Source organism: Pirellulales bacterium (genome assembly GCA_019694435.1).
Lineage (GTDB): Bacteria > Planctomycetota > Planctomycetia > Pirellulales > JAEUIK01 > JAIBBZ01.
Map to the genome: position 1 here is coordinate 1 of JAIBBZ010000008.1, position 57671 is coordinate 57671.

The 57671-nt window shown below is 65.1% G+C and carries 35 protein-coding genes and 1 tRNA gene (1 of these 36 running past the window's edge); 23 read left to right on the plus strand and 13 right to left on the minus strand.

What is annotated here, in order from left to right:
• The 3 genes from K1X74_08650 to K1X74_08660 form a co-directional block, all read left to right on the plus strand.
• Positions 1–3057, plus strand: a 3057-nt coding sequence (locus K1X74_08650; protein MBX7166407.1) for a c-type cytochrome, incomplete at its 5' end; no start/stop codon positions are given.
• 2 nt (positions 3058–3059) lie between these two features.
• The gene (locus tag K1X74_08655) at positions 3060–4295 is read left to right on the plus strand and encodes an MFS transporter (protein ID MBX7166408.1); all 1236 of its coding nucleotides are present in this window, start codon (positions 3060–3062) and stop codon (positions 4293–4295) included.
• 101 nt (positions 4296–4396) lie between these two features.
• Positions 4397–4693: a hypothetical protein gene (locus K1X74_08660; GenBank protein MBX7166409.1), complete on the plus strand. Its 297-nt coding sequence runs from the start codon at positions 4397–4399 to the stop codon at positions 4691–4693.
• A 35-nt stretch (positions 4694–4728) separates the two neighbouring features.
• On the opposite strand, the gene K1X74_08665 is transcribed toward K1X74_08660, so the two are convergent.
• Positions 4729–5850, minus strand: coding sequence for a hypothetical protein (locus K1X74_08665; GenBank protein MBX7166410.1), 1122 nt, complete (start codon positions 5848–5850; stop codon positions 4729–4731).
• Between the two features lie 342 nt (positions 5851–6192).
• Here K1X74_08665 and K1X74_08670 point away from each other — a divergent pair, with 342 nt between their 5' ends.
• Positions 6193–7653, plus strand: a complete 1461-nt coding sequence (locus K1X74_08670) for an SGNH/GDSL hydrolase family protein (GenBank protein MBX7166411.1) — start codon at positions 6193–6195, stop codon at positions 7651–7653.
• Positions 7654–7693: 40 nt separating this feature from the next.
• Positions 7694–7765 (plus strand) — tRNA-Cys (locus K1X74_08675).
• 212 nt (positions 7766–7977) lie between these two features.
• Here K1X74_08675 and K1X74_08680 read toward each other — a convergent pair.
• Positions 7978–8988 carry a terpene cyclase/mutase family protein gene (locus K1X74_08680; protein MBX7166412.1) on the minus strand — a complete coding sequence of 337 codons (1011 nt, stop codon included), beginning with the start codon at positions 8986–8988 and terminating at the stop codon, positions 7978–7980.
• A 571-nt stretch (positions 8989–9559) separates the two neighbouring features.
• The gene (locus tag K1X74_08685; GenBank protein ID MBX7166413.1) at positions 9560–11335 is read right to left on the minus strand and encodes an alkaline phosphatase D family protein; all 1776 of its coding nucleotides are present in this window, start codon (positions 11333–11335) and stop codon (positions 9560–9562) included.
• 548 nt (positions 11336–11883) lie between these two features.
• Between K1X74_08685 and K1X74_08690 the strand changes: the two genes are divergently transcribed.
• The 8 genes from K1X74_08690 to K1X74_08725 all read left to right on the plus strand — a co-directional run bounded on the left by K1X74_08690 (position 11884) and on the right by K1X74_08725 (position 22070).
• Complete coding sequence (locus K1X74_08690) at positions 11884–12783, plus strand: PEP-CTERM sorting domain-containing protein (GenBank protein ID MBX7166414.1); 900 nt, start codon at positions 11884–11886, stop codon at positions 12781–12783.
• 505 nt (positions 12784–13288) lie between these two features.
• Positions 13289–13381: a K(+)-transporting ATPase subunit F gene (gene kdpF / locus K1X74_08695; protein MBX7166415.1), complete on the plus strand. Its 93-nt coding sequence runs from the start codon at positions 13289–13291 to the stop codon at positions 13379–13381.
• An 11-nt stretch (positions 13382–13392) separates the two neighbouring features.
• Positions 13393–15204, plus strand: coding sequence for a potassium-transporting ATPase subunit KdpA (gene kdpA / locus K1X74_08700; GenBank protein ID MBX7166416.1), 1812 nt, complete (start codon positions 13393–13395; stop codon positions 15202–15204).
• A 32-nt stretch (positions 15205–15236) separates the two neighbouring features.
• Positions 15237–17309 (plus strand): potassium-transporting ATPase subunit KdpB, encoded by a 2073-nt coding sequence (gene kdpB / locus K1X74_08705; protein ID MBX7166417.1) that lies wholly within the window; start codon positions 15237–15239, stop codon positions 17307–17309.
• A gap of 45 nt (positions 17310–17354) precedes the next feature.
• Positions 17355–17936: a potassium-transporting ATPase subunit KdpC gene (gene kdpC, locus K1X74_08710; protein ID MBX7166418.1), complete on the plus strand. Its 582-nt coding sequence runs from the start codon at positions 17355–17357 to the stop codon at positions 17934–17936.
• A gap of 31 nt (positions 17937–17967) precedes the next feature.
• Positions 17968–20685 carry a sensor histidine kinase KdpD gene (locus tag K1X74_08715; GenBank protein MBX7166419.1) on the plus strand — a complete coding sequence of 906 codons (2718 nt, stop codon included), beginning with the start codon at positions 17968–17970 and terminating at the stop codon, positions 20683–20685.
• A gap of 7 nt (positions 20686–20692) precedes the next feature.
• On the plus strand, positions 20693–21382 hold the full coding sequence (locus K1X74_08720) for a response regulator (GenBank protein ID MBX7166420.1): 690 nt from the start codon (positions 20693–20695) through the stop codon (positions 21380–21382).
• A gap of 202 nt (positions 21383–21584) precedes the next feature.
• The gene (locus tag K1X74_08725; GenBank protein ID MBX7166421.1) at positions 21585–22070 is read left to right on the plus strand and encodes a glyoxalase/bleomycin resistance/dioxygenase family protein; all 486 of its coding nucleotides are present in this window, start codon (positions 21585–21587) and stop codon (positions 22068–22070) included.
• 42 nt (positions 22071–22112) lie between these two features.
• On the opposite strand, the gene K1X74_08730 is transcribed toward K1X74_08725, so the two are convergent.
• From K1X74_08730 to K1X74_08750, 5 genes are all read right to left on the minus strand, one after another.
• On the minus strand, positions 22113–26135 hold the full coding sequence (locus K1X74_08730; protein MBX7166422.1) for a hypothetical protein: 4023 nt from the start codon (positions 26133–26135) through the stop codon (positions 22113–22115).
• Between the two features lie 151 nt (positions 26136–26286).
• Positions 26287–28851 carry a matrixin family metalloprotease gene (locus K1X74_08735; protein MBX7166423.1) on the minus strand — a complete coding sequence of 855 codons (2565 nt, stop codon included), beginning with the start codon at positions 28849–28851 and terminating at the stop codon, positions 26287–26289.
• Positions 28851–31979: a protein kinase gene (locus K1X74_08740; protein ID MBX7166424.1), complete on the minus strand. Its 3129-nt coding sequence runs from the start codon at positions 31977–31979 to the stop codon at positions 28851–28853. The genes K1X74_08735 and K1X74_08740 overlap by 1 nt, the downstream gene beginning before the upstream one ends.
• Position 31980: 1 nt before the next feature.
• Positions 31981–32595 carry a hypothetical protein gene (locus K1X74_08745; protein MBX7166425.1) on the minus strand — a complete coding sequence of 205 codons (615 nt, stop codon included), beginning with the start codon at positions 32593–32595 and terminating at the stop codon, positions 31981–31983.
• Between the two features lie 386 nt (positions 32596–32981).
• Complete coding sequence (locus K1X74_08750) at positions 32982–33833, minus strand: hypothetical protein (GenBank protein ID MBX7166426.1); 852 nt, start codon at positions 33831–33833, stop codon at positions 32982–32984.
• 500 nt (positions 33834–34333) lie between these two features.
• On the opposite strand from K1X74_08750, the gene K1X74_08755 reads away from it, so the two are divergent.
• The 4 genes from K1X74_08755 (at position 34334) to K1X74_08770 (ending at position 38289) form a co-directional block, all read left to right on the plus strand.
• Positions 34334–35590, plus strand: coding sequence for a hypothetical protein (locus tag K1X74_08755; GenBank protein ID MBX7166427.1), 1257 nt, complete (start codon positions 34334–34336; stop codon positions 35588–35590).
• A 153-nt stretch (positions 35591–35743) separates the two neighbouring features.
• Positions 35744–35896 (plus strand): hypothetical protein, encoded by a 153-nt coding sequence (locus K1X74_08760; protein MBX7166428.1) that lies wholly within the window; start codon positions 35744–35746, stop codon positions 35894–35896.
• Between the two features lie 460 nt (positions 35897–36356).
• Complete coding sequence (locus K1X74_08765; protein MBX7166429.1) at positions 36357–37565, plus strand: hypothetical protein; 1209 nt, start codon at positions 36357–36359, stop codon at positions 37563–37565.
• A gap of 4 nt (positions 37566–37569) precedes the next feature.
• The gene (locus K1X74_08770) at positions 37570–38289 is read left to right on the plus strand and encodes a hypothetical protein (protein MBX7166430.1); all 720 of its coding nucleotides are present in this window, start codon (positions 37570–37572) and stop codon (positions 38287–38289) included.
• A 73-nt stretch (positions 38290–38362) separates the two neighbouring features.
• Here K1X74_08770 and K1X74_08775 read toward each other — a convergent pair whose 3' ends face one another.
• Positions 38363–39769, minus strand: coding sequence for a sulfatase (locus K1X74_08775; GenBank protein MBX7166431.1), 1407 nt, complete (start codon positions 39767–39769; stop codon positions 38363–38365).
• A 351-nt stretch (positions 39770–40120) separates the two neighbouring features.
• Here K1X74_08775 and K1X74_08780 point away from each other — a divergent pair, with 351 nt between their 5' ends.
• The 3 genes from K1X74_08780 to K1X74_08790 all read left to right on the plus strand — a co-directional run bounded on the left by K1X74_08780 (position 40121) and on the right by K1X74_08790 (position 43105).
• Positions 40121–41032, plus strand: coding sequence for a methyltransferase domain-containing protein (locus K1X74_08780; protein MBX7166432.1), 912 nt, complete (start codon positions 40121–40123; stop codon positions 41030–41032).
• A 70-nt stretch (positions 41033–41102) separates the two neighbouring features.
• Positions 41103–41408 carry a hypothetical protein gene (locus tag K1X74_08785; protein MBX7166433.1) on the plus strand — a complete coding sequence of 102 codons (306 nt, stop codon included), beginning with the start codon at positions 41103–41105 and terminating at the stop codon, positions 41406–41408.
• On the plus strand, positions 41405–43105 hold the full coding sequence (locus K1X74_08790) for an SDR family oxidoreductase (GenBank protein MBX7166434.1): 1701 nt from the start codon (positions 41405–41407) through the stop codon (positions 43103–43105). Before K1X74_08785 ends, K1X74_08790 begins: the two co-directional genes overlap by 4 nt.
• Positions 43106–43199: 94 nt before the next feature.
• Here the strand turns inward: K1X74_08790 and K1X74_08795 are convergent, their stop codons facing one another.
• Complete coding sequence (locus K1X74_08795; GenBank protein MBX7166435.1) at positions 43200–44486, minus strand: Gfo/Idh/MocA family oxidoreductase; 1287 nt, start codon at positions 44484–44486, stop codon at positions 43200–43202.
• 636 nt (positions 44487–45122) lie between these two features.
• On the opposite strand from K1X74_08795, the gene recQ reads away from it, so the two are divergent.
• Positions 45123–46943, plus strand: a complete 1821-nt coding sequence (gene recQ / locus K1X74_08800; protein ID MBX7166436.1) for a DNA helicase RecQ — start codon at positions 45123–45125, stop codon at positions 46941–46943.
• A 13-nt stretch (positions 46944–46956) separates the two neighbouring features.
• Here the strand turns inward: recQ and K1X74_08805 are convergent, their stop codons facing one another.
• Genes K1X74_08805 through K1X74_08815 form a run of 3 tightly spaced genes read right to left on the minus strand, consistent with a single transcriptional unit; the run spans position 46957 to position 54708 of the window.
• Positions 46957–48444, minus strand: coding sequence for a DUF1501 domain-containing protein (locus tag K1X74_08805; protein ID MBX7166437.1), 1488 nt, complete (start codon positions 48442–48444; stop codon positions 46957–46959).
• Between the two features lie 59 nt (positions 48445–48503).
• Positions 48504–51899, minus strand: a complete 3396-nt coding sequence (locus K1X74_08810; GenBank protein ID MBX7166438.1) for a PSD1 and planctomycete cytochrome C domain-containing protein — start codon at positions 51897–51899, stop codon at positions 48504–48506.
• 1 nt (position 51900) lies between these two features.
• Positions 51901–54708, minus strand: a complete 2808-nt coding sequence (locus K1X74_08815) for a tetratricopeptide repeat protein (GenBank protein MBX7166439.1) — start codon at positions 54706–54708, stop codon at positions 51901–51903.
• Positions 54709–55341: 633 nt separating this feature from the next.
• On the opposite strand from K1X74_08815, the gene K1X74_08820 reads away from it, so the two are divergent.
• Together K1X74_08820 and K1X74_08825 are read left to right on the plus strand one after the other, a co-directional pair.
• Positions 55342–56946 carry a B12-binding domain-containing radical SAM protein gene (locus tag K1X74_08820; protein ID MBX7166440.1) on the plus strand — a complete coding sequence of 535 codons (1605 nt, stop codon included), beginning with the start codon at positions 55342–55344 and terminating at the stop codon, positions 56944–56946.
• Positions 56947–57143: 197 nt separating this feature from the next.
• Positions 57144–57671, plus strand: the 5' portion of a protein-coding gene (locus K1X74_08825; protein ID MBX7166441.1) for a glycosyltransferase family 2 protein. The gene runs 198 nt beyond the window's last position; 528 of the gene's 726 nt are visible here — the first part of the coding sequence; its start codon is at positions 57144–57146; the stop codon falls past the right edge of the window.

Sequence of the window (57671 nt, forward strand, 5' to 3'; positions counted from 1 at the left end):
AGCGTGTTTGTCGACGAGCTTCGCTACCCGACGAGCGTGGCGGCTTGGGGACGCGGTGTCTTGATCTGCGCCGCACCCGACATTCTGTACGCCGAAGATACCGACGGCGACGACGTGGCCGACCGGCGCGAAGTGCTCTTCACTGGTTTCAGCACCGGGAATCCGCAGCACCAGATGAACGGGCTGCAGCGCGGGCTCGACGGATGGTTTTACTGCGCCAACGGCCACAGCGAAGGCGAGGTGCGATCGACCAAGACGGGGCAAACGGTCGAAGTCAGCGGTCGCGACTTCCGCATCGATCCGGCCACGGGCAGCATCGAGACCGAAATCGGCTCGACGCAATTCATTCGCAGCCGCGACGATTGGGGAAATTGGTTCGGCAACAACAACATCGATCCCCTTTGGCATTACGTGCTCGAAGAGCGCTATTTGCGCCGCAATCCGCACGTGCCATATCCCGACGCGCGTAATCCCGTGCCCGACGAACCGGGGTCCGCGCCCGTTTACGCTCGCAGCCGTACGCTCGAGCGCTTCAACGATCTGCACACGGCCGACCATTTCACTTCGGCGTGCAGCACGATTCTGTACCGCGACGAGCTGCTCGGCGCCGCATGGGCGAGCAGCTCGTTCGTGAGCGAACCAGTGCACAATCTCGTGCATCGCGAAGTGGTGCGCGACGACGGGCTTTCGCTGGCCAGTCGCCGAGCGGCCGACGAAGCGACGAGCGAGTTTCTCGCGTCGACCGACAGTTTCTTCCGCCCCACGATGGTCAATACGGGGCCCGATGGTGCACTGTGGGTGGCCGATATGTACCGGTTGGTGATTGAGCATCCCGAGTGGATTCCCGCCGAGGCGCAGGCCCGGTACGATTTGCGCTCCGGCAGCGACCGCGGGCGGATCTATCGCCTGTACCCGGTCGGTTCGCGGCCGCGTCCGATCGTGCGGCTGTCCGAGCTGTCGCCGGTCGAACTCGTCACGGCACTCGATTCGCCCAACGGACCACAGCGCGACCTGGCCGCGCAGCTCCTGGTCGAACGCGCCGACGAGGCAATGCGGGAACCCCTGCGCAAGCTGGCCACCGGCGCGAAGCGCCCGCAGGTGAGGGTTCAGGCTTTGTATGTGCTCGACCGGCTCGGCGCTCTGGATGCGGGCGTGCTCGCCACGGCACTGGTCGACGATCATCCCGAGGTTCGGCGCAATGCCTTGCGTCTGGCCGAACCGCAATTGGCCCGCCTTTCGCCCACTGGCGGCAGCGTGGACGCCCTGGGCGCCGCGGTGCTCGGCCGATGCGATGACGCCAATCCCAAGGTCCGGCTGCAGTTGGCATGCACGCTGGGCGCCTGGCCTCACGCCGAGGCCGGGCGGGCGCTGGCGCGGCTGGCCATGCGCGACCAGGACCACCCTTGGCTGCTGGCGGCGGTCGCATCGTCGGCGCCGTTGGTGATCGACTCGCTCGTCGAGGCGTTAGCGTACGAGGCGGAAAAATCGCCTCCTCCGCCGCAACTCGTCACCGATCTGCTCGCCACGGCCACGGCCTTGGACCGCACCGACGTGTTGGGACGCCTGCTTGCCGTGATCGTGCGTCGTAGCGACGCGGGATACGAGACCTGGCAGTTGGAAGCGCTGGCCGGGCTGCTCGAGGCACTCGACCGCCGCAAACTTGCCGTCGATCAATTCGTGGCCTCACATGCGCAGTCGCTGCCCGGCCTCGCGCGAGACCTGCCCCAAGCACTCGACGATGCCCGCGCGACGGCGGCTGCCGAGAGCGCACCGCTCGAGCAGCGCCTGGCGGCCATCCGGCTACTGTCTCATGCGCTCGAGGGGCCGTCGAATGCGGTCGGTGTCTTGACGTCGTTGCTCGGCGCTCAGCAGCCTGCCCAATTGCAAGCCGCAGCGGTCGAGGCCCTGACCGAGTCGCGCGGTGGCGAAGTGCCGCGAGCATTGTTCGCTGCCTGGCGCTCGTACTCGCCGCCGGTGCGTTCGGCCATACTCGACGCGATGCTGCGCCGGGCCCAATGGGTCGACGCTTGCCTCGACGCCCTCGAACAAGGCACGCTGGCGGTGACTGAGCTCGACGCATTCCGGCGGCAGCGACTGTTGGAAAACACCCGGGCGGCCGTGCGCGAACGGGCCGGCAAATTGCTGGCCGCGCAGTCGCAGCCTCGGCGCGCCATCGTCGAGCAATACCGCCCTGCCTTGGAGTTGGTGGGCAACGCCGATGCGGGCCGCGAAGTCTTCCGCAACCGCTGTGCCGTGTGCCACAAGTTCGAGGGCTACGGTCAACTGGTCGGGCCCGACCTGAGCGCCTTGGTCGATAAATCGTCCGAAGCGCTGCTCACGGCGATTCTCGACCCCAACCGCGCAGTCGAATCGCGGTTCGTCAATTACACCGCCGTGACCGCCGACGGCCTGACATTGACCGGTCTGCTGGCGGCCGAGACCGACGGCTCGATTACGCTCCTGGCCCAGGAAGGCAAAGAGCACGTCGTGCTGCGGACACAGCTCGAGGCGTTGGAGAGCGCCGGCAAATCGTTGATGCCCGAAGGCTTGGAAAAGGACATCGCCCCGCAAGCGATGGCTGACTTGCTCGCCTACCTGCGCGCCGTGGTGCCTGCGCCCAAGCAGTTCGAGGGCAACGCGCCGGCCTTGGTCGAGGTCGACGCTTTGCGAGGCGAGCTGTTCTGCCTGGCGAATAATGCCGAGATTTACGGCCAGACGCTCGTGTTCGAGCCCAGCGGCAACTTGGGATATTGGAGCAGCAGCGACGACCGGGCCATTTGGACCCTGAACGTCCAGCGCGCCGCGCGCTACGCGGTGATGCTCGAATGGGCCTGCGACAACGGCGTCGCCGGAAATGAGTTTCTGATCGAAGTCGAGGGCCAGCGGCTCGCGGGCAAGGTCGAAGGCACGGGCTCCTGGAGCGACTACACGCGCCAGACGGTGGGCGAGTTGCGGCTGACGCCCGGCCAGCATCGCCTGGGCATGCGCGCCAGCGGCACGATCCAAGGGGCTCTGTTCGACCTCAAGTCGATCACGCTACGTCCCGTAGGAAAGTGACGATGACCGACGCCGCCGCAGAAGGTGCTCAACAGGACGAGGCGAGCGCCGCCGGCGAATCGACCGCAGGCGGCGCTCGATCGCTGCCCCGGGCGGTCAAGCTGCTGGGCTGGGCGAGCTTTGCCAACGACGTGGCGACCGAAGCGGTGTTTCCCTTGCTGCCGCTGTTCGTGACCGAGGTTCTCGGCGGCGGCAAGAAACAACTCGGCCTGATCGAAGGCGTCGCCGATAGTACGGCCAGCCTGCTCAAGCTGGCCAGCGGCGCATGGTCCGATCGGCTGCAACAACGCAAGGGGCTGATCGTCGTGGGCTATGTGCTGGCCGCGGCCGTGCGCCCGCTGCTTGGTCTGGCCCAGGCGCCTTGGCACGTGCTGGCTGTTCGCGGTGTCGACCGGGTCGGCAAGGGCCTGCGCACGGCGCCGCGCGACGCGCTGATCGCCGACGTCACGCCCCCCGAACAACGCGGCGCGGCGTTTGGCTATCACCGGGCCATGGATCATCTTGGCGCGGCGCTCGGGCCGCTCTTGGCGACCGCCTTTCTCTGGTTCCGGCCGCAAGACTTGCGCACGCTGTTCTTGCTCACGGCGCTGCCGGGGCTGGCCGTGGTGGCGATCGTGGTTTTCGGCCTGCGAGAACCGGCGCGACACGTGATCGCGACGCCGCCCGAGGCCGCGACGCGCGGGCCGCTGACGCGCAATTTTCTCGCGTACCTCGCCATCTTGTGCCTGTTCACGCTGGGCAACTCGAGCGATGCGTTTCTCCTGGTCCGGGCCAGCGAACTCGGCGTGACCGCAGGCTGGCTGCCGGGGCTCTGGCTCACCTTCAGCCTGCTCAAGGGCGTCGGCAATTTGGGCATGGGGCCCGCGGTCCAGCGGATCGGTCCCCGGCGCTTGATTCGCGTCGGCTGGGTTTGCTATGCCCTGGTTTACGGGGGCTTTGCGCTGGCCACACAGTGGTGGCATGCCTGGCTGCTGTTTGCCGCGTATGCGATCTTCTACGCACTGACCGAGCCTGCGGAAAAGACGCTGGTCGCCAACCTGGTGGCGGCGCAGCAGCGCGGGCAGGCCTTTGGCTGGTTCAATTTCTCGTTGGGGGTCGCGGCGCTCCCGGCTAGCCTGTTGTTCGGCTGGCTCTACGACGAGTATGGCGCCGCTGGCGCCTTTGGCTTTGGTGCGGGCGTGGCGATCTTCGCGGCCGTGCTGCTAGGCCTCGTACACGAATCGCGGGGGGATGCATGACCGATAACGAGTTTCTCGCCGGGTTCGTGAACTGCACGATCCCACGGGCAGAATGGTCGCACGAGGCCCATGTCCGTATGGCTTGGCTTTACCTGCGGCAAATGCCGTACGACGAAGCCGTTGCCTTGGTGCGCGCCGGTATCCAGCGCTACAACCACACCGTCGGTTCCGGCCAGGGCTATCACGAGACGGTGACCGTCGCCTTCGTGCGCCTGATCGATGCGCGCGTGAATCGCGATGCCAATGCAGGCGAGAAGTTCCCCGACTTCCTCGCGCGCTGCCCTGAGCTGGTCGATCGCGAGCGGCCGATCCTGCACGAATATTACCGGCCCGAAACGCTGGATTCGGACGCGGCCCGGGACAGCTTTGTCGAGCCGGACCGTTCTCCCCTACCCTGATATCGTCGATCGAGGCCACGGCGGCCGCGCTGCGGCTAGTTCAGATCGACGTCCGAGAGACGCTTCTGGAACACCGTCTCCGAGATCCGATTGCTGGCCCCGAAGCCGTTATGACCAACGCGGCAGGCCAGCTTCGGTTTGACCCACACGGCGTCGATCGTCGTGGGGACCAACGGCTGGGCACATTCCAACGCGTGCAATTCGGCGAAGATCGCTTCGCGGACCTTCGGAGCGATGTACTGGTTGCTGACGGTGCCGACCACCTGCAGCTTTTCCTTGACCACGGCGGCCAGCACCAGCGAGCTGAATCCGCTGCTGCCTTGCGGCTTGTAGCCGACGACCAGGCAGTCGAGCTTGTGGCGACGTTTCGGCAGATTCTCAGGCGCATAAGGATCGACCGGTTCCTCCAGATCGCCTGAGTTGTCCTGGTTTTCGTCGTCGGCGTTCTTGCCCGTCATCTTCTCCATGGCCTCTTCCATGTTCATGTCCTCGTCGTTCGCGTTGTCGGTAAGGTCGACGACGGCATGAATGAGATTCGGCGCGGCCTCTTCCTCGGGGCCCAGTTCCCAGATCAGGTGATACGGAATTCCTCCGACGACGGCCGGGCCCATGATGGCCAGGCAGAGCGACCAGACGCCGATGCACACGCGCCGCGATGTGACCGGCAGTTCTACGAAGGTCTGTTTCCACACCTTGAAGGGCCTGAGCGCAATGTCGAGGAGCTTGAGATCCGAGTCTTCGGCGATCGCCGTCAGGAAAGCGACGAGGTGCACGACGCCGAAGGCGAGCGAGCCGATCACCCACTGACCGATTGCCCAATAGGCCCGCGACCAGCTACCCAGGGGAAACAGGAAGCGAGCCCCGATGCTCACAGCCGTGACGACGACCAGGCCGGCCAGCAGCGTCCAGACCCAGAGCGGAACGCGGCGCGGGTCCCAGGGGTTGGTCGACGCCTGGACCGGCGCTTCTTGCGGATCGACTTCGATGCAAAAGTTGAACTTCGGAAACCAGCCGCACTTCAAGCACCACTCGGCCTGCTCTCCCAACCCCGGCGCGGAGCAATGTGGGCACAGGTTCTCCTCGACGAGCATGCCCGCTTCTTCGCCGCCCAACGGCTGGTCGTCCACAAGCAATTCGTCAGGTAAAGAGGTTGCCATCGATGCTGCCCGCTCGTCGTGGTGATGGTTCTTACAGATGGGGCGATGCCGCGCCGCGCAGGGTTGCGCGCGAACATCTGCCCCAGGCACCGCTTCTTGGGGAATCTAGGTCCTGCCGCCTGGCCCTGGGGCGGCTGGGAGGGCGACGGCGATTTCGACGTGCCATGATCCGGACGGGCTGTAGCGGTGCTAGCGGTCATGTCGCCTCGGGTTTTTGGGGGCCGCGAGCCGCAGCCGGCCAAGCCATATAGGCGCTCGTTTTCCCGGCCGCTACCATCTCGCCGCTTTGCGCGGGCATGCCAGCTCGGCGAGCGTCTTGAACCAACGACCCAGGGACCGGCAATGACACGACCACAACGGCTGATGTTGGGTGTGGCGCTGCTGGTCAGCGCGGCGACCGTCGTCGACGTGGCAACCACCTGGCTGGCGCGCCGCGACTTGGAAGATTTCGACCTTGTCGTCGCCGTCGTTGCGGCGGCACTTTCGGGAATCTGCATTCTCCGTCGGGCCGCGGCGATTCGCATCGCGACGACCACGGTCGCGTTTACGACGGCGCTGGTGTTGGTGGAGCTCGCGTTCACTGCGCTGGCCGCCTGGTTCGTGCCCGGAAGCGCTGCCGGGCCGTGGTATGTGTGGCCGCCCAATTACACGTGCGTCGTCACGCCGGGCGATGCGCTTGGAGTAGCGCCGCAAGGCCGGTTTTCTACCAATGCTCTCGGCCTGCGCGGACCCACGCTGCCGCAACAGGGCGACTATCGCATTCTCTGTGTCGGCGGCAGCACGACCGAGTGCCTGTATCTCGACGATGCGCGTACCTGGCCCGCCGTGTTGAGTCGCGAGCTAGGCGGTGCGCGCCGACACGTTTGGGTCGGTAACGCCGGGCGCAGCGGGCTCACGACGGTCGACCATCTGACGTTGCTCGAAAACTGGTCGCCCGCGGCGACCATGGACTGCTGGGTCGTGCTCTGCGGCGTCAACGATCTGGGGCTGCAATTGAACGGTACCTATGACGCCGAGGTCGCCCGGTCTTGGGAACGCACGTTTGCTTATCGGCGGCCCGGCTGGTCCGCGCCTTGGGCACGACCGTTGTATCGCAATCTCTATACCTGGACCTTGGCCGCGCGCGGGGGCGATCGGCTGAAACGACTCGTGCGCGGAACCTCGCGCGAAGCGCAGCAGGATGTGAAGGCCGCCTGGCTCGCCCATCTCCGCCGCGAGCGGCAGGCGGGCACTCGAAGCGACGAACTGCCCGACCTGCAACCGTTCCTCGTGGCGTATGAAAGAAACCTGCGCCGCCTGATCGACCTGGCGCGCCAGCGGCACGTACGGCTGGTGTTTCTGACGCAGCCGGTGCTTTGGCAAGAGCCTATGTCGAGTGAGCTCGAGGCGTTGTGCTGGGGAGGACGATGCCCTGACGGTCGGTATCGGAGCACGGCCGTCTTGTCGCGCGCCATGGCGGCCTATAATGACAGGCTGCGGCAGGTCTGTCGCGCTGAGTCCGTAGAATGCGTCGATTTGGCGGAGCAAGTGGCGCCTTCGACGGCAACGTTTTACGACGATTGCCATTTCAACGATCACGGCGCCGATACCGTCGGACGTCTGGTCGCCGTCCAGGTGGGGCAAGCCCTGCCGCAGGTGTCCGGCGCGCCGGACGCGCTCCCCGATCCTGTGTACAGCGGCCCCGATACGGCGGAATTTTTCGATCCCTCCTTGGTAGCCCCCCGCTTGACCGAAGTCGTTGTATCCCTTAGAAATGCGCGGAAATCTGCCAGCCGACCGCACCCTGGTGGAGCGGGCAAGTAGCAAGTCAGCAGTCGGCCTAATCAGCCGACTGACAACCGATGGCGCCGTAGCCAAGAGGCTAAGGCAGCGGATTGCAAATCCGCCATCGTGGGTTCGACTCCCACCGGCGCCTCTTTCTTCTAAAGCATGGTCTGCAAATTGGTTGCGACCGGCTTGGTGTGCAGTACGACTCGGCGCGCCGTGGCGAGCGCCAGTCGAAGGAAACGGTCACGCTCACGCGTCTAGCCGGTCTGCCGCCTGTGTGTCAGGCTCGCCGGTTCAATCGCTTGCAAGCCGGCCTCTGCGGCGAGGCGATGCACCGGAACCTGCCACACCGGCTTTGCGTCAAGGAGCTTGCTCGACCGGCGCAGGGAAACTCGCGCTGCGGATCAAGCCGAGCACGGCCCAAGCGCTGCCCGCGCCAGTGATCGGCACCAGATTCTCGCTCCCGTTTCCTCCTGGTTCTGTAGGCCGAGAAGCCATCGCCCAGGAGCCGTCCGCGCGCTGCGTCCTGGCCAGAAACGCCTCACCGCGCTCGACGGCCACCTTGCCTGTCGGATCACTGGCAATCGTCAAGGCATAGAGCGCTTGGCCGGTTGCCCAAGCGTCGCTGTCCAACCCGGGCGCCTGGGCCCAACCGCCGTCTGCGCGCTGAGAGTCAAGGATGCGACGAACCATGGGCTCCTGCTCCGCCTGGGGACGATCGAGTCTTGCCCAGAGCACCAGTCGGAGGGCGGTGGACTGCAATTCGTCGTCAGGAGCTGCGGTGTTCAGCCAGTTGACCGCGTGATCGCGCGCCTGCGTGGCCCGCGCGTCACCGCTCGCGGCAGCCGGCAACACGGCCAAAGTCGCGAGTGCGGTGAGGCTGACGTCGGACTCGCCGAAGAGGGGTGGCCTTGTCTTCGGCCAGGCCAACCAGGAGCCCTCGGCGGTTTGCTCATCCTCGAGGGTCGCCAAGATTTTTTTCAGGCCCTCTTGCGCTGCCGGGGAAGGTGTGGGATCGGCGCTAAGAGCGAGCGCGAAATAGATGGCCTTGGGGCTCGCGGCACGAGGCGCCGCCGCCGGGCGATCCATGTGAAACTTGCCGTCCCCCGCCTGCGCGAGCCAAGTCGTCAATTCCAGGAGGAGGGGCTCGTCGATCTTTCGATTGGCCTGCCTCGCTTCCTGCATGGCACATACGACCAGGCTGGCATGATGACACGAAGTGCAGTCGTACTCCTGTTTCCAAGCGACCGCGTCACGAGCCAGGAATTCAAGGCCGCGCTGAATCGTGTCGGCGTCATCGACCTCGCTCGATTGAGCGTCATGGGCCAGCGCCAGCAGGAGCATGCAATGCAAGACCGCGAGAAGTCGCATGGTGGATACTCCCAGGTTGTCCAAGGCGGTTATTCTAATCGCTGAGCTGTGGGCGCCCCAAGATTTTCCAGGGAAGGCCGCTAACAGCGAACCTTGTCGTGCTTGCTTGACGCATCGCGGGAGCGTAGACCATCCTCCCGTTGATTGGCCTCCGGCCCGTGCGATCGGCCGCTTGGGATCCTGCGCCGCCCACGCGGCTGATTGTTGCGCACGGCATGTTGACCAGGTACCGAATCACGACCGGGCCCCGAGTTCTCGACGGTCTTGAACGGGGCCTCTACCCTCGCCGGAGCCTCATCGTCGCCGAGGCGTGCCGGGCATCGCCGTGAAGCGCGGACGCCCACTGGTCGTGCTCGTGATCCCGAACAACGCGGCCAGCACCAGGTGCAAGCGCCGTACGAAAATGCCCTCGATTGGAACAACCGCAGTGTCACCAACACACCTGGAAGCGGTCCCCGTAGTCGTCAGAGAAATCGCCAGTTGCGGATCCGCTGTTGCGGTCGCGAGGCTGGTTGGTGACCGCTTTGGTTTCCAGTCCAAGACGTCACCACACCGAGCGAGCTGGCGTTCGTCAGCTGTCCCGGTGGCGGCTGGGTTGGGATGATCGGCGGAATCGGTTGCCCAAGAGTGGCAACAGCACCATCGCCGATGCAGCCAGCACGAGACTCGACGGCTCGGGCACGCCAACCGCGTGGACACGGAATTGTCCAAAGACTTCCGGGGAGGTGATGACGCCCTGCGTGTCGATGCCATACGTCGTCACCAGCAGGTCCTGTGTGGTCGCATCGATCTCGAACTCGGTCCAGCCCCAGGAATGACCGATGTTCCAAGTGCCGGACAATAACTCCGCGCTGATCAACGGCGAGTCGGTCAGGCCAAACGGTGAAACGTCGTGGTAGTTGAAGATGCTCAGCGAGGGCAGCAACTCGTCGAGCAGGGAGTTGAAAAAGGCGTCCTTGTCGCGGACCGGCAGCGTGAGGTACTCGTCATATTGCTCCTGCGAGACCAGGCCCAAGGCGAGCGCCTCCTGCATCGCCTGGAACCCACCCGGCGTCGGGCCATACAGGGCCCCGGTGCTGATTTCCCACGCGGCCAGCGGCCGGTCAGGTCCCGTCGCGGTGCGTCGATAAGTCAGGTCGTTGACGACCGTGTTGTGGATGTCGGCCGAAATGAAAACGACGTTTTCGATGTCATGGTCGTCGATGAACTTCAGAATCTCGGTGCGCTCGGCCTCGTAGCCTTCAAACCGGTCCGAGGGATCAAACGGGCCCAGGTACTGAATCGGCTCGGGCACGAGGATGAACTTCCAAGTGACGTCAGCGTTTTGGGCGGCCAGCAGATCGGTCTTGAGCGTGTCGATCTGCGCGCGACCGAGCATCGTCCGGGCCGGGTTGAAGCTGTCGTTGATGTAGCCCTGCAGATTGAACAGATCGGGCTCGCCCAAAGGCGAGTCGCGAAACGAGCGCGCATCGAGCATGAACGTCACCGCATCTTGGCCGAATTGCCGCGTGCGATACAGATTGCGCTCGCCGGCGGTGCGTGGGTCGCCCGTCGCGCCGTAAAAGGTGTCCGCAATCGGGTTGTATTCCTGAAAGGCCCTCAGACCGTTGTCGAACAAGGCGGTGTCGTTGATATAGCTGCCGGTTTGCTGAAACCGGGTGTCGGTCGACGGATTCGCGCCGCCCGAAAAATCGTTGCGCACCTCGTGGTCGTCGATCGTGGCATACCACGAAGTCGACTCCCGGAGGTTCATCATCGCGGGATTGTCATAGACCTCGGCTTGCTTGTTGCGAAACTGGGCCAGCGACGAAGCCGCCCCGCCGGCCGGCGACGTCAAGTCGGCATATGCCGTATCGCCCAAGGCCACGAAGAAGTCCAAATCGCGGCTCGGAGCATTGGTCAGCGCGAGATAGTCGACATTGCCACCGAACCAGTCGCCCGAGACGCCAAACCGCAGGCCCGTTTGGGTGCCGGGGGCGGCCAAGGTGCGGAACTGCCCGCTGGACGTCACGCCGGCGGCGTTGCGGGCGCGATAGTAATACTGCGTGTCGGCCGTCAGCCCGGTGACGGATGACTTGATGGGGATCGCCGCGTTGGCGACGTTCACCTGGTTGCTGACCACGACATTCGTGAATCCTGGATCGGTCGCCACGTCGAAGCGGACCTGCCCGGTGACCGTGCTGCGCGTCCAAAGGATCGACGAATCGACCGTGGTATCGCCGGCAGCGACTCCTTGGGGGAGAGATTGCGCTCCCGCAGGAGCAGCCGCCAGCAGCGGCAACAGCCCTCCGAGCGTGGCAAGGGCGAGCCGAAGGCTGGGCAGCCGGCGAACGAGCGTGAAGATCATAAGGGCAGTAGCTGCGTCCAATTCGCGTGGGGCGGGTGGTCAGGCGGGAAGAATTCGGACCAGTGTAGCTGCCCACGCCGGGGGCGTCGCGAAACGGGCGGCGTCAGCGCCATGAATGAACGGTTTTTAACGAAGGCCTAGTGGCGAATGGTGGGCAGACCTGCGGGCCAGCGCACGCTTGGCGTGAACAAGTCGGCCACGGCCCAGTGCTGAGCACCGAGGAGCCTTGGAGGAAGGCATCGCACTTTGGCACCGGCTGTCGCGATTCCCAAGCATCGTGCTGTGCAATGCTGCGACAAATCGTAACGAAGATAGCGGACTTTCCCTGATAACTGCGGTCCACCTCGCCGGGTACCGTACATGGGCACTGGGGGGGCGTGCACTCAAGTTGGAGGTGTCGCATGCGGTACCGTAGTTGTGGGTTCTTCGTTCTCGCCATCGTTGCGTGCCTGGCATCGCGCGCGACGGCATCGCAGATGTTCGGCAGTCTGAGCAACTTCGACGTGATCAATGACACGGGCGAGGTTTGCTGAGGGTTCGAGATCGAATTGGAAGGAGTCAATTCGGCCGACATTGCCTTTACGTTCGGTAACCCGTACATCCGTTACGGCGATCCGACGCTTGTGCCGACGGGCACCGGTACCATCGTTCGCTACGCCAGCGCCTTCGATGGAACCAATTGGCAGACGGGCACGCCGATTCCGTCGGGCCCCTTCCCTACGGGAGGCCACGCGTGCTTCTATCCTGCGTATGGCGGCGATCCGAATTATGAAACGCTCGGCGGCGAACATTTCGGCATCGCGATCAATGGCAACCCGACGAACACCATCTATCGATGGCTGTTGGGCGACAACTCGGGCAACCTGATTCCGGCCGGCTCGACGGTGAAGATTCCCGCGCCGATGTGGAACGTCGCACCGCCGGCCAATCCCGCGGCGCCTGCTGCGGTTCAGGCGGTGCTGCCGGCATTGCCGATCGAGAATCCTGGCGATCTGTTCGGCGAGGCGATCTGGGTGAAGGTGTTCGTGACCGAGGCCCCCGAGCCGGCCGAACTCGATCACCTGGTGCCGGGCGATCCACGCGTGCCCGATGGCGAGGACGCCGGTGAAACGGAAGTCGAATGGCAGCTCTTGCAGGCGGGCAAAGACGGCCTGGACGAAGTCGACAGCGGCGAGAACGATCTGGCCGAAGACTCGAACTCGATCACGCGGCGGTACGAGTTCTATGCCTACTTGGGCCCCTATGACGAGGAAGGCGAGGCCACGCAAGAAGACCCCGGCGCCGATCTGGAATTCGTCGGCGACTTCTTGGGTGCACAGAACGCGGCTTTGAACCTCGAAGCCTTCATCGTGCCCGAACCCGCGACGATGACGCTCTTGGCGACGGGGTTGGGTTGCCTGGTCGCTTGTCGCGTCCGTACCCGGCGGCATACGAAAAAGGTTCGCTAGTCGTTCTTCGAACGACGGATTGCCGGCCAATCATGCGGCCAGGATGCAGCGGCATCCTGGCCGTTTTTCTTTGTTGCCCCCTGCGGCGATGTGCCGTCTCGCGGCGGGCTCCCTGCTCGCTCACCGTATCGCCGGGCCAAGGTGAATTGGCGCCTCGTTGCTCCTGGAGCGATCCGCACGCGGCTGCCGTCAGCGGCTCGGCCGCGTGGTCGGCGGTCAAGGTGCGAGATTTTCCGGGCCACGGCCATCAGATCGGCAGCCGCGCGTTTACCGGCCTGCGGGGCTTGATGAAATCTTGATGCGCCCCCGGCGAGTCTTGACGCCACTTTGATCACCCGATCGATAGACTTGGTCGAAGTAGCTCAGTGGGAAGCAGCGCGTTCGCGGAGCAACCGTCATGTGGGATCTGATCTGTCTGGCGATCGGGACGGGCTGTTTTGCACTCACCTGGGGACTAGTCGTCCTGTGTGAACGCGTCTAGCGGCGTCGGAAGGAACATCTGCGCATGAGCGTCACCTATCTGATCGGCGCGGTCGTGGCCGTGTTGCTGCTGGCCTACTTGACCGTCGCCCTATTGAAGCCGGAGTGGTTTTCATGAACGGTGCCTGGTTGACCTGGAACGCGGACATCCAAGTCGCCTTGTTCGTGGCGATCCTGGTAGCGCTGGTCAAACCCGTCGGTTGGTATATGGCGCAGGTCTACGAGGGCGCGGGCTGCGGCCTGGATCGCGTCCTCGGCCCGCTCGAGCGATGGTTCTATCGAGTCGCCGGGGTCGATCCGAAGCATGACATGCGCTGGCAGACGTATACGATCGCCCTGTTGGCGTTCAATCTGCTGGGTTTCGTGGCCGTCTATGCGTTGCAACGGCTGCAGGGCAGCCTGCCGCTGAATCCCCAAGGGTTGCCGGGCGTCCCGCCCGACTCGTCGTTCAATACGGCCGTGAGCTTCGCGACGAACACCAACTGGCAGGGCTACGGTGGCGAGGTCACGATGAGTTACCTGACCCAGATGCTCGGCTTGACCGTGCAGAACTTTGTCTCGGCGGCGAGCGGCATGGCCGTGCTCGTGGGCTTGATCCGTGGCCTTCGTCGCCGGCCCGCGGAGCCGGGGCCGGCGGTCGCGGTGAACACCCGAGAATCGCAGGCCGCACCTGGCGAGACCGCGGGCATCGGCAATTTCTGGGTCGATGTGACGCGTGCGACGCTGTACATCCTGCTGCCGCTGTCGATCGTGCTGGCGCTGGTACTGGTTTCGCAAGGCGTGGTGCAGACGTTTTCGCCCTACCGCGAAGTCGCGCTCTTGCAGCCGCAGACCGACGCCGAGGGCCAGGCGGTCATCACGCAGCAACTGGCCCTGGGGCCAGCCGCGTCGCAGGTGGCCATCAAACAGCTCGGCACCAACGGCGGCGGCTTCTTCAATGTCAACTCGGCGCATCCCTTCGAGAACCCGACCCCCTGGTCGAACTTGCTCGAGATGCTGGCGATCCTGCTGTTGCCGGCGGCTTGCTGTTATCAGTTCGGACGGATGATCGGCGACACCCGCCAGGGTTGGGCCCTGCTGGCGGCCATGCTGGTGCTGTTCGTACCGCTGGCTTTCGCGTGTGTGGCGGCAGAACAATCCGGCAACCCAGCATTAGGGCGACTCGAAATCGACCAACTTGCCGGCCCCGGGCACACGGGCGGCAACATGGAGGGCAAAGAGTCGCGCTTCGGCATCGCCAATTCGGCCTTGTGGGCCGCGGCCACGACGGCCGCCTCGAACGGCAGTGTTAACAGCATGCACGATTCGTTCACTCCGCTGGGAGGGCTGGTGCCGATCTGCCTGATGCAATTGGGCGAAGTCGTGTTTGGCGGCGTGGGCAGCGGCCTCTACGGCATGCTCGCCTTTGCGCTCGTGGCCGTATTTATCGCGGGGTTGATGGTCGGTCGCACGCCCGAGTATCTGGGCAAGAAGATCGAGGCCTACGAAATGAAGATGGCCTCGCTGGTGATCCTGTTCCCCCCCGTGGTGGTCTTGGTTGGGACCGCAGTCGCCCTGTCTTGCGGTCCGGGGCAAGCGACGATCTTCAATCGCGAGCCGGTCCCGCACGGACTGAGCGAGGTCCTCTACGCGTTCTCGTCGGCGGGGAACAACAACGGCAGCGCCTTCGCCGGACTCGGCGCGAACACGGTCTTTTACAACCTGTCGTTGGGCCTGGCGATGCTCATCGCACGCTATTGGCTGATGGTCCCGATCTTGGCCGTGGCCGGCTCGTTGGCCGCAAAGAAGTATTCGCCGCCCACGCGCGGCACCTTGCCCACGCATGGTCCGCTGTTCGTCGCGCTGCTGGCGAGCGTCGTCGTGCTCGTGGGCGCATTGACGTTCATCCCGGCCCTGGCGCTGGGACCGATCGTCGAGCAATTGCTCATGGCGCAAGGATAACCAGGTAGTCTTTCGGAAGACGGTGGCAATCGATGTCGTCGCAGGTACAGGCACGTTCGTTGTTCGATGGCCCGCTGGTGCGTCGGGCGCTGGTCGATGCCTTGCGCAAGCTCAATCCGAGACACCAGGTTCGCAACCCCGTAATGTTCACCGTCTGGGTCGGCAGCGTGGCGACCACCGCGTTGTTCGTGCAGGCAGTGGTGGGCCAGGGCGAGGCCGGGGCTCCGTTCATTTTCGGCATCTCGGCCTGGCTCTGGTTCACGGTGCTGTTCGCCAACTTTGCCGAGGCGATGGCCGAGGGACGCGGCAAGGCCCAGGCCGACAGCCTGCGGCAATCGCGCCGCGACGTGATCGCCAAGCAGTTGGCCGAGCCACGCCACGGCGCCAAGCATCACCCCGTGTCGGCCACGAAACTGCGCCGCGACGACGTGGTGCTGGTCGAGGCCGGTGACACGATTCCGGCCGATGGCGAGATCATCGAGGGCGTCGCCTCGGTCAACGAAAGCGCCATCACCGGAGAAAGCGCCCCGGTGATTCGCGAGTCGGGCGGCGACCGCAGCAGCGTCACGGGCGGCACGATCGTGTTGTCCGATTGGCTCGTGGTACGCGTGACGGCGAACCCGGGCGAGACATTTCTCGACCGGATGATCGCCCTGGTCGAAGGCGCCAGGCGGCAGAAAACTCCCAACGAGATTGCACTGAGCATCTTATTAGCCGTGATGACGATCGTCTTTCTCCTGGCGTGTGCGACGCTGTTGCCGCTGTCGGTGTACAGCGTCCGGTCGACCGGCCAAGGGGCGCCGATCACAATCACGGTGCTGGTGGCGCTACTGGTGTGCTTGATTCCGACGACCATCGGCGGGCTGCTTTCGGCCATCGGCATTGCCGGCATGGACCGGATGATTCGCGCGAACGTGATCGCGACGTCGGGCCGCGCCGTCGAGGCCGCCGGCGACGTCGACGTGTTGCTGCTCGACAAGACGGGCACGATCACGCTGGGCAATCGCCAGGCGGTCGAGTTGCGGCCGGCCCTGGGGATCGAGATCGAGACGCTGGCCAACGCCGCGCAACTGGCCTCGCTGGCCGATGAGACGCCCGAGGGCCGCAGCATCGTCGTGCTGGCCAAGCAGCGCTATGGGCTGCGCGGCCGGAACGTTCAGGAGCTGCACGCAAAATTCATCCCGTTCAGCGCCCAGACGCGGCTCAGCGGCGTCGACTTCGACGGCCGGCGCATTCGCAAGGGTGCGGCCGACGCGATCCGCCATTTTCTCGGCGAGCAGCACGCCGGCCTGCCGTCCGAGGTCGAGCGCGACGTGAACGAAATCTCCCGGCTCGGCGGCACGCCGCTGGTCGTCTGCGAAGGGCAGCGCGCCTTGGGAACCGTGTTTCTCAAGGACATCGTCAAGGGCGGGATTCGGGAACGTTTCGGCGAGTTGCGAAAGATGGGCATCAAGACAGTGATGATCACCGGCGACAACCCGTTGACGGCCGCGGCGATCGCCGCCGAAGCGGGCGTCGACGACTTTCTCGCGCAGGCCACGCCCGAGGCGAAGCTCACGCTCATTCGTCAGCAGCAGGCCGGCGGACGGCTGGTCGCCATGACGGGCGACGGCACGAACGACTCGCCTGCTTTGGCCCAAGCCGACGTCGCCGTGGCCATGAACTCCGGCACGCAAGCCGCGAAAGAGGCCGGCAACATGGTCGATCTCGATTCGAATCCGACCAAGCTGATCGAGATCGTGCAGATCGGCAAGCAACTGTTGATGACCCGCGGGGCACTGACGACCTTCAGCCTTTCGAACGACGTCGCGAAATACTTCGCCATCATCCCGGCGGCATTTGCGACCACCTACCCGGTACTCGATCGTTTGAACCTGATGCGTCTGGCGACGCCCCAAAGCGCAATCCTCTCGGCGGTCATTTTCAACGCGCTGATCATCGTCGCGTTGATCCCCCTGGCCTTGCGGGGCGTCAAGTACCGGGCGGTAGGCGCGGCAACCCTGCTGCGCGACAACCTGCTCATTTATGGCGTTGGCGGGCTGGTCGTGCCCTTCATCGGGATCAAGGCCGTCGATCTGATCCTGGCAGCGCTCAACCTGGCGTGATTGCCCCGGCAGCCATTTGTGAACCAACCAGCGGGAATTCCTTCCATGTGGCGTCAATGTCGTCCGGCCCTGGTGATCTTTGCTTTGCTTTCGCTGCTGACCGGGGTGATCTATCCGGCCGCGGTCACATTGGTTGCTCAACTGGCCATGCCCCATCAGGCCAACGGCAGCGTGCTCGTCGACGAGCAAGGCCGTGCGGTGGGCTCGGAACTGATTGGGCAGGCGTTCGACGCCCCGCAATACTTCTGGGGGCGGCTCTCCGCGACGGGGCCCGTCCCGTACAACGCGGGAGCGTCGAGCGGGTCGAATTGGGGCCCGCTGAACCCGGCGCTGGCCGAAGCTGCCCGATCACGCGTCGAAGCGCTACGTGCCGCGGGTCATGTTCCCAGCGTTAGAATACCCGTGGACTTGGTCACTGCGTCCGGTTCGGGTCTCGATCCACACATCAGCCCGGCGGCCGCGGATTACCAGGTGGCCCGCGTGGCGCATGCGCGCGGCCTGCCCGAGGCCGAAGTGCGCGCCGTCGTACGGCAGCATACGGCAATGCGGACGTTGGGCATCCTGGGCGAGCCCCGTGTGAATGTCTTGTTGGTGAATTTGCACTTGGATCGATTGCAGCGCAAGTAAAGCTGCCGCAGGTTGGAAAGAGCTTGCCACGATGGCCGACCAACGACCTGATCCCGATGCGCTGTTGGCCTCCGTCCAGGCCCAGGAAGCCCGCGCCGAGCGCGGCAAACTGAAGATCTTCTTCGGGTTTGCGCCGGGCGTGGGAAAAACCTATGCCATGCTCGAGGCCGGCCGCAAGGTCGCCAAAGAAGGCGTCGACGTGCTCGTCGGCTACGTCGAGCCGCATGCCCGGCCCGATACCCAGGCCCTGGTGCTCGGGCTTGACATGTTGTCGCGCCGCGAGGTGGTGTATCGCGACCGGACGCTGCTCGAATTCGACCTCGAGGCGGCGCTGGCGCGGTGCCCGCAGTTGGTCCTGGTCGACGAGCTGGCCCACACCAACGCTCCGGGGATGACCCATGCCAAGCGCTGGCAAGACATCGAGGACCTGCTCAAGGCGGGAATCGACGTCTTCACAACGGTCAACGTGCAGCATCTCGAAACCGTCAACGACCTGGTGGCGCAGATCACGGGGATTCCGGTTCGCGAGACGGTGCCCGACTCGGTATTCGAGCAGGCGAACGAAGTCGAACTGGTCGATTTGGCTCCCGACGACCTGATCGAGCGCCTGCGCGAGGGCAAGGTCTACTTTCCCGAGCAGGCGCGCCACGCGATCGACAATTTCTTTCGCAAAGGCAACCTGATCGCGCTGCGCGAGTTGTCGCTGCGTCGGATGGCCGAACGCGTCGACGCGCAGATGGCGGATTACCGGGCCGAAAACCTGGTCACCCGCATCTGGCCGGCCTCGGAGCGGCTGCTGGTTTGCGTGAGCGCCAGCCCGCATTCGATGCGGTTGGTGCGCGCCACGCGTCGCATGGCCACGAGTTTGCGCGCGCCGTGGATCGCAGTGCACGTCGAGACAGCTGGCGACACCCGGATGTCGGCGGCCGATCGCGACCGGCTGGCTCAAACCCTGCAACTGGCCGAACAGCTCGGGGCCGAGACGGTGACGCTGCCGGCGGCCCATTTTGCCGACGAGGTCTTACACCTCGCCCGGACAAAGAACGTCTCGAAGATCGTGGTTGGCAAGCCGCAGCAGCCCCGCTGGCAAGAATGGCTGCGCGGGTCGTTCGTTTACGAGTTGACCCGCAAGTGCGGCGACGTCGATATCTACGTCATCACGGGCGAGCAATCCGAGCCGGTCGGCCGGCGCCCGGCGATTGCCGAGCCGGCGATCAACTACGCTGGCTATGGCTCGGCAGCCGGCATCGTGGCCGTCTGTTCGGTCGTTTGTTGGCTGGCGTTTCCTGTTTCCGGCACGGCCAACCTGATCATGATTTATCTGCTCGGCGTCGTGGCCAGCGCCCTGTGGCTCGGACGCGGTCCCTCGGCCTTGGCGGCCGTGTTGAGCGTGGCGACGTTCGATTATTTCTTCGTGCCGCCGTACCTGACTTTCGCCGTCAGCGACACGCAATACTTGCTGACTTTCGCCGTCATGCTGATGACGGGTCTGATCGTGGGGACGCTGACGGCCCGCGTACGATTTCAAGCCGAATCGGCCCGCGCCCGGGAACACCGCACGGCGGCCTTGTATGCGATGAGTCGCGAGTTGGTCGATGCGGCGACCTTGTTGCAACTGCTACCGCCGGCGAGGCGTCACATCGGGCAGGCGTTTGCCGGGGACGTTCATCTGTTGTTTCCCGACCCGGCAACGCGGCGCCTGCGGCCGCTGGGTGAACATGCCGATCAGCGTGCACTCGACGAACACGAACTGGGTGTTGCGCAATGGGCCTTCGACCACCAGCAACCCGCCGGGCGAGGCACCGACACGCTCCCCTCGGCGCGGGGGCTCTATCTGCCGTTGAACGTAAGCCAGAAAAGCATGGGCGTGATGGCCCTGGTCAGCAGCGCGGAGCAACGCTATTTTTCGCCCGACCAGTTGCGTCAACTCGTGACATTCGCCGGACAAATCGCGCTGGCCGCCGAGCGCATCGAAGCTGCGGCCGAGGCCCGCAAGCTGCAGGTGCAGATGGAGGCCGAGCGGCTGCGGAACTCGCTGCTGAGCGCCGTATCGCACGATTTGCGCACGCCTTTGGCCGCCATTACGGGCGCGAGCAGCACTCTCCTGGAGAATGACGCGCTGCTCGAGCCTGGGGTCCGGCGCGAGCTGGCCGAATCGATTTTTATCGAGGGTGATCGCCTGAATCGGCTCGTGGCCAATCTGCTGGACATGACGCGGCTCGAGGCCGGGGCGATTGCCCTGCAGAAGGAATGGCAGCCGCTCGAGGAGGTGATCGGCGTGGCCCTCAACCGGCTCGCGCGCCCCCTGCACGGACGCGAGGTACGCGTGCAACTGCCGGCCGATTTGCCGCTGGTTCCCATCGATGGACTGCTCGTGCAGCAAGTGCTGACGAACTTGCTGGAAAACGCGGCCAAGTATTCCCCGCCGGGAACACCCATCGAGATTACGGCCAGGCTGCAAGACAACGAAGTCGAAGTAGCGGTCGCCGATCGTGGGCCCGGGATCAACGCCGCTGACCGCACCCAGATTTTCGAAAAGTTCTATCGCTCGGCCAATGCCGCTGGGCGGATGGGCGTAGGGCTCGGTCTAGCCATCTGCCGCAGCATCGTCGAGCTGCACGGCGGGCGCATCGCCGTGGACGATCGTCCCGGCGGCGGGGCCGTGTTTCGTTTCCGGCTGCCGCTCGCCGGTTCACCTCCCCCGGCCGTGCCCGAGGAAGTTCCCGTCGAACATTCCCGGACTGAATGACGTCATGATGCCCGTCGCTGCGCGCGTGCTGGTGGTCGAAGACGAGCCGGAAATCCGGCGCTTCTTGCGCGCGGCACTCGGTAGCCAGGGTTTTGTCTTGATCGAGGCCGAAACTGGCCAGGCCGCCATCCGCGAGGCCGCCAGCCAGCAGCCCGACGTGGTGATCCTCGATCTTGGCCTGCCCGATGTCGAAGGCCTCGAGGTGTTGCGGCAAATCCGGGGCTGGTCGCAGGTACCGGTCCTGATCCTCTCGGCCCGTGGCCAGGAGAACGACAAGGTCGTTGCGCTGGACGCCGGCGCGGACGACTATCTGACCAAGCCCTTCGGGGTTGGCGAGTTGTTGGCGCGCTTGCGCGTCGCGTTGCGGCACAGCGCCGGGCGCCCCGACGGCGAAGCCGTCTTCACGGTCGGCTCGCTGACCGTCGATCAAGCGGCGCGGCGCGTCCTGGTCGATAACCGCCAGGTGCGCCTGACGCCGAATGAGTACCGGTTGCTGACGACCCTGGTCAAGCATGCCGGAAAAGTCGTGACCCATCGGCACCTGCTCCGCGAGGTGTGGGGCCCGGCCAGTACCGGCGAAACGCACTACTTGCGGGTCTACATGGCCCAATTGCGGCAAAAGCTCGAAGCCAACCCGGCGCACCCGCGCTATCTACTGACCGAGCCCGGCGTCGGTTATCGCCTGGCGGTCGAGTGACTTCGGGCTCGCGCGTCCGGCGCTTCGCGGTGTGGCCTTGCTGCGAAGGCGCTGCTTTGGCATTTGAGCGCCGACACGCGCAGATAGCGCCGGGAGCTGCGCGCGGAACGGACGCAGCGCTCGGAGGCGATATACTCACGTGCACGGATGCGCACGCGCCGCGGCACGAGCGCTCCAGTCTCTCCAACCCCAGGGTGAATCAATGAGCAGGAAAGCTTGGACGACCGTCGCGGTGGCCGGAGCATGGGCGTTGGCGGTTGCCACCGGAGGATTCGGCAATCACGCACCGGCGCCGGCAATGCGATTGCGGCTCGAGCTGTTCGTCGCCGACCTCGATGCATCCGCGGCGTTCTATGCCGACGTCCTGGGCTTTGAGCAGCTCGAGGCGCAAGCCAACTATCAACCGATTCGGGCCGGCTCCGTCGAGATCGGCCTGGGCTTGCGGAGCGGCCTGTCCAAGACGCATTACTTCAATCCCGAGCTTCAAACGAGCCGTGTGGGCCTCGGCACCGAGATCGTGCTCGAAGTCGAGGATGTTCGCGCGACGTTTGAGCGGGTGCAGAAGTCGGGCAAGGCTCGCATCTTGGCGCCGCTGTTCAATCGCCCCTGGGGCGCCACCGACTTCCGAATCGCCGACCCGGACGGATACTACTTGCGGATCACCTCGGCCACGCCCAAAGAATCCTAGGGCCGGTGGTCGCTGGACGGTGTCCGGGCCTCGGAGGGGCCGTCAGGGAAGCGCGTCGGTGGTCTCTTCGCCGGCCGAGGCATCGGTCGCAATGTCTTGCCCAAAGGTATAGAAGAGCCAATCGAGTTCCGTGCTTCCCGTCAGGCGGTCGATCGCATTGTCGCTCACGACGGTATCGTCGGGTAGCAAGCTGTCGGTTTTCAAACTCGCCACGCGCGCTGCGTACGCATCGCCGCCTGCCCAATACGCTGCCACGCCGGTCAACAGTCCATAGACGTCAGGCGGATAGGAGATGCGGTCGGCAATCAGCAGATCTTCGCCCTGGCCGCCGTCGAGTGTGTCGGGCCCCAGATGACCGACGAGCAGGTCGAAACCCTCGTCGCCGAACAAGCGATCTCCTGCGTCGGTCGCTTGAGTTCCGCCGACGAGCAGGTCGTTGCCCTTGCCACCGTGCAACGAGTCGCCGCGCGAGCCGCCGTAGAGCGCATCGTCGCCGTCGCCGCCGTCGAGACTGACCGGGCGATTGCTGACCAACTCGGCGTCGAGCACGTCGAGGCCGTCGTAGCCGAACGCATGTATCCGCCCGGTGATGCCTGTGAAGCGTTGTGATGCGGGGCGCAAGGCCGAGTTTTCGAACTGGGTCACGACGCTGACGGTCGTCCCGGTGCCGAAGAAATACACGCCGTCGAAGCCCGGTGTGCCGCCATAAAACAGATCGGTCTGGGCGGGATTATTGGCGTTGGAACGGAGGGCAAACGTACTGACGGCGACCGCGTGCGAGGCCGGCAGGCTTGTGTTGCTTCCCTCGGTGGCGGTGACTGTCATCGCGTAGCTGCCGTTAAACGTAAATGCATGTTGCAGGGCGATCCCGCTGGCTGGGCCGACGACCGACTGGTCGACCGTGCCGTTGCCATCCCAGTCGATCTGGTAGGTGATGTCGTGACTCGGATCGACCACGGCGCTGGTTGCCGACAACTGGAAATCGAGCGTTTCGCCGCGATAGGCCGAGCTGGGCCCGGTGACGATGGCCGCCAGATCGTCGTCGTCGCCGAAATCGACGGCGTCATGGATCTGGCCGTAGTCAAGGTCCTCGAAGGCGTAGGCGTCGCCCGGGATCGGAGTGCCGATGACCACCGGGATCGAGGCCAGTACCACATTGGTGCCTTCCCGTACGAATTGCAGATCGAAGCGATGGGGCCGCCCATCGCCGACGAACTCGATGTCGAAGTTGGCCGTCTGGCCAGCGCCGAGGCCTGGGATCGTGCCGGTGTGATTGATAATCCGGACGCGTGGGTCGGAGGCGCGCACGGCCATGTTCACGGCCACGTTCGTGGCCGCGTTCTGGATCGCTGAAATGACGCCGTTCGCCACGGTCCCGCCGAAGCCGGAGCTGATCTGAAAATAGAAAGGATCGCCCGGATCGATGGGATCGACGGTGCCATTGGCAATCGAGCTGGTCGATTGGTTCGTAGCGCCCGTCAGCCGCGAAATGGCCTCGAGATCACGACGGGGGTCGGCCGTGTTGTTGGCGTTCGTGCCCAAGCCGATCACTAATGCGCCGAGCGCGTTGAGCCCGGTGATGGTTTCCTGGATGCCGGCGCCGGAGTTGAACGGTGTCGACGGCCTGGCCGATTGCGTCAACTCGCTCAGCGGTAGAGTGAGGCCGTTCAGGCCGGATATCGAAGTCTCGCCTTTGGGTTGGTAGGCAAACCCCGTGTCGGTCGCGGCCAGGATGACGGGCAGTGCGCCCTGGCGAAAACCGGCCCCGCCGATGGTGCCCGCTGCTGGCAAGGCTTGCCCCGTCGAGTCGACCGTGTAGGAAGCAAACGACGGTACGTCGCCGCTGCCCCCGGGATTGATCTGCGTCGACACCAGGCCCGCGGCACCGCTATCGCCGATCGAGCCATTGTTGTCGCCGTCGAAGCCCAGACCCGTCACCGTCTGGTACAGGGCTTCGATCAACGTCTCCGGAGTGTCGCCGCCATAGCCCGGCGCGACGCGGTCGAGCGCCGACTGAATGGTCGCGGTAAAACCCGTGGCATTGGCCGCGACGATCGGATGATTGAGCACGAAGGGGCGGCCCGTGCTGAACTCGCTGGCGAAATTGCCGTATTCCTCGAAACGGCCGACACCGAAGCCCAAGTCGACGCCCGGCAGCGATGCCTGCAGCGCCGCGATGATCTCAGGAAACGCCGCGCGCACGATCGGACTGTTGGCGGTGAAGCTGCCCGTGTCGTCGAACAGCAGGAAGACGTCGACCATGTTGGTCAGGGCGCCCGACGCCGGCAGCGTCACGCTGACGTTCTGCCGATGGCTTTCGCCGTCGGCCAGCGCGATCTCGATGCTCGACGGCGAAACGTTACCCAGCGCATGATTGCTGGTGCCGGACGGCCAGAGCACGCCGCCGGCGGTGGTCGGATAGCTTGGCACCTGTCCCGGCGGCACCAGCACGCGAACGACATACGCCCCGGGCGCCAAGCCCGTGAACGCATACGAGCCATCGGTGCTGGTAACCGTCTGTAGTTCGCCCGCGTCGTAGGCATGATCGCGATCGTCGTCGATGTAGACGGTCACACCGGCCAGCCCGAGCTCGCCTGCGTCCCGGACGTGATTGCGGTTGTCGTCGTGGTATAGCAGCCCACGGATTTCGTTGGGGCGATATAGATTTGCCATGTCGACGCCCGCTCGCTGTTCGCCCGGTGCGAGCACGATCGAGTGCGAGCTTTGTTCGACGGGCGTCACGAGTTGATCGCCGGGCAGGATTTCGCGGACGCGATAGGTACCTTTGGGCAGACGCGTGAAACTGTAGGTGCCCGACTCGTCGACCGCGGGAGTGAAGAACTGATCAGACGCCGTGACGGTTTGTGGCTCGCCGGGATCGAGCGAGCCGTTGTTATTCACGTCGAGGTAGACGGTGATTCCGGCGAGACCGCGCTCGCCGGCGTCGCGCGCTGCGGAGTGATTGTAGTCGGCATAGACGGTGCCGCTGATGGCTGCGTCGGAGCGTTCGTGGTTGCCGAAGTTCAGCCCTGCGATCGGCTGCCCATTGCGCAGACGTTGGTTGGTCACCCCGCCGGCAGGCGAGGTGGGCGTGTAGCCGGCCTGTACGGTCTCTCGAATGTTGAAGGTGCCGCGCGTAGCGCCGGTGATGGCGTACTGCCCCGTGGCGTCGCTCGTAGCCGCGGGTTCACCGACCGTCAGGCTGCCATCGTTGTTTTCGTCGACGTAGACCGTCCAGCCTTCCAGGCCCGGTTCTCCGGCGTCTTGGACGCCGTCGGAATCGACGTCGCTGAACACGGTGCCGTTGATTGAAACCACCGCCGGCACCAGATTGGCGAAGTCGGCCGTTGAAGTCAGGTCGGTCAATACGTTGACCGAGCGCGAGTCGCTGAATCCGTCGGCCGTTTCCCAACCCGCCGGCAGCACCTCGACGACGCGGTAGTTGCCGACCGGCAGCGAGAGGAATTCGTAATGCCCCGTAACGTCGGTGGTGGTCGACTGCTCGCCTGCTTGCAGCAGATTATCGCTGTTGTCGTCGATGAACACGGTCCAGCCGGCGAGCCCCGGGTCGCCCGCGCCGCGCAAGCCGTCGCCGTCGACGTCGTTCCAGACGGTGCCCGCGATATTGCCACGGGCATCGTGCCAGTTGAGAAACAGTACGTTGTCGGTCCGATTGTCGCGCACGCGGGCAGTGACCGAACTGGGCGTCGTAGGAATCCAATTCGTGAGCACCACGTCGCGGACCGTGTAATTGCCTGCGGCCAGTCCACTGAACGTTGCCTCACCGCGCCCGTCGGTGACCAGCGACAATTCACCGGCGTCGAGCGTGGCGTTGTTGTTGCCGTCGATGTACACGGTCCAGCCCGGCAGGCGGTCTTCGCCCGGATCGTCGATTCCGTTACGGTTGGCGTCCTCTTGCACCTTGACGAAGATGTCGCCGGCCATCAGCCGCCGCGTTTCGAGCGCCTCGAGCCGGATCGCGGGGCGTCGCGATGCCTTGCGGCGCCGAGATGCGGGTGTCAGGCGAGCGAACAAGCTGCGATACGCCGGCGTGGTGCGGCTCATGGCAATCTGCCTCAATGCAGGAATGGGATGCGCGACGGAGCGGCTCAGCCCTCGCGAGATAAGGTCGCCAAGCGACGCGCGACGGGAGAGTTGCAAGGTGGAGCCGCTTGCCAAGCGTCAGACCGCCAAGAAGCGCGGCGAATGGCGGAGATTAATTGTTGCGCCGTTGCTTGCGCTGCATCTGAGCTCGCCATTTCGAGGGGGCGAGCGATCGCGTCGCATGCTGCAGAAAGTCATCCAGAGAAGCTGGGCGCCAGCACCGTCGCGCGAGGTAGGTAATTACCCCGACTCCACCGGCCACGGCCCACGGCCAGTAGTCGCGCGTCGAGTCGCCGACGGCGGCGACTTGGCGTTCGCTGCGCGGTCGCTCAGCATGGGGCTCGTCTTCAAGAACAGCCGTCTCGGCTGGCTGTGCAGCGGTCGAGGGCGCACTCGCGGCCTGCTCCGGCGCTGGGCCGGCGGCGCTGCTGGGCGTCTCGAGTTCCTCGAGCACTTGTTCGACGGCCATTTCCACAGCCACCGCGACGACGGGCGTCTGCGGAACAGCCGTCTCGGCGCCATTTGCCGAAGGAGGTTCGCTCGCCGCATCGTTGCCATTTGCGACAGGCTTGCGAACGAGCTGCCCTGCGGTTTCTGACGTTGCCCCGGATTCTCCGAGCGATCTGGAGTCGAGTTTCACGCCCGCTGTCACGGGCGCCGAGACTTCAAAATCGGCGAGTGCTGCGGAGAACTCGAGCGGGGCTGCTGCGGTTCGTGCCGGCAGAGCGGTAGTCGCCTGGAAGTCGCCCTTGAGCAGCGCCGCCAGCGCCAAGGCGCGCACGCTCGGCACGTCAGAAGCCGCGTCAAAGGGCAGCCAGTAGAAGCTCAGCTCGGCCAACGTCGCCGACTCGCTGGGCCCGGCGGGAGCGGTGATCGTATCGCGCAACTGCGGACCCAGGGGCGAAGATTGGGTCCCGCCGCTGAGCACGATCCAGACCGGTCCTTGGCCGTCCGGATTGGCCCGGGTAAACCGCACGGTATAGACGCCCGGATCGAGCAGGACATCGAAGCTGCGCACGGCGCCGTCGGGCACGCTTTGCTCGAACACGGCGCGCCCCTGGTCGTTGATGATCGTCATCCGCACGCCGACCTCGCCGGGCAGGCTCCAGTCGGAGGCACCGAGCACCAGGTGAAATAGCTGGCTCTGGTTGACGACGAGCGTGCGCAGCGTTTCCTGGTCTCCGCGTTCCAACGTGTGATTGACAAACGTCTCGAAGTGCGTGGCATCCTGGGCGAAGTCCACCTCGACTTCCACCTCGATACTACCGTGCTGTCCCGGCGCGCTCACCTCGACCACATAGTCGGCGTTCGAGCGCGCATGTTCGACGCGCAGCTCCCAGCGGTGCGGTTCTTGCGACACCCAGGTGTAGGGAACCGGCCGCCCTGCGTCGTCGAAGATCGCGATCGTCAAGGGGGCCTCGTGATGTTCGGCGGTTACGACCACGGTGAAAACGTTATTCAAGTCCGGCCCGAAGTCGGCCGAACGCACCTGGTAGCTCACCGCCGGATGGAATCGATCAATCGTGTCGTGCTCTTCGTAATACGTGTGCTCGACATACCAGGGCGTCGTGGCGAGCAAGACCGGCGTCGGCGACGAGGACGCGGGTATCGGTTCGCCGGCATCGGGCGGAGCGCCCGGGCGCGCTGCTACGACGGCCAGGTGGTAAGCGCCGATGCCGTACACGTCGTCGCGCGCGCCGGCCACTAGTACGTAGAATTCTTCGCCCGCGGCGACCGAGTCCAGGCGAAGTCGCACGTCGTTGTCCAGCGGGCCGCGGGCGGCCTGTGTCTCGACAACCTGGCCGTGGGAATCGAAAACCGTGACCCGCGGTACCAGCGAGCTGACGCCAGCGGCCTGAATCTCGATCTCGATTGGCTGGTGGTCGACCGGAGCCACCAGACGGTAAACGTCGAGATCGTCAGGCCGTGTGATGTCGCCGGCGAGGGCCGCTTCGAAGCTCGACGCCTCTGCCGCAAATTCCAAGTCGGTGGCCGTGGCCAGGCTGTCGTTGGCGCGGGCCCGGTCTTGCGCATCGGCTTTTCGCGCATCGAGGATCGCACGCAACGCCGCCACATCTGCCAAGGTCAGAGTCTGGCTCGAGTGCGACTGGAAATGCTCGTACATCGGCGAGTTGGGATCGTCACTGTGGCCGACGCCCAGCACATGGCCGGCCTCGTGCAGCATGATCTCGAACAACTCGTCCGCAGCATCCTGGCCCGAGGTGCCCAGGACGAAGTTGGTATTGAGAAAAACGTCGCCAACCCAGGTGTTAGCCACAAAGGGGTCGTACGGATTGGCAACAGCAATCACGTCGGCCGCCATCGGCACGGCACCGATGCGGATGTCGCCAAAGCGGGGATCGCCCTGTTTGAACCCCAGCGTGCCGAAAGGTTGCCCGCCGTCCGACGTCACGGCCAGATTGGTGTTGGCCTCGATCACCCAGGTCTGAAACGCCCGGACGATCGTCTCCTGCCAAACGGCGCGCGGCAGGTATTGATCGAGCACGTTGAACAACTGGCTCGTACGATCGCCGGCCAGCGTGCCGTCGGGAGCAAAGCTGATCGTCAACTCGGTCGGCTCGGGCCACTGCACGCTGAAGGCCGCCAAGACACGACGGCTTTCGAGCTGCTCAAGCGCAGCGCGGGGCGCAGATCGCACGTGTTCGCGCTGAGCCATTAGAGATGAAGTCCCCACAACTCGGCCACGCGCCCCTGGTCGGTGGTTTCCGAGGTGGTGGCGCCGGCCGCGCCACGCAATTGCCGGTATGCCTCGACCAGCCGCTGGAACTCGGAATCGTCGCGCAGGCTGTCGAGATCCCGGTCGCGGTCGATCAACGCTCCACCATAGCCCTGCTCGAGCGCGGCGGCCAGCAGGGCCATGGCCCGGGCACGGTCACCGGGCTCAATCCTGCCGGTCAATGCGAAGATTCCGGCGACCTGGTAGCGGGTCGGCGCCCTGGTGTCGAGTTGCAACGCCCGCTGGGCGTCGTCGAGCGCCTCTTCGCGTCGCCCTGCTCGCGCGACCAGCACGCCTCTCGCCGCGTGCAGTGCGGCGTCTTCGGGATAGACTTCGATCGCGCGATCGAGCATGGCGATCGCCTCTTGGGGTCGTGCGAGTTTCTCGGCCAGAACGTAGGCGGCATTTTCCAGGCCGGGCCGGCTTTCCGGGTCGCGTTGCAGAGCGCGCTCGAACGCCATCAAGGCGGTACTCGGTTCGGATTCGCACAGGGCGACTCCCCGGGCCAGCCAATCGTCAGCCGTGGTACACGGCAGAGCCAGCGCCGCCTCGCGGTCGTGCGCGGCCGCGGCACGATCGCCGCAGCGCATTTCGACGTCGGCCCTTAGCAAGCGCAAACGCACCTGGTCCTGACCCTGGGCAAGGGCTGCATCCAGATCGGTCAGCGCTTCGGCGTTCCTGCCTGCGCCTAACCGCGCCAGCGCGCGATTGACCAGGGCCTCGCGATGTTGGGGTTCGCGCTCCAGTACCAGATCGAATTCGCTCGCGGCCAGGCCATACTCGCCGCGATCGAGATAGACCACGCCGCGGCGGAAGTACCAGGGCGTCGCCCGCGGGGCCAGCGCCATGCACGCCGTGTAGCCCGAGATGGCCTGCGCCGCGGCGCCGCAGCGCTCGTAGCAATTCGCCAGCCCATACCAGGCCCATAGATTTTTTGCGTCGGCGCGGGTTGCCTGTTGCCACAACGGCAGGGCCTCGCGGTAGCGGCGCTGAGCCGTGTAGAGCATGGCCAGCAAACATGCATCGCGCGGTTGGTCACCGGCTACGGCGGCGTGAGGAGCAGTGGTTTCGCGATCGCCGTCGTGCATCGATTGGCCAAGCCGCACCAAGAGCTGCCGGCGTTGCATGAATAAGGCCGCCGGAGGCTGCTCCGCGCCCAGCAACCGTTCGGCCTGACGGTTCCAGGCCAATCCGCGCTCGAGCTCTTCGCGTGCGGAGCCGCGCGTGGCGTTCGAGGCCAACAACAGCAACAGGTCGGAAGCGTCGTGACGCACATGCAGCCGTTGTTCGGAGTCCAGGCGGTCGAAATGCTCGTGCCGGTCCAGATCTTGCGAGGCTTGCAGATCGTAGCGCGCCAGGCCGCGTTGGCAGGCCTCTCGGACCTCCTCGGCCGCACCGGACCGCGCGGCCGCATCGATGCACGCGAGCTGTGCCGTTTGCACGTCTTGTTCGAACCGGCGATAGACCTCCTGCGATTCGAGCACCGCCAGGCGTTCGTTGCGCCAGGCGAGCATGCCGGCCAAGCTAGCGATGACCAGCACGGCGGCCAGCGCGATGGTCGTGCCCGAGGTTAGCCGCGGATGGCGCCGAATCCATTTGCCGACCCGTTCGCGACTCGGCGGGTCGGGTGCGAACTCGAGCGGCAGATCAGCGAGGTGTCGTTCGATATCGCGCTGCAGTTCGGCCGCAGATGCATACCGCTGAGCGGGCGCCAGGGCCAGGCAGCGGCGTACGATTGCGGCCACCGCAGGCGAACCCGACGCGAATGCGGCGGGCAACGTGGGCGCGGCGCTTCGTTCGTCGAGCGCGCGGCGCAGGCCCTGCTCTGTGAAATCATTGCGCTGGGGGAAGAGCAGCTCGCCGGTCAGCAACTCGTAGAGCAGCACGCCGAGCGAGTAGGTATCGCTCCGGGGGTCGCTGGCGGGCGACGATTCGATGAAAGCCCGCAATTGTTCCGGAGCCATGTAGGGCAGCGTGCCGCCGATGGTTTGTTGCGTGGCGTGGCCGCGAGGCTTGGTGTCGGTGGAGAGATTGAAGTCCAACAGCATCGGCCGGCCGTCGTCGGCCAGCAGCACGTTGGCCGGTTTGAGATCGCGATGCACGATCCCCCGGCGGTGGGCGTGATCGAGCCCGCTGGCCAATTGGGCTACGAGCGTCAACACCGCGTCGGTGTAGCTCAGGCTGGCGAGGCGCGCAAGCTCGTCGGAGGCGTGTGCCGCGTCGGGATCGGCCCTCTCGGAAATACGGACTTGCGGCAGCGCCGGCGTGATTTCGCAAAACACCCGCGGCGCTCCGAGCGTCTCATCCGCGTCGCGCTTGATCGTTTGCACGAGCGCCCTGCCGCCGGCCGGGAGGTTGGATTGGGCGCCGCGCCGCATGCGCACGACGTCGGCCAGCGTCGTCTGTCCGAAATAAGGCATGCACACGACGGACCACGCGCCCAGCGCATGCACCGAATAGATCGGCACGATGTGGGCGTGTTGCAGCTGTGCCAGCTTGTCGGCCTCGGCGAACGAATCGGCAGCGATCTTGAGCACCACCAGACGATTGGCCAGGTCGTCCTGGCGGGCCAGGTAGACGCGACTCAGCGAACCGCGGCCCAGTTCGCCCAGCAATTCAAAGCCCAACAGCGCGAGCGCCTCGGCGCGCGGCTCGTCGTTTGCGCGCTGAGCCAGATGGCAACCGTTCGCACTCTGGCCCGCCGGAAGGGGCCAACCGTCGACGCGAATTCCCCAACGATCCGCGTACTCGGCCGCCGCGACCTCTTCGCCGGCCAACCGCCTGGCCCGGTACTCCTCGAAGGCCACGCACGTCCAAGCGTCGTGCTCCTGTGCAAGTGCTGGAAACAGTTCGCGATAATCGGTCAGGGTGCGCCGCAGGGGTGATGGCCAGCGCAGTTCGAGATCGACGCGCACCAGTTCCAACAGCACGGCCCGGAACTCGGGATGCGAAGCCTCGGGCAGGAAGGCCGCGATATCCGGCGGGTGTCCGGGACAGAAGGCAAGCTCAAACGCCTCGACCAACTCGTCTAAGCTGGGCCGCGCCAGGTTCGAGGTGCCGTGTGCCATTTCAATCGTGCGCTTGGAGTGCCGACGACAGGCGATGTAACAACTCTTGCAGGATTCGTTCGACGGATCGCTTGGAACGGGTCACCTGCGCCGCGATATCGGCCACCTCGTGGCCTTCGATGCGCAGATTGAGAATTTGGCGATGCGTCGCGGGTAGTTGTGCGAGGGTTTCATCGATGACCATCCGCAATATCGCCAGCGACGTCTCGTCGCCCGAAGGCAACTCGTCCGAGGCCATCACCAACGATCCGCCGCCCAGCGAAACGCCGACGTCGCGCTTCGCCGCGCGGTGGTACGCTGCCACGGTGCGAATCTTGTTGAGCCCGATGACGAGCAAGAGCTTCCACAGCTCTTCGCCTTCGGGCACTTCGTATTCGCCGCGCGCGGCGCGTCGAAAAAAGGTACGAAACACCGATTGGACGATGTCGTCGGCATCGACCCGGGCGGCAAGATCGGTGGCGACGTTCGCCTTGGCCAAGGCCTGCAGCCGGCGGGCGTAGCGCAGGTAGATCTGCGTTGCGGCGTCGGCATTTCCGGCCTGCAGCCGGCGCAACAGCGACCGGTCGGACGCGTGCTCCTCCCCACCGGAGGCCGTGTCGCTTTCGGGCGTCGCCATGCCAGTTGGGCCAAAGGAGAAGTCGGTTCGTCGGCCGCCGACCGCCATGCGAGCCGCGCTACCCCCCTTGCGCGCCCGGATGTCGAACAACCAGACGAGAAACGTCGCGCCCCACGAGTCCGAACCACAACCACCGGAAAAGGCTGCGCAGGGCGGTTGAATCCGCGGTTCGGACCTGAACTTTTATAGTCCGGCTGTAAACGCTCCGTCAACGAAAACCCTGTTCGTGGCGGCATTTCAGGTGGTGGGAGTTTCCCTGACAAGAACGCCGGAGCAGCCCGTGAAAAAAAGACAGCAGCGGATGAACCCTGGGAACTGGTCCACCCGCCGCTGCGGGAAGCGCTGCTGGCGATTGAAGCGGTTTGCGTCGGCGTGGCAGGACGCGGTCAGGCCAGTGCCAGGTCGACGAGGTAAGGAGCAGGCGCAGAGTTCGGCGATCGCAGGCGGACGAAGTACGTCTGCCCTGCCGCAACGTCGATCGAGAGGGAGTTGACTCCGTGGTTGGGCTCGGTCTCGAGCAATTTGACGCCCGATGCCGTGGTGACTTCGACCTTGGCAATCTGGCCACCGTCGGCGCGCACGTCGATTTGCAGCCTGCCCGATGACTGGGGCGTCAGCCGGAAATAGTCTTTGTCGCGGTCGCTGGTGGAGTTGCCCTGGATCGTCAGTTTGCCGTCGGACCCCAGGGCAGCGAGATTCGCTTGCGATTCGCGGTCATTAGGTTCCGTCTCGGTCAGCAAAGTACCAGGGGGCGGATCGACTGTGCCGCCGCCGCTTCCCGGTGGCGGGGCGATCGGGTCGGCGTCGAGTTTCAAGTCGACCACGTAGACGCCGGTCGTCTTGTTCTGGCCGCGAACGCGAATCGTGTAGGTCTCGCCGGCGCTGACCGCAAAGCTGCCTGCGTTAACGCCGTTGTTCGGCTCGGTCTCGAAGATGTCGAGGCCTTGCGCGTTTTGGACTTCGACTTTGGCTGCCAGGCCCAGGTCGCCAAGCGCGTCGAGCTGCACCTGTCCCGCCGCGGCGGCCGTAATCCTGAAGTAGTCCTGGTCGCGTCGATTGGCGATGACGCCCAGCAAGGACACCGCACCGTCGGCAGGGTCGAATTGAGCGGCGTCGGCCGTAGCCCCCGAATTGTTGGGTTCCGACTCGAACGTGGTCGCGCTGAGCATTTGCCGGGGTTCGAGCATCTCGGCCCGCCCCGGGGCCGAACGAAACGAGCGTGATAAAAAACGGCGCATGACCTCTCAGTCCCTTCGCAGAAGAGCCCCCGCATGACGCCGCGCGCCCAGCAGCGCACGGGACCCCCACGTCCCGTGGGCCAGCCCAAAGCAGGACTGGCAGGAGCGCTGCAGGCAGGCGTCAACTTGGCCCGCCGTTCTCATTCAGGGAAGCGATAAACAGCGACGCCATCCGCCACGAGAATCGCGTTTGGGAGTTGCCGGCTGGAAACGCCCCGACTTCGCACACCGGCGCCGTCCAATGCTCGCGGTGGCATTTACTGCGAACAGAGATCGTCACGCCAGCACCTGGCCGGCGCAACGGCGGATTGGCCGCAAAGTTTTCGTAGGCCTTAAGATTCCGTTAAGCCTCGCGACTGGCACTGCCGACATTGACGAATGTAGGGGATAGGGCCGGCCGTGGGAGGGGTCTTTTCTGACCCCCTGAGGTCCTCGCCCAATCCCCGTGGTTCTCGTCTTGTTTCGCCATGTGCATCGCCAAAGGGGGGCGAATCATGGGCATGCGTCTTGCGCTGTCGATTGCTGTTGCTTGCACCGCCGTAATCGCCGGGGCGGCGCAGGCCGCCGAAGGAACAAATCGCACCGCGGTGCGCCGTGAGGCCGGACCAATACGACGAACCGACGTCCCTGCGGCAACGCCAGGGCAGATCGGTTTCGACACCGTCCACCGCACGGGGCATACGCTGCAAGAAGACGTCGCCCCGGGCAACTCCTCGGAAGAATTGATGCAGCCCGAGTCGTCGATCGATGGCGAGGGCGGCGCGACTTTCGCGACCGACGACCCCGGAGGCACGTCTTGTGGCGGTGCGTGCGGTTGCAATCTGGGAGGTTGCTGCAGCGGAGATTGCTGCTCGATGGAGGGCTGCTGCGAGCTGGTCGGTGATTGCTGCGGATGTTTCCAGCCCTTCGGGCTCGCGGCCGGCGTCGAGGCGACCTATCTGAAGCCCGATATCAAGGACGACGATTCGATCGATCCGATCGGAGAATACGATTTCGAGGCTGCGCCGCGCGTGTGGGCGCAGTACCAGTTTCAGTCCGGCTGGGGCGTGCGCGGGCGATACTGGAGCTTGGATGGCGAGCAGCAGCGCAGCATTGCTACGGCGGACGACGAGGACCAGGCGGTCGCGCAGACGTACAGCAACAGCCTGGAGATGTGGACGGTTGACCTGGAGTTGACGCGAGCCTTCCATGTCGAGCAAGTCAACGGCTGGCTCTACTTGGGTGCCCGGCACGGACGCTTGCGCCGCGACGCAAATATCCTGTTTTCGATCTTCGACTTCGGCGGCGGCGGCGGTGACGACGCCTCGGCGATTTTGGAACAATTCGATCGCTCCTACGAAGGGACAGGCCTGACTTTTGGCGTCGACCTACTGCGGCCCATCGCCCAATCGCGATTCGCGGCGGTGTGCAATCTGCGCGGCGCCGTGCTGTGGGGAGACAACCAGGCCAACGTCAACGCGACCGTGATCGAAGCGGTACCGGTCGGCGCGGGCGACCTCGACCTCAACGACTTTGGCATGCTGCAGTTCGCGGGCAGCAACAACGACGCCATGTGGATCGGCGAATTGCAAGCCGGCGGTGAGTGGAACACGCCGCTGAGCCAGGCCTATGGCGGCGGCAATGCCTTTGTTCGCGTCGTGTTCGAGGCCCAATGGTGGAACCTGCCAGGCGTCTACTTGGGATCGGAAGCGCCGGAGATTGACGACGCCCTGCACCAGTTGCTCGGCGTCGCGGCGTCGGCCGGCTTCCGGCGGTAGGCAAGAACGCGCCAATCGAGTGGCCCGGGTCTTGCGACTGGACGGGCGTTCTCCGGCGGTGTCCAATGCTGGCGAACGGGCAGTGGTGAGTGCTGCCTCGTGACGAGTGGCGCGTGGCGGGGCCAGGTGCCACCGAGCAAAGGGGGGGCCGCCATGCAGCGCAAGAAGCTCGTCCTGCAAGTCGCCGCCGCCGTGCTGGTGATTGTCGCGGCGATCGCGGTGCGTTGGTTTTACTATGGCGATTTGGGCGAGGCCCTGTTGCGGCCGCCAGGCAGGGGCGGTGCGGATTTCCAGATTCCGCGCTAACATCGCTAACATCGCGCGCCGCAGCGCGAGCGCCTCAGTTCTTCTGGGGGGCACGTTCTGTTTCAGCCCCCCACGCCGCGCGCTGTTCATTGTTTGATCCACGCGAAGCGCAGTGCTAGGTTAACCGTCTCGCCCGACAACACCTTCTCTCCCCTTGGGAAATGCTACTGCGAACCGGTTCTCCGCGTCTTTCTTGATCGCGTTGCTCCAGTAGCCAGCTTGCTTTTCGCCTCGCTTCGCCGCATGCCAGCGGCGACGGATGCCAGGCAAATCTCAGGGGGTATCTATGTTTCGCCAGTTGCTTGTGGTGTTTAGCTTGTGTGCCGCCGTCGTAGCCCAGCCGGCACAGGCAATCGATACCTTTACCACGGCCCAGCACCCGCTCGTTTCGAATCTCGGCTTCGACCTGTTTCTTGGCGAACCTGGCGACGACAATTTGCTGGCGAGCGTGAGTCCAGGTTTGATCACCGGATCGAGCGACATCGAACTGTCGCTCGACAACACGGGCACGGGGTCGCTGGGGTTTGTCCACTCGGCGTATTCCTTGGTGCATCTTTCGGGCACAGCCGATCTCGGGGTGCTCGGCACCGTCGACTATGACTTTACGGACATCGGCTTCGACTTTTACACTTTGGAGTCGAAGAACGTCACCAACGGTGTGTTCGAATTTCCCTACGACGACGCTGTGAGGCTGGCCTTCAATCAGGGGCAAGTGACGATTGCGAATCCGCAAGGCCCGATTGCGGCTCTGGTCGGCAACTTCTTGCCATTCGAGTTGGACTTTACCGCGGATCCGTTCGTCGCAAATCCGTCGTACACCCTCAGCGAACCGTTCCACGGCACGGCCGATATTGGACCCGGCGGCAATACGAGCGACGCGGAGGCGAATGTTTTCGTGGACGCAATCTCCACGCCCATCATTGACGTGAGCGCCCTGCAGATCTGGGCCCGATTCCACGGCGAGTTTCACATCGCGCATCCGCCGCTCCCACCACGGCCCCAGCCGGGTAGCGACGTCGTATGCAGCTTGAACACGGGCATCGATGAAACGACCGGCGAGCGGCTGCCACTCGGCGCCGCGGATGAGACGTTTTTGTTTGGCAGCGAGTCCGCGGAGAATCCTGGCCTTGCGCCTCAAGTCGTCGATCTGACGCATTCCTGGTTGCCGGATGATGCGTCCGAGGCATCCCGCTGGATTGGTATCGCTTCGCCAGGGCCGATTCCGGGTTCCGTATTCGGCGATCCGGGCACTTATTTCTATGACGTTGATTGTGATCTGACGGGGTACGATCCGCTCTCGGCGTCACTGCGCGATTTGAGATTTGCCGCCGATGATCGACTCGTGCGCATCTGGCTGAACGGCGTGGTGTTATGGGAAAACCCGAGTCTGAATAGTCAGTTCTCGAATTGGCAAGGCCTTGCCGAGTTCTTGGGTTTCGGAGATTTTCTCCCAGGCATCAATCACTTACGGTTTGAGATTACCAACGGCAATCCTGCCTTCGACGAGCCAAGTCCCATGGGGCTCAGGCTCGAAGGCTATGTCGCAGCGACCGCCGTGCCCGAGCCCGCGAGCTGGGTGCTGGCGCTGGTGGCCGTTGCCGGCATCGTGCCGTGTCTGCGCCGAAGGGCAATTCGAACCCGCGGTGTTGCCCCGCCAGGAGTCGATTAGGCACATGGCAATGCGCATCGGAGCGATGACACTCTTGATTGTCGCCTGGCTGCTGGGTACTGCGCCGTGTGCTGCGGGAACGATCGTGTTCGTGACCGACTTTTCGTCGCTCTCACCGGAAATCTCCGGGGTGGCGACTCTTGTAGATGTTCAGGACCTCGCGGGGCTCGGCACCGGGACCGACGTCTTTGGCGACGATTTTCTGATCAATGGGTCCGGCGGCAACCCTGCTCAAAAGACAACGCTCGAGCTGACGAACCTGCCGCCGCACACCCAGGTGAGCGTCGGTTTCCTGTTGGCGATTCTCGAGACCTGGGATGGCCTCGGCTACGAGCTGGGTGCCGATTACTTTCATGTCGACATCGATGGCGTGTCGTACTTCAACTATTACTTCGGGCTCGTTTCCGGTCAGCTCACCAATTATCCGAACTTCTTCACGACGTTGTTGGGGCTCGACTATTACTGGGGTGGCACCACCGGCTGGCGTGACTTTGCCTTCGACATGCATCTGGAACCCGCGTTTCAGCAAATCCCCCACACGTCGAGCACGCTGCGAATCGACTGGTATGGCAGCGGCGAGACTTACGAAGGCAGTGCGAACCCTGAACTTTGGGGCATCGACAATCTGTCCGTCGAGCTGACGCTTGTGCCTGAGCCGTCGGCCCAGGCGTTGGCCCTTGTGGCCGCCGTTGCGATCGCGTGGATCATTCGCCGCAAGCACTGAGAAACATTGACGGCGAAACCGTGACCGCGGCGTTCCTTGCGGGCGGGCGACCGGCAGACGAGTCGTGATCAGCTCACGGCACGAACGCGTCGAGCCGCTGGCGAAGCCGCTGCAATTCGGGCTGTGCCTCGGGAGCGGTCGCGCGGTTACTCAGTTCAAATGGATCGGTCTGCAGATCGTAGAGTTCGTCCATGCCGGGGAGCTCGGTGTAGTGGATGTACTTCCAGCGCTGCGAGCGCACGGCGCGGTAGCCCATGTGATCCATCCGCGGAAAGACCTTGTCCGTGTAGTACTCGATCAAGAAGTCGTCGCGGCCGGATGTGGGTTTGCCCGCCAGCGCCGACACGAGCGAGACGCCATCGACCGGGCCGGCGGGCGTCACGCCGGCAAACTCCAACAGCGTCGGCGCCAGGTCGATATTGAGGGCCATGACGCGTGGCTGTGACCCGGCCGCAATGCGACGCGGATACCGCACCAAAAGCGGAATTCGGATCGATTCCTCGTACGCGAGCCGTCGCTCGACGCTCAGGCCATGCTCGCCGTAGAAGTAGCCGTTGTCTCCGGCCAGAACGACGACCGTGTCGTCCAGGCACTGTTTGTCGGCTAGCGCGCGGAAGATTTCCCCCACGCCTTCGTCGACGGCGGCCAGCATCCGCAGGCGTCCGAGGATCGCTTCGTCGGTCGTGACCGTCGCCGGACCCAAGGGAGGTAAGCCTTCGATCGGACGGCTCAAGGCCGGCTTGTCCGCGGGCGGGAATCCGAAATTCGCGCGGCGAGGAATCGTCGCCTGCTCAAACAGGCGCGCGTGCCGCTCGGCCGGAATGAAGTTCGAGGCGTTCGGATCCGTCAACGTGCCGTCGGCCCTTTGTGCCGTCTCGGGGTGAATCGCCTTGTGCGCCAGATATAGCAAAAAGGGCTTGGCGTGTTCGCGCTCTAGAAATTCGACGGCCGCCCGGTTGAGCACGTCGGTCACGTGGCCCGTGGTCGGCCGGACGGTTCCGTTGACGTTCAACCTGGGGTCGAGCGAGGTGCCCTGCCCTGCCAGCGCTACCCAGTGATCGAAGCCTGGGCGCGGGCTGTCGGTGTTGCCCATGTGCCATTTGCCGACAAAGGCCGTTTCGTAGCCCGCCTCCTGCAACCGGCGCGGAAACGTGGCCAGGCGGTGGCTGGCCTCGCTGCGGTCGGTGTTGTCGGTGATCCCATGGGCGTGAGCGTAGCGCCCGGTGAGAAAGCTTGCCCGGCTCGGCGAGCACAGCGGCGTCGTGACGAACGCATCGGGAAATCGGGCACCCTCGCGGGCAATGCGGTCGATGTGCGGCGTGCGGACGAACGGGTGCCCGGCGCAGCCCAGATCGTCCCACCGCAGGTCGTCGACCAGGACGAAGACCATGTTGGGCCGCCGGGGCTCGGCGCCGCGGAGCGGGGATTGGCCCGTGTTCGCGGCCAGGCCAAACAGCAAAACGATAATCGCTGAACGCATGGGGCCTTCACCTGATCGTCGCACCGTGCGGCCGTCTTACGACCTGAGGCGCAAGTGTGCCTAACCGCAACCTGGCGATCAAGCGTCAAGCCTGCTGGGTGTTTGCATGCCAAGCTGCTGTGGCGGTGCGACCCCACCCACGCGAAGGCCGTTGTCTGGCAGCGCAATTTTCCCGCACAGTGAAAGCACCGTGCGCCAGGACCGCGTTCGGGAGGTTTCTTGCCGGTGGCTGTCCCCTCTTTCAGGTTCTCGTTGATTGAAACAGGTATAGCGGCCCACGCCTTCGCCGCGCAAGCGCCGTCGGCGCCCGCGGCAGCCGTGAAAACTATCGCTGGTTGGGAACGTTGCGCCATGGTGCAAGTGCAGACGGTCAGCCACACCTACGAGCCCTTCAGCAAGGAGCCCGAGTACATCGAGGCGAACCGGGCGTTTATCGATCGCCTGCCGCTGACCGAGGCCATCCGCGAGCAAGTCCACCGCGTTCTCGACGTTGCCTGTGGCACCGGCGCGGTCAGTCAACTGCTCGCGGCCCAGGTTCCGCGTGCTCACTTGTACGGCGTCGACATCGATCCAGAGCAGATTCGCCTTTCTACGCAGCTATGGCACGAGTTGGGATACGAGGTCCGCAGCGGCTTCGAACTGACCGACGATTGCGTTGCGAACAAGCCCGTGGTGACGCTCGCGCTGGCCTCGGGCGAGGATCTGCGGTTTCCGCGAGATTCCTTTGACTGCGTCACGATTGCCAATGCCATTCACATGCTGCCCGATCGGCGGGCCTTTCTGAGCGCCGCCGCGCGCGTGCTCAAGCCCGGCGGCATTTTCGGGATGAACACGGGCTTTTATGCCGGCTGTTACCCGCCGGGCACCGAGCGTCACACGGTCGACTGGCTGCGCGCGGCCTTGGCGTTTGTGGGCGAAGAGAATCAACGGCGCGAGGCCAACGGAGAGCCACTCATCAAGCGTCGGCACGGCACGTCGCGAGGGGCGTTTCAGAACCGCTGGCTGAGCGCCGAGGAGTGGTGCGCCGAGCTGCGCGCCGCCGGACTCGAGCCGATCGACGTGCACGAGCGCATGGTGATGATGGATGCCCGCTGCCTGGCGGCCCTGGCGGCCTACGGCGGTCTGGTCGAAGCCGTGATGAGCGGCTATCCCGTCGAGGAGGCCAGCCGGGCCTTGCAGTCGACGGCGGCCCGAGCCTTGGAGCTGCAGGGCGTCGAGACCTTGCCGCGCCTGTGGCTCGAAATCTGGGCCCGCAAGCCTTGATCCCCCACGGCCACCGGCAGTCAACGTCTGCAACCGTGCTTGATTACTTGTGGAAAGGAAACATCGTCGGATGAACAACGTACTGCCCGACCGGGAAGAGCTGTTGCACAAGGTCGTCGAGATCGTGCAGCGGTTAACGGCCGACTGGGACCTGGGCGACGACCGCGGCATCGGCGCGGACACGAGGCTGATCGGCGACTTGTCATTCGAGTCGATCGACGTCGTGCAATTCATCGTGGCCCTCGAAGAGGGCTTTCATCGCCGCGACTTTCCCTTCGAGCGACTGCTGATGAGCGATGGCCGCTACGTCGACGAGCTGACGGTCGGTCAGGTGGTCGATTTTCTCGACCACGCCCTGACGGAATTGCAGTCATGAGTTCCGCCTGGGCGCGGCTGCGCGACCGCGTCGTGGTCGTCACCGGCGGCAGCGCGGGCATCGGTTACGAAACCTGCCTCGCGTTGGCGCGGCTGGGCGTGCGGCTCGTGATTGTCGCGCGGAACCAGCAACGTTTGATCCGCGCGGCGGCCGACGCGGCCAACGTCGCGCCGCGCGATGCGGCGCCGCCCGTCGCGCTGTCGCTCGACGTGCAAGACGAAGCGGCCATGCAGCACCTGGCCGCGCAAGTGGTTGACCGCTACGGGCGGATCGACGCCCTGGTGCACGCGGCCGGCATCCTGCGCACGCCCGGTGCGCGTTTATGCCCCTTGGCGCACATGCCCTTGGCCGAATTTGCCGGCGTGCTCGATATCAATCTGACGGGCACCTACCTGGCTAATCGGGCCGTGCTGCCCGCCATGTTGCAGCAAGGCTCCGGCGACATCGTCAATCTTTCGAGCCTGTCAGGCCGCGTGGGCCTGGCTTTCGATGGGCCGTATTGCGCCTCGAAATTCGGCATCGTGGGCCTGACCGAGGCGCTGGCGGCCGAAGTGCGCGGCGCGGGCGTTCGCGTGCAGGCGCTGTTGCCCGGCATGTTTACGGGCGGTGTTTGGAACCAATCGGGGCTGCCGCCTCCCACGCAATTGCCGTCGTGCAACCGCGTAGCCCAGATGATCGTGCAGATGCTCGCGTTGCCGCCGGAAGTGTACCTCGGAACGCCAGTCATCGAACCGCTTTCCATCGAGGCGGGCACCGGATGGCGGGGCGCAAAGTCGGCAGGGGCGGCCCGTTCGCGTTCGGGCAGCGCGCCGGACAGTGGTCGGACCAATGATGTCCACGCGGCGGCGGTACACGACGGCGCTTGGCCGTCGATCAAGAGGAGAGCAACCGAGATGTTTCACGTAACCGCGGAAATGAACTCGTTGGCAGACCAGGTGGTCATCATCACCGGTGGCACGGGAGGGATCGGCCTGGCCACGGCGCAAGCGGTGTTGGCCGATGGTGGGAAGGCCGTGATTTGTGACGTCGATGCCGCACGGGTCGAGGCGTGTACGGCGGCCTTGGCCGAGGCATTCGCAGCCGAACGCGTGCTCGGGATTGCGATGGACGTGCGCAGCGAGGCCGACTGTCAGCGCATGGCCGACTCGACCCTAGCACATTTCGGTCGGATCGACGCCTTGGTCGCCTCGGCCGGGATTCTGCGCAAACGAGGCACTCCGCCCAAACCGCTGGTCAAGGTGACCTGCGACGAATGGCAGGAAGTGATCGACGTCAATCTCAAGGGCGTGTTTCTCACCAATCGCGCTGTGCTACCGACGCTCGTGCAGCAGCGCCGGGGGAATATCATCAATGTCTCCTCGGTCTCCGGGCTGCGCGGCCGCGCGCACGACGGGCCCTATTGCGCCTCGAAATTCGGCGTGATCGGCCTGTCGCAATCGGCGGCCGACGAGGTCCGTACATACGGCGTGAAGGTGATGACGCTGCTGCCGGATGCGGTCGATACGCCGATCTGGCAGCAGAATCACCCCGTGCCCCCGCCTACCGATGCGCTGGCGCCGGAGCGCATCGCCGAGGTCATCCTATTCATGCTCAACCAGCCCGACGACACCTTGCTGGTCGGGCCGGTCGTCGCCCCGTTGGGGGCGCGCACACGCAAGGCCGTCGCCAAGAGCGAACCGGCGGGGACGAACTCCTAGAACGTCGTTGACAACTGGCGGCCAGATTGCCGCCGGCCAAAAAAAAACGGCAGCCGGCGAGAGCCGGCTGCCGGTACGAATCGCGGAAACCAGATCAGGCGTATTCGCGCGTCTTGTTGATGCCCGGTTGCGGCACGGGATACCGGCCCGAGGCGTCGGCCAGAATCGGCGCCGGGCCGTCCATCGTCAGACGATCGACGCTCGGGGCGAATTCGTGCTCGCAATTGAGCATCTGGTCGAACGTGATCACATGACCGGTGTGAGCCGACATCCGGCCCATCGCCGTGACCAGGCTCGCTTCGGCGCCGCGCTTCGCCTCGTTGTAGGGCTTGTCTTCGCGAATCGCCGTGAACAGGTGGTCCCATTCCAATTGATAGGGATTCTGTTCCGGCGGCCCGTACTTCCAGACGAGCTTGCCGCGATCGAAATTCTGGCCCTTGAACATCCGGGTCTTGGCCGGCGTGTGGCCGGCGGTCGAGATGATCGCGCAGCCCCGGGTGCCGTGGGCATAGCTGGCGAACTCGTCGTGGCACCCTTCGACCGTGCGGCCGTCGAGGAACAGCTTGGTCCCGTCGGCAAAGGTGAATTCGGTGCTGTACGAGTCGAAATTCTGATCGACGTAGTCGCCGCGATAGTGACGGCCGCCGCACGATTGGGCCTCCACCGGCCAGGCATCCTTCATCCAGCAGCATTCGTCGATGTTGTGGATCAGGAAGTCGCTATAAGCGCCGCCGCTGGCCCACAGGAACGCATGGAATTCTTGGATCTGGTAGAGCAACTCGCTCATGTCCGCAGGCTTCGGACCACAGAAGGCATGTGCCGTGGGACCGGCCATGCGGTAGGCCCGCAACATGATCAGGTCGCCCATCTCTCCGATCTGGATGCGATCGAACAATTCTCGCCGCGCCAGGCAATGACGGCACATCAGGCCGACGCCGACCTTGAGGTTCTTGTCGACCGATTGTTCGGCCAGCGCCAACATCCGCCGCGTGCTCGGACCATCGACCGAGACGGGTTTTTCCATGAACACATGGAGCCCCTTTTCGATCGCATACTGGAAGTGCACCCAGCGGAAGGCCGGCGGCGTGGCCAAGATTACTACGTCGCCCGGCTTCAAGCAGTCCATCGCCGAACGGTAACCGTCGAAACCGATGAACCGCCGCTCCTCGGGCACATCGACCTGGGGCTCGTGAGCCCCGTGCAGTGCGTCGTAAGCGGCCTGGAGCTTGTTGGGGAACACGTCGGCCATGGCCACGAGCTTCGTCGGTCCGACCGGCGAGCTGAGGGCATTGACCGCCGCGCCCGAGCCACGCCCACCGCAGCCCACCAGAGCCAGCTGGATCGTGTTGCTGTCGGCCGCATGCACGGTGGGAATCGCCATGCTGGCCAAGGTCGAGGCGGCGGCTACGCGGCCGGCGCTGCGGAGCAGCTGGCGGCGGTTCAATTCGGTGAAAGACGGTTCGAACACGGATGCGCTCTCCCTCAAGAATATTCGGGCGGGGACCCGGCGGACGGGCCGGCGCGGCGTCCAAGGTCGATCGGCCGCCGCAACCAGCAAGTATGTTAATTCCCCCGGAAGCCAAATGCATCCACCCCGGGGGAGACACTCAACCCGGGGGCCAAACGTTGGCCGGCACGAGCCGCGGTGATAGCCCGTGACCACTCGGAGTCGATCTTGTGGTGTGCGGCTGCGCGTTGCCGCTCACAGCGTCATGTCGCGTGTTCAGCCTCGGCGCCTGCATCGGTTGCGGCGAGCATGGCGAGCGTCCTACGAGTCGCCTACCGAGGCGCCCGTTACGTGACGTGCTTGCCGTGCGAACGCGCGGCGCCCAAGGTGTTCCGCGTGATCGCCTGTTGGGGCGCGAACGATACCGCGAACTCCGGTTTGGCGCCGGCGGCAGCACCCAGGGCGCTACGCGGCCCCCGCTGGAGCCGAATTGCAAAAAGTTATGCAGAAGTGTATATGTGTTCAGCATCTCGGCGGATGCCGGGCTAAGCGGAACTAGGGAATGCATGCGTGGACGCGCTGCGAAAAATTCTGCGCGAGTACTGGGGCTACGAGGAATTCCGCCCTTTGCAGGCCGAGGCGATGCAGGCCGCGCTCGACGAGCGCGACTCGGTTGTCGTGCTGCCGACCGGGGGCGGCAAATCCCTGTGCTTTCAGGTTCCTGCGCTGGCCATGCAGGGGCTCGCGGTCGTCGTCTCGCCGCTGATTTCGCTGATGACCGACCAGGTCGACGCCCTGCTCGAATGCGGCGTGCCGACGGCTTGTATCAACAGCACCCTCACAGTCGCCGAGCGTCGCCGCGTCGCCGACCAGGTTCGCGCGGGCGAGTTGCGATTGCTGTATCTCTCGCCCGAGCGCTTGACGACGCCGCGGACGCTCGAGTTCCTGAGCGAGGTGCCGCTGGCGTTTTTCGCGATCGACGAGGCCCATTGCATCAGTGAATGGGGGCACGACTTCCGCCCCGAATACCGTGCGCTGAAGGTGCTCAAGGAGCGGTTTCCGGCCGTGGCGGTGCATGCCTACACCGCGACGGCGACACCGCGCGTGCGCGACGATATCGTTCGCGAACTGGGGCTCGCGGACCCGGCGGTTCTGGTAGGTGGTTTCGATCGGCCCAACTTGCTGTATCGCGCTCAGCGCCGCGGCGACTTGCGCCGCCAAATCCGCCAGGTCATCGAGCGTCATCCCGGCGAGTCGGGGCTGATTTACTGCATGCGCCGAGCGGACGTCGAGGAGCTGTGCGCAGCCCTGGTCGCCGAGGGGTTGCGCGCAGTGCCCTACCATGCCGGTATGCCCGACGCCGAACGCCGCGACAACCAGCGGGCATTTGTGGAAGACCGGGCCGAAATCGTCGTGGCGACGGTGGCCTTTGGGATGGGCATCGACAAGCCCGACGTGCGCTACGTGATTCACGCCGCCGCGCCGAAATCGCTCGAGGCCTATCAACAGGAGTGCGGCCGCGCGGGCCGCGACGGGCTACCTGCCGAATGCTGGCTGTTCTATTCGCCTGCCGATTTTCAGATCTGGCGCAAACTGCAAAGCAACCTCCCGGCAGACGCCTACGAAGCGGCGTTGGCCACGCTCGCGGGGATCGAGAACTATTGCCGTGGCGCCACGTGCCGTCACCGGGCACTCGTCGAGTACTTCGGCGAGGCGTGGCCGGGCGCGTCTTGCGGGGCCTGTGACGCGTGCCTCGACGAACTCGACGAAATGCCCGATGCGCTCGTGCTGGCGCAAAAGATCGTCTCCTGCGTCGTGCGCCTCGGCGAAGGTTACGGCGGCGACTACACCGCGCAGGTGTTGATCGGGTCGCACGACGAGCGGATCGTTTCGCGTCGCCACGATCAGCTCAGCACGCACGGTTTGCTGGCCGATTTCGACAAGCGGCAAGTCCGCGATTGGATCGAGCAACTCGTCGCTCAGGGATTCCTGAACAAGGAAAGTGAGTATCGGCGGCTGCAGCTCACGGCGACGGGCCGGGAGCTATTGCGCGGCGACGGGCAGCCGCGCCTGCTCCAGGCCGCGCCCCCGCGAACGGCCCGCGCGGCGAAAGGCGATCGCCGCGACCCGGCGTCTTGGGACGGCGTCGACCGGCGGCTGTTCGAGGCCTTGCGCCAGTGGCGCACGACTGAGGCCCGCGAGCGCGAGGTACCGCCCTATGTAATCTTTGGCGACGCCACGCTGCGCGAACTGGCCCGGCTGCGGCCGACCAGCTACGAGGCGCTCGCGCGGGTACGGGGGATTGGCCAGCACAAGCTGGCCGCCTTCGGCGACGCGATCATCGATCTCGTGGTGAACTATCGCCGCGCGCAGGACGTGGGCACGAGCTGAACGGCCGGCGTGGTTACGCGACGATATCGCCAACCACGTTGCCGTAGACGTCGGTCAGCCGATAGTCGCGGCCACCGTATTGGTAGGTCAGCGCCGTGTGGTCGACGCCCAGCAGGTAGAGAATCGTCGCGTGCAGGTCGTGCACGTGGACCGGATTCTCGACGGCATAGTAGCCGTACTCGTCGGTCGCGCCATAGACGAGGCCCCCTTTGACGCCGCCGCCGGCCAGCCACATGGTGAAGCCGAACGGGTTGTGATCGCGTCCGTCCTCGACGCCGGGTTGCTTTTGGGACATGGGCGTACGGCCGAATTCGCCCCCCCAGAGCAACAACGTCTCCTCGAGCAGCCCGCGCTGTTTGAGATCCTTAATCAGCGCGGCGATCGGCTGATCGACGGCCTCGGCGTTGAGGCGATGATACCGTTCGAGATACGAATGTTGGTCCCAGTGATTGGCGCGGCTGTCGACCCGGGGCGGCAGCAATTCGATGAACCGCACGCCCTGTTCGATCAGCCGCCGGGCTACGAGGCATTCGGTGCCGAAGGGTTGCGTGCGCGGCTGATCGATGCCGTAGGCCTTGAGCGTGGCCGCCGTTTCACTCGAGAAATCGAACACGCGCGGCACGGCCGTCTGCATCCGAAACGCTTGTTCGTAGTTGCCAATCACGTTCTCCAGCCAGGCGGCGTTGGCGATGCGCTGGGCCCGCTGGCGGTTGAGGCTTTGCACGACGGCCAGCTTCTCGCCTTGGATGTCGCGGTCATCCGGCAGAGGCTCGAGATCGGCCACGCCGCGCAATTGGGCGCTAAGCAGGCAGGCCTGGTATGCGGGCGGCAGAAAACCGTTGCTGAAACAATTCAAGCCGCCGAAGGGGCTCATGCCGCATTCGAGCACGACGAAGCCCGGCAGCTCCTGCGACTCGGTGCCGAAGCCGTAGTTGATCCAGGCGCCCATGCTGGGGCGGCCCTGCAGCGGAGAACCGGAATGCATGAAATAACTGGCCGCGGCATGCTCGCCATGGTCCGAGACCATCGAACGGATGATAGTCAGATCATCGACGCACGTGGCCACGTGCGGCATGATCTCGCTGACGTCGGCGCCGCAGGCTCCATGCTTGGCGAACTTGTAGGGGCAACCCATCACCCGGTTGCCGATGTTGAAGTTTGTCGCCGGCGTCTGCATCTTGATCGGTTCGCCGTGCTCGCGGTTCAGCCGCGGCTTCGGGTCGAACAGGTCCATCTGCGATGGACCGCCGTCCATGTAGAGAAAGATGACGTGCTTGGCCCGCGGCACCGGCGGGCCCAATGGCCCCGCGACGATGGGGCGCGGGTTCGGCGCCGCAGGCGCCGCCGCTGGCCGAACGGATGTCGCGCCCGATTCCCGGCGCTCGCAGCCCAACAGCCCGGTGAGCGCCAGGCCCCCAAAGCCGGCTGCGGCGCGATACAGCAGCTCGCGCCGGGCCAGCGGCACCCGCGGTCGGTGGTTTCCAGCAAGTTCGGCGGACATCTCATTCATCGTAGGGCTGTGCCGCGACACCGACAATGCTGCAAGCGCAGGCGCCGCGGCTATTCGACGAACACGAACTCGGCCAAATTGAACACCGCATGGCAAGCCGCGGTCCACGCGCGAACTTCGGCCGTGCCGTCGTCGCCCGGCGGCTGCGAATCGTCCCGGCGCGCGGCGAGTTGCTGTTCGACAAACTGCGCCAACGCCGTGCGCTCCTCAGCAGTTGGCCCCCGGGCCAGGGCCTCGGCAAACATGCGATCGATTCGCGCCGCGATCCCCTCGGGCTCGCGCAACAATCGCTCGGCCCAGACGCGCGCCTCGTGGTGCACGAACTCGTTGTTCAGCATCGCCAGGGCCTGGCCGGGGACAGTCGACATCGGTCGCAGGCCGATGCTCGCGTCCGGCTTGGGAAAATCGAACGCCGCCAAGAGCGGTGTGAGGTGGTTGCGGCGCACTTCGAGGTAGATGCTGCGCCGGCAGTCGCCGTCCATCGGCCCGGAGAATTTCGGCAAGTCGAGGTCCTCGCCGCGCATGTACTTGGTGACATGGAGCGGGACGCTGGGCCCATACATCTGGTCGTTCAGGTTGCCTGCGACTGCCAACAGCTCGTCGCGCACGCACTCGGCGTCGAGTCGTCTTACGCGGGCGTGGGCGTAGAGCTTGTTGTCCGGGTCGATTGCGCGGGCGGCCTCCGAGGCGTCGGCTGCCTGTTGGTAGGTGCGCGTCGCGAGCAGCAGTCGGTGCAGGGCCTTGATCGACCAGCCCTCGGCGACGAAGCGCGTCGCGAGATAATCGAGCAATTCCGGATGTGTGGGCGGTTCGCCCAGGGCACCGAAATTATTCGGCGTGGCGACGATGCCACGGCCGAAGTGATGCAGCCAAACACGGTTCACCATGACCCGCGCCGTGAGCGGATTGTCGCGCGAGGCTACCCAATCGGCCAGCTGCAGCCGGCCGCTGCCTGTCACTGCCGGCGGCGCCGCGCCACCCGTCAGCACGGCGGGAAAGCCGCGCGGAATCTCGGGACCTTCGTGGTGCGGATTGCCCACTCGCTGGATGTGCAGATTGCGCGGCAGGTGATCCTTGGCGACCAAGGCCAGGGTCGACTCGGGCATCTCGGTCTCGAGCTGCTGCCGCTCGGCACGCAAGACTTCGAGGTGGCTGCGCTGCTCGGGCAGCAGCTTGTCGGCCGGATCAGCTCCCGAATCGAGCAATCCACCGCGCGTCAGGGCCCAGCGCCGCAGCGCGTCGCGCTCGGGGCGCAACAACCGCCGCGGTGGCTGGTCGCCCGACGCGGCCAGGGCCTGTTTCCATTGCCCAAGCACGTCGCCGAGCAACTGGGCCAGGCGTTGGAGCAGTTCGGGATAGCTCTTGACGTCTTCGGGCCAAAGCAGATCGGCCACGAGCATATTCGGCGGGAATTCGATCTTTGGCGGCTCGTCGGAGATGAAGAACCCGGTCGCGGCGATGTGCCCGCCGTTGGTCCTTACCTGATCGACCAGTTCGATGATCGCTTGACGCCCGACAAACGGCTGCACGTCCATCGTGCGCAGTTCGAACTGCTCGCTGCCGTTGCCGGTGGCGGTGTAATCATCGGCCTCTTGCACCAACGGGCTGTGGAACTTGACGTTAACGCAGGCTTGAAAGGGAAATCGGCCACCGGCCACGTACATCGACAGGAACCGCTTCGTGACACGGAACGGCGGGCTCGTCAGGCGGCCGGTGAGCGCGTCGACGCCCGCGCTCGACGCGTAGCCCTGCTCGCCGGGCTGCGACCAGTCGATCGGTGCATCGCGTCGCGGACCCGCGCCAAAGGCCTGCCCGACGACAGTCCAATCGCCGTAGTCCTGGCCCTCGAACAAGTGCAGCGGTTCGAGACCGGTTGCCTGCGGGTCAGGAGGCTGCCAGTCGACCAGCCGCCAGTAAAGCGCTAGGGCCGTCGGCTTGAAGGCATCCGGCTTGGTGCTGGCCAGCGCGGCAAGGGGATACCAGATGGGGTCTTTGTCGGCGCTGGCCGCCATCAAGAATTCGCGCCAGCGCTGGAGCCGGGCCACATCGAGTCCGCGCCGGGCTGCCACTTGTTGGCAGTCTGCCGCGTCGGGCTCTTCCTCGCCCAGGCCCAACTCCTGGCACGCCAGGACATAGTCGGGCAGCCGGGCCAGCTCGTCGGCAACCAGCTCGACGCGCGCCGTGGCCAGCAGACGTTCGATCTCGGCCTGATTGCCCTTGAGCCGTTCAGCGGTGGCTGCGATTTGGGCGGTCGTCTCGGGCGTGTCCGTGCACGCAATGGCGTTGGTGCAACTGACGAAGAACCCACCCAGGCCGTAATAGTCGGCCATCGTCAAGGGATCGAACTTGTGATCGTGGCAGCGCGCGCACGCCAGGGTGAGCCCGAGAAACGCCTTGCCGAACGCGTCGATTTGACCCTCGAGCTCTGCGGCCTCGGCGACGGCCATATCGACGGGCATATTCTGATACTCGCCCAACCAATAGAAGGCCGAGGCCAGCGGCGACAACCGGGTGCGGCCGTCGGGCGACAGTCGAGGCTGCTCAAGCAAATCGCCGGCAAGCTGCTCGCGCACGAAGGTGTCGAACGGCACGTCGTCGTTGAAGGCACGAATGACGTAATCGCGGAATCGCCAGGCGTTGGGCTTGTTGCGATCGATGTCCTGGCCGTTCGTTTCCGCGTAGCGGACGACGTCGAGCCAATGGCGGCCCCAACGCTCGCCATAGCGCGGACTCGCGAGCAGCCGATCGACGACTCGCGCGAAGGCCTCGGGCGATTCGTCGGCGAGAAATGCTTCGACCTCGGCGGGGCTAGGCGGCAGGCCGATCAAGTCGAAATAGACGCGCCGCAACAGCGTGCGCTTGTCGGCGGGCGGCGCGGGTGCCAGGCCCGCCGCTTCGAGTTTCGCCAAGACGAACCGGTCGACCTCGTTGGCCGGCCAGTTCGGGTCCTGCACCTCGGGCACGACGGGCGGCTCGACCGGGCGGAATTGCCAATTTGCCGGTGCTCCTGCGCCGGGCGGGCTGGCGGCGGGCCACACGGCACCATCGCGAACCCATTGCTCCAAGTCGGCGATTTGGCCGTCGCTCAGCCGGCCATTCGGCGGCATTTTCAACTCGGCGTCGGGCGCCTGTTGGATCGCTTGGATGAGAAGGCTGGCTGGCGGGTCGCCCGGGACGATCGCTGGTCCACGCTCGCCGCCCTGCAACAGCGACTCGCGCGTGATGAGGCGCAAGTTTCCCTTGGGCTCAGGCACGTCGCCGTGGCATTTTCCGCAGCGCTCGACCAGCAGCGGCCGCACGCGGCGCTCGAAGAACTCGGCATGCCCGGCCTCCTCAGCAATAGCCCCATGGCACACTCCGGTAATCAGCGTAGCCAGCACGAGCGCAGCGATGCGGTCCCGAGTCGCGCGGGAAGATGGCCACGGCTTGCCGGTGTCGAGCGCCATCTCAGGACGATTCCTGCGAGCCGGGGGCCGTGCCGCTGGGCGAGCGTTGATCGGCGGCCTGCTCGGCAGCGCGGCTGGCTGGCAGCGGCTGGCGATAGGGCTGTCGGTTTTCATACAGGCTCAGACGCGAGCGCAGCTTTTCCTGGCGCGCGGCATCCTGCGCCACCGACGGCAGCGCCAGCGCTTGCCGCACCACTTGAACCGCCTTGGGAAAGTCCCCCAGTTCGGCGTAGGCCGCCGCCAGAGTGTCGAGATAGCCGGGGTCTTTGTACTGCGTTTGCCGGCACGCACTTTCGGCCAGCGAAACGCTCTCGCTGCCGTTGCGCAGCTTGGGATCGGGATGGGTCGCCAGGAGCCAGGCCAAATTGTTCAGGCCCGTTTGCCAAGTCGGCAACACGTGCAGCACCTGGCGGTATCGCTGCACGGCCTCAGCCGCGTCGCCCGCCTGCTGCAGCGCAATCGCCAGGCTGGCGCGGGCCTCGATCAACTCCGGCCGCGCGGCGAGCGCAGCGTGATAGTACCGGCACGCGTCGGCAAACTCGTGTCGTTCGAGCGCCAGGTCGCCGAGGGTGCGCAGGGCGCCGGCATCGTCGGGCATGCGCGCGACCAGCGCCCGAAGCCGCGCCTCGAACTCCACCATGTCCTTGCGCGCCTGCGCCAGCGTGGCCAGGGCGCGATTCGTGTCGGCGTCGAGCGGGTTGACTTTGAGGGCTCGCCGCAGCGCCGTTTCGGCGTCGTCTCGGCGGTCCTGAGCCATGCGGAGCAATCCCAACTGCAGGTTGGCGTCGAACGAATCTGGCGCTACGGCCAGCGCCGCTTCGATCGCCTGCTCCGCCTCGGCTGTCCGGCCGAGCTGGAGCAGGCAACTCGCGCGATGGGTCAAGGCCTTCTCGTAATTTCGGTCGCATCGCAAGGCAGCGTCGAAGTGCCCAAGCGCCTGCGTGACTTCGCCCTGAGCAAGCCATGCTGCGCCGAGCGAATCGTGCGCCTCGGCCTGCTGCGGATCGGCCGCCACCGCACGTTGGGCACAGGCCACGGCAGCGGCAAAGTCGTGCTGCTGCACGTGGATGCCCGCCTGCATCGCCAACAGCGTGACGTCGTGCGGATATTGCTCCAGATAGCCTTCCAAGAGCTGCTGAGCCCGCTCGGTGCGGCCGGCCCGCAGCAGCGCGCTGGCGGTCAGCATCGTGCGGCGTTGCGGATCGAACCACTCGTACAGGTGTTCGATATAGAACTCTTGCCAATCGGCCTCGTTGCACGTCGAGCCGTCGGGGTTGCGGCGCCGGTAGATGATGGCCTGTTGCGGCAAGTGATCGGTCCACAACACCAGGTCGTCTTCGTCGGGCGGGGGAATCTGCAATTGGCAATTGACGTGTCGCGCGCGGGGTATGTGCAGCAGAATCAGATCAGCCGGCATGTCTACCAACAGGTCGATCGCCCGCTTCGATCCCGGATCGAGCATTGTTTCGGATTGATAGACGGGAACCGGCCGCGGCACGTAGCCCGCGAGTGGCCGTGTGAGGAAACAGCCACACGGGCCCGGCGAAACGACCGGACCCGCGGGGAAATTCGCCGCCAGGAAACCGGTGGCGTCGATCATGGATTGATGATCGGCCCAATACTCGCGACTGCGCTCGAGGAAACATCCCATTCGCCCGAGTCCTGGGCCGGCGGTCGTCATGGCCGGAAACAGTGCGCCGTGCTGATTATAGAGATTCAGGCCGATCATCACCGCCAGGGCGATCCAGGCCGTCTGCCGCGCACGTGGAACGGAGAACAGCAGCGTGCCGAGCAGCACCCACAGTAGCGGCGTGCCGACGACGAAATAGCGCGGCACGAAAACCAGCTTCAAGATCGACAGCACGCTGGCGACGATGACCATGGCGCAAAGCCAGACGCGCGGTTCGTCGACCAGCGGATGCAACAGCCGCAACGCCACTGCCGGCAGCGACGCCACGCCCGCCGGGACGCGAAATCGGACCACACGGACGATATACCATGCGATCGTCAACACCACCGCCAGGCCTGCCAGGATCAGCAAGTCCGGGCACCAGAAGCGGGCATACTCGATCGCAAAGCCGGTCGCGCGCACCTGGGGTATGTTCTTCGCCATGACGCCACCCCAGCGCATCAACAGCACTGTCGTGCCGAAAGTGGCCGCATTGACGATCGCCCCGATGAAAGCGTTCCGTGCGCGCTGCGCGTCGTTGGTCAGCCAGGCATAGGCCGCGACGGCGGTTCCATGGACCGCGGCTGCGGCCACGAACAGCGCCCCGGTGGCCTTGCAAAAAAAGGCCGCCAATCCACACACGGCCGCAGTCTTGAACCGTTCGCGCGTAACCAGCAGCAGGGCCGCAAGACCCAACAGCGAGACCGGAAACTCCATCCCCAGCATTTCCAACTGCGCGATGAACAAGGGCGTGGTCAACAGGGCCGCGACCACCAACGCGGCGCCCAGCGTGCCGGCGCGCGGGCGGAGCAGTCGAAAGGCCACGAGGAGAATTCCCGCACCCAGCGCGATGTAGGTCACGTGATAGACCGTGAGCACTGCTTTGACCGATGGCAGCGTCTTGAGCGCCACGGCCACCAGCGTCGGGATCACGCTGGTGACGTACGTCTTTGTGCCCCCGGAGAAGACGTCGTCCTCGTCATGGATGAGGCGGTCGTAGTCGAAATTGGAGTCGGCGAGGAACATGGCCTCGCGCCACATGCCGACGTAGTCCCAATAGGGCGGCGATGAGAGCACCGGCCAGCGCCAGGCAAGCAGGGCCAGCGTGAGCACCAGCCAGGCCGCGACCCAACGACCCACGGCTCGCCCGTCCAACCCGGGGCGCGGTGCAGGTTCACCCTCGCTCTGCTTCGCGGGCCGGGGTTCATGGGTAGAGTGTCGCGACATGACGGACAAGTCTCCCCCACCGGGACTTGGCGAGCGATGATCCCAGAGTTCACCGCCGCGCGACGAACGGCTCAGGAAACCGCCCGGCGCGGCCGGGCCCCCGGCTGGAAAGATATCAGCCTTGAATGCAGGCACCCGGGGCCCGTTGGCGGTGAAATTCCATCCTCTGGACGAGGCCTAGAAATGTCAAGCGCCGCAACAAGATACGATCAAACGGGTGGGGGCGAGGCCGGCACCTCTCGAATTCGAGCCAGACCGGCGATGAAGTGCGCACAAAACCGGTCGGTGGAGCCCGGTGACGGGACTCGAACTGACGGCAAAGAAGACGTCTAAGTCCGTACCCACCAATCGGTTGAAGATTTGACAAATTTACCAGCAAAATTTCTTGGTCGTATGCGTGGCCGCTGCTATCCTGCATCTCATCGACCGGTTCGCGCCGCCGCGATGGGGGAAGGTGCGTTTTGAGCGCTACTAGGGACGGTTTGTGCGAATTAGCCGGTCGGTCGCGCTCGGTCATTTACCGCGATCGTTGGGGGGAACGCCGTCGTGATCAGTACGAACGCTGAACCGCTTCGCATCCTGCTCATCAAGCCGTTTCAGCCGACCACGGCCCTGGTTCACATGCCTCCTTTGGGCATCTTGTACCTGGCCTCGACCGTGCGGCAGCAGTTCGGCGAGCACGGCGTCGAGGTTCGAGTGCTCGACCAGCGGTTGAACAAGGGCCGCTACAACGAGTTGGCTCCCCTGCTCGACGAGTTTCGGCCGCACCTCGTGGGCATCTCGGCCTTGAATCTCGAGGCGGAAGAGGCCGGCCGCACGGCCCATTTCGTCAAGACGCATTACCCGCACATCATCACGGCGCTCGGCGGACCTTTGGCCCACCGCAACACGCTCCGGCTGGCGGCGACGGGTGTTTACGACTGGATCTTCGACGGCGAAGCCGACCTGGCATTTCCCTGTGCCATCGAGCGGCAGTTCCGCGGTAACGGGCAACTCGACGACGTCATCGGGCTCACCTGGCGCGACGCCGACGGCAATTTCCACACCAACGGATGCTCGGCCCGGCCCGGTGCCAAGCCGATGGTCGGGGCCGTGACCAATCTCGACGACCTCCCTTTCCCGGCTTGGGATCTGGTCGATTTCGACGCCTATGCCGTGCGCCAGAACATGGCCACGCAACTGCGCGGCAAGCGCTATGCGCCGATCTTCACCTCGCGGGGATGCCCGTACCTGTGCACCTACTGTCACGACATCTTCGGCAAGAAGCTCCGTTGGCGTTCGCCTGAGAACGTGTTGGCCGAGATGCGGCTGCTGCGCGAAAAGTACGGCGTCGACGAGTTACAGATCATCGACGACATCTTCAATCTCAACTCGGGCCGGATGAAGGAGATCTGCACGGCGATGGCGCCGATGAAGTTCAAAATCACCTTTCCGAACGGCCTGCGGGCCGACATTCTCGACGAGGACGACGTCGAACACCTGGTCAAGGCCGGGATGTATTACGCCTGCGTCGCGATCGAGACGGTGTCGCCGCGGCTGCAAGATTTCATTCGCAAGCGATTGCATCTCGACCGGCTGGAGAAGTCGGTTCAGTGGATGGCCGAACGCGGCTGCATGATCAAGGGCTTCTTCATGCTCGGTTTTCCGACCGAGACGCTCGAGGAAATCGAGGCCACGATCAGTTGGGCCGTGAATTCGCACCTGACCCATGCCGGGTTCTACCAGGTGGTGCCGCAGCCCGGTACGCCGCTGTACGAGCAGGCCCTGTCCGAAAGCAAGGAAGCGCTCGAGCGGATGATCATGCTCGACATGTACAGCCCGACGTGCTGGTATGCCGAGGCGTACGGCGTCGACTTGATGAAGATTCGCCGACAGGCCGTGCGGCGGTTCTTCCTCACGCGGCCCAAGCGTTTGTATCGCATCTTCCGCGGCACGCGTTGGTACAACCTCTGGCAAGGCTTTTCGATCTTGTTCCAGACGGCCCTGCGTCCTTCGCCCAACGTGCGCGACGCCGATCCCCTGCCCGAGGCGCTTCAGCCATTGGGCAGCCTGTACTCGACCGAGGTGCCAGTGGCCACTCCCTATCGTCCGAGCGACGTCGTGCGCGGGCAGGTCGGGCTGCCGGTTGTCGAATCGGCCGTGAGCGTATAACCCGGAGGGCGTCTCGCACCGGGGCCCCAGAAACCAGAAAGTCGTAGCGACCCTCCCCGCCGGACGCGCCGGCGGTTTATGCTGGTAAGTTCGCGAGGCTGGGGATTGCCGGCGTCCGGCAAACTCGCGACCTTCGACCGCACATCTGCGGTGTTGGCGGTCCAGGACTGGTCGGTTTGTCGGTGCGAGGTTCGCTCATGTCCGTGCGGCTCTCGATCGTTATGCCCGCCTACAACGAGGAAGGCGCGATCGAACGAGCCGTCGTCGAGGTTCAGGAGCGGATCTTCTCGCACGTGCCCGACGCCGAGCTGATTGTCGTCGACGATGGCAGCCGTGACCGGACGGGCGCCATTCTCGATCGACTGGCGCGCGACGAACCGCGGCTGCGCGTCGTCCACCAGGCGAACGGCGGTCACGGGCCGGCCCTGCGCCATGGCCTCGACCTGATGCATGGATCGTTCGTGCTGCTGGTCGACAGCGACCGCCAGATCCCCCTCGACCACTTTGCCGAGTTCTGGCAGGAAATCGCCGGCTGCGACGCCGTGATCGGGGTCCGCCGCGTGCGGCACGATCCGCGCATTCGGCTGTATCTGACGCGGCTGGTGCGGTGGACGATTCGCGTGATGTTCGGCGTTTCGCTGGCCGATGCCAACGTCCCGTTCAAGCTAGTGCGCGGTGAGGCCTGGCAGGCGGCCCGGTGCATCATTCCGCCCGATACGCTGACG

Bases quoted from the DNA above. Each gene is read 5' to 3' on its own strand.
- K1X74_08735 (MBX7166423.1), bottom strand. From the start codon at position 28,851: ATGGCTCAGCGCGAACACGTGCGATCTGCGCCCCGCGCTGCGCTTGAG.
- K1X74_08745 (MBX7166425.1), bottom strand. From the start codon at position 32,595: ATGGCGACGCCCGAAAGCGACACGGCCTCCGGTGGGGAGGAGCACGCG.
- K1X74_08680 (MBX7166412.1), bottom strand. From the start codon at position 8,988: ATGCGACTTCTCGCGGTCTTGCATTGCATGCTCCTGCTGGCGCTGGCC.
- K1X74_08785 (MBX7166433.1), top strand. From the start codon at position 41,103: ATGAACAACGTACTGCCCGACCGGGAAGAGCTGTTGCACAAGGTCGTC.
- kdpB (MBX7166417.1), top strand. From the start codon at position 15,237: ATGTCGTCGCAGGTACAGGCACGTTCGTTGTTCGATGGCCCGCTGGTG.
- K1X74_08720 (MBX7166420.1), top strand. From the start codon at position 20,693: ATGCCCGTCGCTGCGCGCGTGCTGGTGGTCGAAGACGAGCCGGAAATC.
- K1X74_08670 (MBX7166411.1), top strand. From the start codon at position 6,193: ATGACACGACCACAACGGCTGATGTTGGGTGTGGCGCTGCTGGTCAGC.
- K1X74_08775 (MBX7166431.1), bottom strand. From the start codon at position 39,769: ATGCGTTCAGCGATTATCGTTTTGCTGTTTGGCCTGGCCGCGAACACG.
- kdpC (MBX7166418.1), top strand. From the start codon at position 17,355: ATGTGGCGTCAATGTCGTCCGGCCCTGGTGATCTTTGCTTTGCTTTCG.
- K1X74_08810 (MBX7166438.1), bottom strand. From the start codon at position 51,899: ATGGCGCTCGACACCGGCAAGCCGTGGCCATCTTCCCGCGCGACTCGG.
- K1X74_08740 (MBX7166424.1), bottom strand. From the start codon at position 31,979: ATGGCACACGGCACCTCGAACCTGGCGCGGCCCAGCTTAGACGAGTTG.
- kdpF (MBX7166415.1), top strand. From the start codon at position 13,289: ATGAGCGTCACCTATCTGATCGGCGCGGTCGTGGCCGTGTTGCTGCTG.
- K1X74_08795 (MBX7166435.1), bottom strand. From the start codon at position 44,486: ATGGCGATTCCCACCGTGCATGCGGCCGACAGCAACACGATCCAGCTG.
- K1X74_08715 (MBX7166419.1), top strand. From the start codon at position 17,968: ATGGCCGACCAACGACCTGATCCCGATGCGCTGTTGGCCTCCGTCCAG.
- K1X74_08725 (MBX7166421.1), top strand. From the start codon at position 21,585: ATGAGCAGGAAAGCTTGGACGACCGTCGCGGTGGCCGGAGCATGGGCG.
- K1X74_08780 (MBX7166432.1), top strand. From the start codon at position 40,121: ATGGTGCAAGTGCAGACGGTCAGCCACACCTACGAGCCCTTCAGCAAG.
- K1X74_08665 (MBX7166410.1), bottom strand. From the start codon at position 5,850: ATGGCAACCTCTTTACCTGACGAATTGCTTGTGGACGACCAGCCGTTG.
- K1X74_08755 (MBX7166427.1), top strand. From the start codon at position 34,334: ATGCGTCTTGCGCTGTCGATTGCTGTTGCTTGCACCGCCGTAATCGCC.
- K1X74_08770 (MBX7166430.1), top strand. From the start codon at position 37,570: ATGGCAATGCGCATCGGAGCGATGACACTCTTGATTGTCGCCTGGCTG.
- K1X74_08660 (MBX7166409.1), top strand. From the start codon at position 4,397: ATGCCGTACGACGAAGCCGTTGCCTTGGTGCGCGCCGGTATCCAGCGC.
- K1X74_08760 (MBX7166428.1), top strand. From the start codon at position 35,744: ATGCAGCGCAAGAAGCTCGTCCTGCAAGTCGCCGCCGCCGTGCTGGTG.
- K1X74_08730 (MBX7166422.1), bottom strand. From the start codon at position 26,135: ATGAGCCGCACCACGCCGGCGTATCGCAGCTTGTTCGCTCGCCTGACA.
- K1X74_08685 (MBX7166413.1), bottom strand. From the start codon at position 11,335: ATGATCTTCACGCTCGTTCGCCGGCTGCCCAGCCTTCGGCTCGCCCTT.
- K1X74_08750 (MBX7166426.1), bottom strand. From the start codon at position 33,833: ATGCGCCGTTTTTTATCACGCTCGTTTCGTTCGGCCCCGGGGCGGGCC.
- K1X74_08655 (MBX7166408.1), top strand. From the start codon at position 3,060: ATGACCGACGCCGCCGCAGAAGGTGCTCAACAGGACGAGGCGAGCGCC.
- K1X74_08805 (MBX7166437.1), bottom strand. From the start codon at position 48,444: ATGTCCGCCGAACTTGCTGGAAACCACCGACCGCGGGTGCCGCTGGCC.
- K1X74_08790 (MBX7166434.1), top strand. From the start codon at position 41,405: ATGAGTTCCGCCTGGGCGCGGCTGCGCGACCGCGTCGTGGTCGTCACC.